The sequence below is a fragment of the Fulvimonas sp. R45 genome (assembly GCF_030504985.1).
Classification (GTDB): Bacteria; Pseudomonadota; Gammaproteobacteria; order Xanthomonadales; family Rhodanobacteraceae; genus Rhodanobacter_A.
The window spans coordinates 342,302-385,547 of record NZ_JASERU010000001.1; the positions used below are offsets into that span (position 1 = coordinate 342,302).

Below are 43,246 nucleotides of genomic sequence, written 5' to 3' on the forward strand. Positions count from 1 at the left end.
CCAGCCAGGACCCGGTGCTCACCGGCGTGCGGCCCAACGCGCTGGAAGACGCGCCGCAATTGCAGCTGGACGTGGACCGCGTGCAGGCGCAGTCGATGGGGCTGTCGGTGGGCGACATCTACAACGCGGTCAGCCTGATGCTGGCGCCGGTGTACGTGAACGACTTCACCTACGGCGGACGCGTGAAGCGGGTGATCATGCAGGCCGACGCGCCCTACCGCATGGGGCCGGACGCGCTGCAGCACTTCTTCACGCCGAGCGACACGCAGACCAACGCCAACGGCACGCCGGCGATGATCCCGCTGTCCAACGTGGTGCGGGCGAAGTGGGAAATGGGCTCGCCCGCGCTGACCCGCTACAACGGTTACTCCGCGGTCGAAATCGTCGGTTCGCCCGCGCCGGGGCATGCCTCGGGCGAGGCGATGGGCGAGATGGAGAAGATCGTCGCCAACGACCTGCCGAAGGGCTACGGCTATGACTGGACCGGCCAGTCGTACCAGGAGATCCTCTCCGGCAACGCGGCCACGCTGCTGCTGGTGCTGTCGGTGGTGATCGTGTTCCTGGCCCTGGCCGCGCTGTACGAAAGCTGGTCGATCCCGGTGTCGGTGCTGCTGGTGGTGCCGCTGGGCCTGCTCGGCGTGGTGGTGTTCACCCTGCTGCGCGGATTGCCCGACGACATCTTCTTCAAGATCGGCCTGATCACGGTGATCGGCCTGGCGGCGAAGAACGCGATCCTGATCGTGGAATTCGCGGTGGCCGAGCAGAAGGCCGGGCGAACCCTGCGCGAGGCGACCATCGACGCCGCCCGCCTGCGGCTGCGCCCGATCCTGATGACCTCGCTGGCCTTCATCCTCGGCGTGTTCCCGCTGTTCATCTCGACCGGTGCCGGCGCCAACTCCCGTCACGCCATCGGCACCGGCGTGATCGGCGGCATGCTGTTCGCCACCTTCCTCGGCGTGCTGCTGATCCCGGTGTTCTACGTGGTGGTGCGGCGCCTGCTGGGTGACAAGCTGGATGGCGACGGCAAGTCGCATCCGGGTATCGGGCACGCGCCGCACACCTTCGACTCGGATCCTCAACGCGGCCACTGACCCATGCGGTCCTCTCCCTCCGGGGAGAGGGCCGCATGGGCGGTTTCGTCCGGTCCCAAAGAAAAAGCCCGGGCACGTGCCCGGGCTTTCTGCTTCCGGACTGCGAAACCCGGAGTCTCAGCGCAGCCCCGTCTCGTTGCGCGCGATCACGATGCGCTGGATCTCGCTGGTGCCTTCGTAGATCTCGGTGATCTTGGCGTCGCGGAAATAGCGCTCCAGCGGCATCTCCTTGGAGTAGCCCATGCCGCCGTGGATCTGCACGGCCTGGTGGGCGATCCACATCGCCGCCTCCGACGCCACCAGCTTGGCCACCGAGGCCTCGGTGCCGAAGCGGCCACCGTTCTTCTCCGCCTGGCCCTTGGCCCAGGCCGCGCGCAGCGTGAGCAGCGTGGCCGCGTCGAGCTTGCACTTCATGTCGGCGATCTTGGCCTGGGTCAGCTGGAAGCTGCCGATCGGCTGGCCGAAGGCCTTGCGGTCGCGCGACCACTGCAGGGTGGCCTCGTAGGCGGCGCGGGCGATGCCCACCGCCTGCGAGGCGATGCCGATGCGGCCGGCGTCGAGCACGCCCATCGCGATCGAGAAGCCCTTGCCCTCCTGGCCGAGCAGGTCGTCCTTCGAACAGACGTAGTCGGTGAACTCGATCTCGCAGGTGGCCGAGGCGCGGATGCCGAGCTTGGGCTCGGTCTTGCCGGCATGGAAGCCCGGCTTCTGCGTATCGATGATGAAAGCCGACACGCCCTTGGCGCCGATGCCCGGCGTGGTGATGGCGAACAGCACGATGTAGCGCGCCACCGGGCCGGAGGTGATCCAGCTTTTCTTGCCGTTGATCACCCAGTCGCCGTCGGCGTTCTTCGTGGCGCGCGTGTGCATGGCCGAGGCGTCGGAGCCGGACTGCGGCTCGGTCAGCGCGTAGGCACCGATCGCCTCGCCCTGCGCGATGGCGCGCACGTACTTCTGCTTCTGTGCCTCGGTGCCGTGCTTGAGGATGCCGTTGCAGAACAGCGAGTTGTTCACGCTCATCACGGTGGAGGTGGCCGCGTCGGCGGCGGCGATCTCGATCATCGCCAGCACGTAGGCGACCGGATCCATGCCGGCGCCGCCGTACTCGTGCGGCACCTCGATGCCCATCAGGCCGAGCTGGCCCATCTCGCGGATGTTGTCGAGCGGGAACTCGCCCTTCGCGTCCAGCTCCGCCGCCACCGGGGCGATGCGCCTCGAAGCGAAGTCGCGCGCGACGGCCTGGATCGACAACTGGTCTTCGGTGAAGCTGAAATCCATGGGGGTGGCTCCAAGGGGGAGAAAGCCGGCCATTTTAGCGCCCGCGCCACACCGACCATGTGCGGATGCAACACGATCGCGGCGCGTCGCCTCATCCGGTGCCAGCCGTGCCCGGACGGCGCCCTTCCACGCCCGACCTGCCTTGACGATCCGCCGCCCACGGCCTAGCCTTATACATCCTTGTATCGCGATAGATAGATAACCATGGATCTGGCCACCGCCTCCAGCGTGCTGCGCCTGCTGGCCGACCCCACCCGGGTGCGCCTGCTGGCCCTGCTCGAACGCGAGGAACTGACCGTGGCCGAGCTGGCCGCCGTGCTGCACCTGGCGCAGCCGCGCGTGTCCACCCACCTGGCCAAGCTGAAGGAAGCCGGCCTGGTGCGCGACCGCCGCGCCGGCGTCTCCGCCTACTACCGCGCCAACAACGAAGGCGACGACCGCCAGCACGAATTGCTGAAGTCGCTGCGCGAGAGCATCGACGACGCCCTGCTGCGCGAGGACGCCGCGCGCCTGCCCGGCGTGCTGGCCCACCGCGCCCGCGAGGAAGGCTGGGCCGACACCGTGGCCGGCGACATGGAGCGCCACTACTCGCCCGGCCGCACCTGGGAAACCCTGGCCCGCTCGCTGCTGCAACTGCTGGAGACCGGCGACGTGCTCGACATCGCCTCCGGCGACGGCATCACCGCCGAGCTGCTGGCGCCGCACGCGCGCTCCATCGTCTGCGTGGATTCCAGCGGGCGGGTGGCGGAGGCCGCCGCGCGGCGCCTCGAGCCGTTCCCGAACGTCCGCGTGGTGCAAGGCGACATGCACGCGCTGGACCTGGGCCGGCAGCGCTTCGATCTGGTGCTGATGCTGCACGCGCTGACCTATGCCGAGCGCCCGGCACAGGCGGTGGCCGAGGCCGCGCGCCTGCTGCGCCACGGCGGCCGCCTGCTCGCGGTGACGCTGGGCCGGCACGACCATCGCGCCGTGGTCGAGCCGTTCGACCATCGCAACCTGGGCTTCGCCCAGTCCGAACTCGAAGGCTTCGCCGCCGCTGCCGGCCTGCGCGTGCTGAACTGCTCGCGGCTCAGCCGCGAGCGCAAGGCACCGCATTTCGAAGTCATCAGCCTGCTGGCCCAGAAGTGAGTCCCCGATGAGCGCCCTGCCCTGGCTTCACCCCGACCGCGTCGCCCTGCTCGAGGCGGCGCTGCGCAAGCGCATCCTGGTCCTCGACGGCGGCATGGGCACCATGCTGCAGGGCCATCGGCTGGATGAGGCCGGTTACCGCGGCCAGCGCTTCGAGCATGGCCGCGACCGCGAGCATGCCGCGCACCACGACCATCCCGGCTGCGACCTCAAGGGCAACAACGACCTGCTCACCCTGACCCGGCCGGACATCATCCGCGGCGTGCATGAGGCCTACCTGGAAGCCGGCGCCGACCTGGTCGAGACCAACACCTTCAATGCCACCCGCATCAGCCAGGCCGACTACCGCCTGGAACACCTGGTGCCGGAGCTGAACCGCGAAGGCGCCCGGCTGGCCCGCGCCGCCGCCGACGCGTTCACCGAGAGGACGCCCGGCAAGCCGCGCTTCGTGATCGGCGTGCTCGGACCCACCAGCCGCACCGCCTCGCTGTCGCCCGACGTCAACGACCCCGGCTTCCGCAACGTCAGCTTCGAGGAACTGGCGGCCAACTACGCCGAGTCCGCCGCCGGCCTGATCGACGGCGGCGCGGATACGATCATGGTCGAGACCATCTTCGACACGCTGAACGCCAAGGCCGCGCTGTTCGCGCTGGCCGAGCTGTTCCGCGAACGCGGCACGCGATTGCCGGTGATGATCTCCGGCACCATCACCGACCGCTCCGGCCGCACGCTCTCCGGCCAGACCGCCGAGGCGTTCTACTACTCGGTCAGCCACACGCGGCCGCTGTCGGTGGGCTTCAACTGCGCGCTGGGCGCGGCCGACCTGCGCCCGCACGTGCAGACCCTGGCGGCCATCGCCGAGTGCCCGGTCAGCACCCACCCCAACGCCGGCCTGCCCAACGCCTTCGGCGAGTACGACGAGACGCCGGAGCAGATGGCCGCCGTGATCGGCGGCTTCGCCCGCGACGGCCTGCTCAACCTGGTCGGCGGCTGCTGCGGCACCACGCCGGCGCACATCGCGGCGATCGCCGAGGCGGTGCGTGATTGCGCACCGAGAACGTTGCCCGTCGCTGCACAGGAGGCGGCATGAACGCGTTTTTGCCCCTCCCCCTGCACGCAGGGGGAGGCTGGGCGGGGGTAACGCTCTTGCCGCATTTCCCCGAAGCCAGGGCAAAGGCTTTACCCCTCCCCAACCCTCCCCTGCGTGCAGGGGAGGGAGCAAAAGCAAGGCATCGCTACTCATGAGCACCCGCCACACCCGCCTGTCCGGCCTCGAACCGCTGGTCCTCACCCCCGACCTGCTGTTCGTCAACGTCGGCGAGCGCACCAACGTCACCGGCTCGGCGCAGTTCCGCAAGCTGATCAAGGAAGAGCGCTACGAGGAAGCGGTGGAGGTCGCGCGCCAGCAGGTGGCGAACGGCGCGCAGATCATCGACGTCAACATGGACGAGGGCCTGATCGATTCCGAGGCGGCGATGGTGCGCTTCCTCAACCTGATCGCGGCCGAGCCGGACATCGCCCGCGTGCCGGTGATGGTGGATTCGTCGAAGTGGAGCGTGATCGAAGCCGGCCTGCGCTGCCTGCAGGGCAAGGGCATCGTCAATTCCATCTCGATGAAGGAAGGCGAGCAGGCCTTCCTGGAGCACGGGCGCAAGGTGCGCCAGTACGGCGCCGCCGCGGTGGTGATGGCCTTCGACGAGGAAGGCCAGGCCGACACCGCCGAACGCAAGGTCGCGATCTGCTCGCGCGCCTACGATCTGCTCACCGGGCGGCTCGACTTCCCGCCCGAAGACATCATCTTCGACCCCAACATCTTCGCCATCGCCACCGGCATCGAGGAGCACGACAACTACGCGGTGGACTTCATCGAGGCCACCCGCGAGCTGAAGAAGCGCTTCCCGGCCAGCCACGTCTCCGGGGGCGTCTCCAACGTGTCGTTCTCCTTTCGCGGCAACGACACCGTGCGCGAGGCGATCCATTCCGTGTTCCTGTTTCATGCCATCCGGGCCGGCATGGACATGGGCATCGTCAACGCCGGCGCGCTGGCCATCTACGACGAGCTCGACCCGGAACTGCGCGAGCGCGTCGAGGACGTGGTGCTGAACCGCCGCCGCGACGCCACCGAGCGCCTGCTGGAGATCGCCGACCGCTACAAGAAGAAAAAAGGCGAGGCCGCCGTCGAGACCCTGGCCTGGCGCGGGAAGGACGTGCGTGCGCGCCTCAGCCACGCGCTGGTGCACGGCATCGACCAGTACGTGGTCGAGGACACCGAGGAAGCGCGCCAGCTTTCGCCGCGCCCGCTCGACGTGATCGAAGGCCCGCTGATGGACGGCATGAACGTGGTCGGCGACCTGTTCGGCGCCGGCAAGATGTTCCTGCCGCAGGTGGTGAAGTCCGCCCGCGTGATGAAGAAGGCGGTGGCCTACCTGCTGCCCTACATCGAGGCGGAGAAGCTGCGCACCGGCGACACCGGCAAAAGCAACGGCAAGATCGTGATGGCCACGGTCAAGGGCGACGTGCACGACATCGGCAAGAACATCGTGGGCGTGGTGCTCCGCTGCAACAACTTCGACGTGATCGACCTCGGCGTGATGGTGCCCGCGCAGAAGATCCTCGATACCGCGATCGCCGAGAACGCCGACATGATCGGCCTGTCCGGCCTGATCACGCCCTCGCTGGAGGAGATGAGCCACGTGGCGCGCGAGATGCAGCGGCAGGACTTCCGCATCCCGCTGCTGATCGGCGGCGCCACCACCTCGCGCGCGCACACCGCGCTGAAGATCGAGCCGCACTACAAGTCGCCCTGCGTGTGGGTGAAGGACGCCTCGCGCGCGGTGGGCGTGGCGCAGTCGCTGGTCAGCAAGGAGCTGGTCGACGACTTCATGGCGAAGATCCGCGCCGAATACGCCGAGATCCGCGAACGCCACCGCCAGCGCGGCCCGGGCAAGCAGTTGGTGCCGCTGGCCAAGGCCCGCGCGCAGCGCTTCGGCTGCGACTGGGTGGACTACCAGCCGCCGCAGCCGCGCCAGCCCGGCCTGCACGTCTTCGACGACTACGACCTCGCCGAGCTGCGCCGCTACATCGACTGGACGCCGTTCTTCCAGGCCTGGGAGCTAGCCGGCCACTATCCGGCCATCCTCGACGACGCGGTGGTCGGCAAGCAGGCCACCGAGCTGTTCAACGATGCGCAAAAGATGCTCGACCGCATCATCGCCGGGAAATGGCTCACCGCCCGCGCGGTGATCGGCTTCTGGCCCGCCGCCAGCCTCGGCGACGACATCGAAATCACGGTAGCGCCGCTCCCCTCTCCCTCCGGGAGAGGGGTTGGGGGTGAGGGTTCGGCCGAAGCCCAGCACCCCGCTCCGCCCGTACCCTCATCCGCCCCTGCCGGGGCACCTTCTCCCGAAGGGAGAAGGGAACACGCCGTTGTACTCCACCACCTGCGCCAGCAGGCCGACAAGCCGGTCGAGCGCCCCAACCTGTGCCTCTCCGATTTCGTCGCACCGAAGGAATACGGCAAGCCCGATTGGGTCGGCGGCTTCGCCGTCACCGCCGGGCTCGGCATCGAGCCACAGCTGGAGCGCTTCCGCGCCGACAACGACGACTACTCGGCGATCATCCTCAAGGCGCTGGCCGACCGCCTCGCCGAGGCCTTCGCCGAACGCATGCACGAGCGCGTGCGCCGCGAGTTCTGGGGCTACGCGCCCGACGAGGCGCTGGACAACGACGCGCTGATCGCCGAGCGGTACCAGGGCATCCGCCCCGCCCCCGGCTATCCCGCCTGCCCCGACCATACCGAGAAGACCACCCTGTTCCGGTTGCTCGACGCCACGCGCAACGCCGGCATCGAACTCACCGAAGGTTTCTCGATGTACCCGGCGGCGGCCGTCTCCGGCTGGTACTTCTCGCACCCGGGCAGCCAGTACTTCGTGGTCGGCCGGCTCACCCGCGAGCAGGTCGAGGACTATGCCGCGCGCAAGGGCTGGAGCCGCCAGGAGGCCGAGCGCTGGCTGGCCGCCAACCTCGACTATGACCCCGATTGAGTCCGCTCAGGTCGTGGCGTCGCCGGTGATGCTGTTCTTGTGGTGCCGCAGGTGCACCACCAGGTTGTAGACCGACACGAACACCGGGAAGAAATTCGAGATGATGCCCACCGAATCGTTCTTGCCGACGATGAAGTAGGCCAGCAGCAGCACGCTGCCGCACACCGACAGCACCCAGAACGCCAGCGGCATCACCACGCGCTTGTACTTGCGCGTGTAGTACAGCTGCACGAACCAGCGGCTGGTGAACATCAGCGTGCCGGCGAAGCCCACCGCCTTCCACGGGGTCAACTGGAAATCCTGCAGGGCCTGCAGGATGTGCGACATCTCGAAGTTCATGGGACCGCCGGCGCCGTAAGGGGGCGCCATTCTAGCAATCGGCGCCGCCGCCCCGGACGGCCAAACGAAAAGGCCACCCGAGCGGATGGCCTTTTCGCGGATTTCGATGGTGGGCGGTACAAGGATCGAACTTGTGACACCTGCCGTGTGAAGGCAGTGCTCTACCGCTGAGCTAACCGCCCGCCGGGAGCGCGCAACTATACGGGGAGGCGCGGAGCAGGTCAACAGGGAGAAGGCCGGCAGGCCTCCGTCGCAGGCGGCGAGACCGCCGGCCGCCATACTGGGGACATCCGCCGCCCGCTCGTGGACAATCCCGTCCCGAGCTCCGAGGAAGCCCGCCCGCAGTGACACCGACCCACGACGCCGCGACCATCCAGCCCGGCCTGATGGTCGTCCACGGCAACCGCCTGGAAGACCTGCGCGACCTGCTGCTGGCCTGGCTGGCGCGCACGCCGCTGGCGCCGCTGGAAGACGAGACGATGCTGGTGCAGAGCAACGGCATCGCGCAATGGCTGAAACTGGCGTTGGCGCGGCCGCGCGGCGCGGGTGGCATGGGCATCAGCGCCGCGGTGGACATGCAGCTGCCCGGCCGCTTCCTGTGGAACGCCTACCGCGCCGTGCTGGGCCGCGAGGCGGTGCCGCCCGATTCGCCGTTCGACAAGTCGCGCCTCGCCTGGCGGCTGATGCGCCTGCTGCCCGCGCAACTCGGCCATGCCGATTTCGCGCCGCTGCGCCACTTCCTCGGCACGGGGCAAGCCGATCCGGCGCAGCCGGATCCAGCCAGGCTGTTCCAGCTGGCCCAGCAGGTCGCCGACCTGTTCGACCAGTACATGGTCTACCGCGCCGACTGGCTGGACGACTGGGAACACGGCCGCGACGTGCTGCGCGACGACCTGCGCGGCCGCCGCGAGCCGCTGCCCGAGCGCCAGCGCTGGCAGGCGCAGCTGTGGCGGCGGCTGCTGGACGACGTCGGCCCCGCACAGCGGCACAGCCACCGCGCCGCCGTGCACCGCACCTTCCTCGCGCGCGCCGCCACGCTGGAACAGCGCCCCCACGGACTGCCGCGGCGCATCGTGGTGTTCGGCATCTCCTCGCTGCCGCAGCAGACGCTGGAGGCGCTCACCGCGCTGGGTCGCACCTGCCAGGTGCTGTTGCTGGTGGCCAATCCCTGCCGGCACTACTGGGCCGACATCATCGAGGACCGCGAACTGCTCAAGGCCGGGCAACACCGCCACGCGGGCAAGCCCGGCCTGCCGCCCGAGCCGCGCTACGAGGAGCTGCACCAGCACGCCAATCCGCTGCTGGCCGCCTGGGGCAAGCAGGGCCGCGACTACATCCGCCTGCTCGACAGCTTCGACCACCCCGACGCCTACCGCCCGCGCTTCGCCGCGCTGGGACGCGACATCGACCTGTTCGCCGACCCGGGCCGCGATAGCCTGCTGCACCAGGTGCAGCAGGCCATCCTCGACCTGGAACCGCTGCCGGCCGCCCCCGCGCAACGCCGGCCGTGGACACCGGACGACGGCTCGCTGCGCTTCCACGTCGCGCACAACCCGCAGCGCGAGGTGGAGATCCTGCACGACGAACTGCTGGCGATGTTCGAGGACGCCGCGCGCAAGGGCGAACCGCTGGCCCCGCGCGACGTGATGGTGATGGTGCCCGACATCCAGGCCTACGCGCCGCACATCCAGGCCGTGTTCGGACGCGCGCCGCCGGGCCATCCCCGCCACCTGCCCTGCAGCATCGCCGACCGCCCCGCGCGCGGCGCCGCGCCGCTGCTGGTGGCGCTGGAACAGCTGCTGCGCCTGCCCGAGTCGCGCTTCGCCGCGGGCGACATCCTCGACCTGCTCGACGCCCCCGCGCTGCGCCGCCGCTTCGGCCTGGACGAAGCCGCCCTGCCCGTGCTGCGCCGCTGGATCGAGGGCGCCGGCATCCGCTGGGGCCTTTCCGGCGAACAGAAGCAGAGCCTCGGCCTGCCGCCGCTGGAACAGAACAGCTGGCGCTTCGGCCTGCGCCGCATGCTGCTCGGCTACGCGGTGGGCGACGGCGAATCGCTGGACGGCATCGCGCCCTACGCCGAGGTCGGCGGCCTCGACGCCGCCCTGGTCGGCCCGCTGGATGCGCTGCTCGAACGGCTGGAACACTACTGGCGCCTGTTCGCGACGCCGGCCACGCCCGTGCAGTGGACCGCCCGCCTGCGTGCCCTGCTCGCCGACGCCTTCGACGCCGGCCGCGACGACGACGACGCGCTGCTCCTGCAACGCCTCGACGACGCCCTCGCCGGGTGGGAACAGGCCTGCGCCGAGGCCGGCTTCGCAGCACCGCTACCGCTGGCCGTGGTGCGCGAGCACTGGCTCGCGAGCGTCGACGAAAGCCGCCTGTCACAGCGCTTCCTCGGCGGCGCGGTGAGCTTCGGCACCCTGCTGCCGATGCGCGCCATCCCGTTCCGCGTGGTCTGCCTGCTGGGCATGAACGACGGCGACTATCCCCGCCGCCACGCGGCGCCCGACTTCGACCTGATGGCCCGCCCCGGCCAGCAGCGTCCGGGCGACCGCTCGCGCCGCGAGGACGACCGCTACCTGTTCCTGGAAGCGCTGCTTTCCGCGCGCGACGCGCTGTACGTGGGCTGGGTGGGCCGCAGCGCGCGCGACAACGCCGGGCTGCCGCCCTCGGTGCTGGTCGGCCAGCTGCGCGACTACCTCGCCGCCGGCTGGCACCTCGCCGGCGACGACGCCCGCGATCCGGACGCCGGGCGGCGCCTGCTCGACGCGCTCACCACCGAGTATCCGCTGCAGCCCTTCGGCCGCCGCTACTTCGAGGCGGACGGCGACCCGCGCGTGTTCACCTATGCTTCCGAGTGGCAGCGCGCCCACCGGCCGGCCACCGCCGTCGACGCACCGCTGGCGCCGTGGCAACCCGAGGCGCCGCTCGGCCTGGGCCTGCTGCAACGCTTCCTGAAAGCCCCGGCGCGCAGCTTCTACGCCGAGCGCCTCGGCGTGCACTTCGCCGACGACGACGGGGAAGCCGCCGACGCCGAACCCTTCGCGCTCGACGGCCTGCAGCGCCATGCCGCCACCGGCACCCTGCTGCACGCCGCCATCGCCGGCGGCGGCGCTGCGCTCGCGCCCGCCGCGCAGCGCCTGCGCGAGCAGGGCGAGCTTCCACCCGGCGGCTTCGGCGCGCTGGCGCTGGCTTCCATCGAGGCCGCCGCGCAGCAGGCCGGCGCCGCCTGGCGCGCGCTCGACGGGCGCTGGCCGCAAGCCGCCGACCTCCGGGAGCTGCGTCACGAGGCCCACGGCCTGGCGGTCGAGGACTGGCTGGGCGACCTGCGCGACGACGGTGCGGGCGGCCATGTACGCCTGCTCGCCACCGCCAGCCGTCTGCAGGGCAGGACGGCGCCGCGTCACGACCGGCTGCTGGACGCCTGGGCGACGCACCTGCTCGCCAACGCCTGCGCGCTGCGGCTCGCCACCCACGTCGTCGCGCCGGATGCCGTGCTGGCGCTGGCGCCGTTGGAGGCCGGCGCAGCCATCCACCATCTCGACGCCCTGCTCGGCGCGCTGCGGGCCAACATGCAATCGCCCCTGCCCATCGCGCGCAAGACCGCGTTCGCCTGGCTGCTGGCCGAAGCGGAAGGCACGAAGGATCCGGCCGCCGCCGCCCGCGCCTGCTACGACCTCGGCGAGGGCCCGTGGGGCCGCTCCGGCGAGGTCGGCGAAGACGCCTGCCTCGCCCGCCTCTGGCCTGACTTCGACCACCTGCACGCCGCCGGCTTCGAGCGCTGGCTGCACCTGTACCGGCCGCTGCTGGACGCGGTGCGCGTCGAAGGAGGCGCGGCATGAACGCCATCGCCCCGCTCGACCCGCTGCGCCTGCCGCTGGCCGGCACCCGGCTGATCGAGGCCAGCGCCGGCACCGGCAAGACCTGGACCATCGCCGCGCTGTACCTGCGCCTGGTGCTGGGCCATGGCGGCGGCACGCCGCTGCTGCCCGCGCAGATCCTGGTGATGACCTTCACCAAGGCCGCCACCGGCGAGTTGCGCGAGCGCATCCGCGAACGCCTCGCCGAGGCCGCCGCCGCGTTCCGCGGCCAGCGCGACGCGGACGACTTCCTGCGCGCGCTGATCGACGACCATCCCGCCGACCTGCGGGCGCGCGCCGCGCGCCAGCTCGAACTGGCCGCGCAGTGGATGGACGAGGCCGCGGTGTTCACCATCCACGGTTGGTGCCAGCGGATGCTCGCCCAGCACGCCTTCGACAGCGGCGAGGCGGCCACCGAAGGCGGCATCGCCGACGAGGCCGAACTGCTCGCCGAAGCCGTGCGCGACTACTGGCGCCGTTTCTTCTTCCCGCTCGGTCGCGACGCCGCCGCGCTGGTCGCCGCGCTGTGGCGCACGCCCGGCGACCTGCAGCGCGAGGTCGCCCCGCTGCTGTCGCAGCCGCGTGGCAGCCTGCGGCTGGAAGGCCGCCCCGTGCCGGCCCTCGGCGATCCCGCCGCGCTGCTGGACATGCAGGCCGACGCGCTGCGTTCCGCCGAAGAACACGTCCGCGCGCTGTGGCGCGAACAGGGCGCGGGCATCGCGGCGCTGCTGCGCGACGCACTGCGCGACGGCGTGCTCAACGGCAGCAGCTACAAGCCCGCCCTGTTCGACGGCGACCACGCCGCCCTCGACGCCTGGACCAACGATGGCGCGCCGCCGGGGGAGAAGACGCTGGAACGCCACGGCGCCGCCAGGCTGGCAAGCGCCACCCGCAAGGGCCAGGCCACGCCGGCGCACGCCTTCTTCGACGCCGTCGACCGCCTGCGCGCCCTCCGCGCCGAGGCCGGCGGGCTGGCCCCGTTGCTGCTCGCCCATGCCGCGCCATGGATCGCCCACCGCCTCGACGAGGCGCGCCGCCAGCGTGCCCAGCTCGGCTACGACGACATGCTGCGCCGCCTCGACGCCGCCCTGCATGGCGCCAACGGCGATGCGCTGGCGCGCACGCTGGCCACCCAATACCCGGTCGCCCTGGTGGACGAGTTCCAGGACACCGATCCGTTGCAATGGCGCATCCTGCAACGCATCCACGATGGCCGCGACGGCCACGCCCTGCTGCTGATCGGCGACCCCAAGCAGGCCATCTACGGCTTCCGCGGCGCGGACATCCACACCTACCTGCGCGCCCGCGCGGCGGCCGCCCAGCCCACCTGGACGCTGGACACCAACTACCGCTCCACCGCGGCGCTGGTGGCGGCGGTCAACCGCGTCTTCGAACATGCCTCCACGCAGCCGCACGGCGCGTTCGGCTTCGGCGACGCGCTGCCCTTCACGCCCGTGCGCGCGAACGGACGCAGCGAACGCCTGCTGCTCGACGGCGCGCCCATGCCCGCCCTGCGGATCGCCGTCCAGACCTCCGAGGCAGCGCTGTCCGCCGGCGCCTGGCGCGACGGGCTGGCCGCGCATGCAGCGGCGCAACTGGTGCAATGGCTGGACGCCGCCCAGGCCGGCCGCTGCGGCTTCGCCGGCGACGGCGGCACGTGGGCGCCGCTGCGTCCCGGCGACATCGCCATCCTGGTGCGCGACCGGCACGACGCGGCCGCCATGCGCCAGGCGCTGCGCCAACGCGGGCTGGCCCACGTCTACCTGTCCGACAACCAGTCGGTCTACGCCACCGCCGAGGCCGCCGACCTGCTGCCGTGGCTGCACGCCTGCGCCATGCCCGGCTCCGACCGCGCCATCCGCGCTGCGCTGGCCACGCCCGGCATGGACCGCAGCCTGGCCGAGCTGGACCGGCTCAACACCGACGAGCCGTACCGGGAAGCCTGCGGCGAACATTTCCGCCAGTTGCACGAACTGTGGCGGCGCCACGGCGTGCTGGCCATGCTGCACGAACTGCTGCACCGCTTCGACCTGCCGTCGCGCCTGCTCGCCCGCGCCGACGGCGAGCGCACGCTGACCAACCTGCTGCACCTGGCCGAGCTGCTGCAGCAGGCGGCCGCCGGGCTGGACGGCGAGCATGCGCTGATCCGCCACCTCGCCGCGCAGATCGCCCGCCCCGGCCGGGGCGAGGCCGCCGCGGAGCAGATCGTGCGGCTGGAAAGCGAGGCGGCGCTGATCAAGGTGGTGACCATCCACAAGTCCAAGGGCCTCGAGTATCCGCTGGTGTTGTTGCCCTTCGCCTGCGGCTTCCGCGAAACGAAGCGCGGCAGCGCCCTCGTGTGGCATGACCGCGACGGCCGCCCCCACCTCGACCTGCGTCCCGACGACGCCGCCTGGCGGCAGGCCGAGCACGAACGCCTGCAGGAGGACCTGCGCCTGCTCTACGTGGCGCTCACCCGCGCCCGCCATGCCTGCTGGCTGGGCGCGGCCTGTCCCAGGGACGGCCAGAAGAAGGAGTCCGGCCTGCACCGGTCCGCCTTCGGCTACGTGCTGGCCGGCGGCCGCGTCATCGAGCCGGCCAGCCTGCCGTCGTGCGTGCGTGCGCTCGCCGAGGGGCACCCGCACATCCGGGTGTCCGAACTCGACGCGCCGGCTTCGGAGCGCCGCTACCAGGCACCCACCGGCGACGGCCTTGCGCGCCCGGCCCGCACCTGCGCGCTGCCGCCGCACGAGCCCTGGTGGATCGCCAGCTACAGCGCGCTGGCCCATGCCGGCGACCATGCCGTACGTCCCGCCCCCGAAACCGCCGGACAGGCCACCCTCGCCGAAGCCGTCGCCGCCCCCGAGGCGGTGGCCACTCCGGCCGCCATCCCGCAGGGCATCCACGCGTTCCCGCGCGGCGCCATGCCCGGCACCTTCCTGCACGACCTGCTGGAGGCCTGTGCGCATGAGAGCTTCGCCCGCGCCGCGGCCGGCTCCGCCACCGTGCGCGACACCCTCGCCCGGCGCTGCCAGGCGCGCGGCTGGCAGGCCTGGATCAAGCCGCTGGCGCAGTGGCTGCCCGCCCTGCTGCACACGCCGCTGCCGCTGCCCGACGGCGGCGCCATGCCGCTCGCCGCGCTGGCCGATCCCGCGCGCTACCGCGCCGAACTGGAGTTCTGGTTCGAGGCGAACCACGTCGACGCCGCCGCGCTGGACCGCCTCGCAAGCGCGCACACGCTGGACGGCGCGGCACGACCGCCGCTGCCGCCCAACCTCGTCAACGGCCTGCTCAAGGGTTTCATCGACCTGGTGTTCGAACACGACGGCCGCTGGTACGTGGCCGACTACAAGTCCAACTGGCTGGGCAACGACGCCGGCGCGTACACCGCCGACGCAATGCGCGCTTCGGTGCTGCAGGCGCGCTACGACCTGCAGTACGCCATCTACACCCTGGCCCTGCACCGCCAGCTCCAGGCGCGCCTGCCCGGCTACGACTACGACCGCCACATCGGCGGCGTGCTCTACCTCTACCTGCGCGGGGTGGACGCCGACGGCCACGGCGTGCACGTCGAACGGTTGCCGCGTGCGCTGGTCGAGGCGATGGACGTCCTGTTCGCCGCCGGGGAGACGCACCGATGACCACGCCACTCCCCGCCCTCCTCGAAGATGCCGGGGCACGGCAGCACCTGCGCCCGCTCGACCTGGCCTTCGCCCGTTTCCTGGCCGAGCGCGATCCGCATGCCTCGCCCGCGCTGCTGTTGCTGGCAGCGTTGCTCAGCCGGCAGCTGGCGGACGGCCATCCGTGCCTGGACCTGCGCACGCTGGACGCCCTGGCCGACGAACACGCCTGGCCCGACGCCTGGCGCGCCGCGCTCGCGGCGCCGCTGCCCGCCTCGTCGCTGCTGGCCGGCGCCGACGGCCTGCCGGCCGACGCGCCGCTGGTGCTCGACGGCCCGCGGCTCTACCTGCGCCGCTACTGGAACCACGAGCGCCGCGTCGCGCAGGACATCGCCGCGCGGCTGGGCCGCGAGGTACCGCCGCCAGGGGAATTCGCCGCCGAACTGGGCCGCCTGTTTCCACATCAGGGCCGCAACGCCCCCTTCCGCGACGACGCCCACGCCGTTCGCGCAGGCGATGCCACACCCGACTGGCCGCGCATCGCCTGCGCACTGGCCGCGCGCGGCGCCTTCGGCGTCGTCACCGGCGGTCCCGGCACCGGCAAGACCACCACGGTGGTGCGCCTGCTCGGCCTGCTGCAGACACTGCACCTGCGCCGGCACGCGCAGGCCTTGCGCATCCGCCTGGCCGCGCCCACCGGCAAGGCCGCGGCGCGGCTCGGCGCCGCCATCGCCGACCAGCTCGCCCGCCTCGACGTGGACGAGGCAGTGCGCGCGGCCATCCCGACCCGGGTGGACACCCTGCATCGCCTGCTCGGCGCCCGCCCCGACAGCCGCCGCTTCCGCCACGACCGCGCCAATCCGCTGCACCTGGACGTGCTGGTGGTCGACGAGGCCTCGATGGTGGACCTGGAGACGATGGCCGCCCTGCTCGACGCACTGCCCGCGCGGGCGCGCCTGGTCCTGCTCGGCGACAAGGACCAGCTTTCCTCCGTGGAAGCCGGCGCGGTGCTGGGCGACCTGTGCCGGCGCGCCGAGGCGGGCCATTACGACGAAGCCACCGCCGCCTGGCTGCGCGAGGCCGGTTGCGGCGACGTCGCGGCCTTCGTGCGCGACGATGCGCAGGCGCTGGACCAGCAGGTGGCCATGCTGCGCCACAGCCACCGCTTCGACGCCGGCAGCGGCATCGGCCGGCTCGCCCAGGCGGTGAATGCCGGCGACGTCGCCGCCGTGCGCGCGCTGCTGGCCGACCCGGGCGACGACCTCGAGTGGCATGCCGACGCCGCGCGCATCGTGGACCTGGCCGTCCACGGCCATGTCGCGGCGGCGGACGATGCCGCCGCGCCCCGGGGCTACCGCCACTACCTCGAACGGCTGCGGCGGGAACGCCCCGTCGCCGGTGCCGGCGAGGCCGCCTTCGCCGCCTGGGCCGACCGGGCCCTGCAGGACTACGCGCAATTCCAGCTGCTGTGCGCCTTGCGCCACGGGCCGTCCGGCACGCAGTCGCTCAACCAGCGCATCGCCGCGGCATTGCACGCCGCCGGCCTGGTCGAATCGGACCAGGGCTGGTACGAAGGCCGCCCGGTGATGGTGCTGCGCAACGACTACACCCTGGGCCTGATGAACGGCGACGTCGGCATCGCCCTGCGCCGCCCCGGCCCCGACGGCGAACCGCGCCTGTATGTCGCCTTCCCCGACACCGGCACGACCGCGTCCGCCCGTCGCGATGCGCCGGTGCGCTTCGTGCTGCCGACGCGGCTGGAAGCGGTGGACACCGTCTACGCGATGACGGTGCACAAGTCGCAGGGCTCCGAATTCGGCCACACCGCCCTGCTGTTGCCCGACCAGGCCGGCAGCCTGCTCACCCGCGAACTGCTCTATACCGGCATCACCCGCGCCCGCCGCCACTTCAGCCTGATCGCCCCGCTCGCCAGCGTGGAACTGGCCGTTGCCCAGCGCACGCGGCGGCATTCGGGGCTGGCCGAGCGGCTGGCGAAAGAGATCTGTCACCCGGTGCGGCGTCAGTCTCAATAATTGGATTGAAGAATACAGGCTACCCTTTCCCTTCAATCGCCAAGCCGCTTTTCTCCAAAACCTACCAGCACGTAGTGTCGCTCGTAGAGGTCGACCTGGCGCCAGTCTGGTCCAGCGACAACGTCCCGCATTGGGTATCACGCGTCAGTTGCGCCCCGGTGGGCGTCGCCTGGGCGATATATGCCGTCGTTGAAGGCGAGGCCGGAAAGGCATAACTGTAATTGGCTCCGGTTTGCTGTGCGCTCTGGCAATCTAGCGCCGGCATCGTAGCCCCCTCGTAGCTGAGATGGGTGGTGTAGTAACGCTCCATGTAGCTGGCGACCTCGGACAAGCACCCCTCTGCCGCCACCCGATTCGTTTTGGTGATGTGCGAGATGTAGGACGGGTAGGCGATTGCTGCCAAGATCGCGATGATCGCGACCACGATCATCAATTCAATCAGGCTGAAGCCGGCTTCCTCTTTGGACAAGCTACACTCCGCATCGATTTCCATCCTGAGCTGCATCAGAGCCGTTTCATTGGCGGTTGAAAGAAATCGTTTCACTGCCAGCCCCTCATTGATTGATCAATTCGCGCCACGAAACACGCTGCAGGTTGCCACCTGCACCAGCGGTATGAATGCTGCTGGTCGTGCCGTTGTCGAAGCTCGTCAACATGTTGCCGCCCACGAAGATCGGGTTGTTTGGCAGTGAAGTGAAGCCAACACCGGCCACGTTGTAGCTCTTGCCGCCGACCGTCACCACGTCGCTGCCGTTGATCGCTCCATCGCCGTTGATGTCGAAGAACGCCGGGTCCGGATTCGTGCCGGTGAACGGCTCGATCGCCATGATCCAGCCGCTGCCCGACGGGTTGCAGGGGTCGGTCGCCTTGGGAATGCGCGTGGTGCCCACCAACAGGCTGCCCTGGAACTGGTTGGGGGTGACCATGCGCTCGCCGAGGTCCGGGTAGGTTGGCGTATAGGTGGTGCTGCCGTCCGCGTCGGTCGCGGGCGTATCCAACTCGCCCAGGTTCATGAACCAGCCGGATTTGCCGGTCATGTCCCCTGCCGTTTCTGCCGATACCACTCGCGCGGCCAGGGTCGCTGGCGTGCCCGTGCTTGCATTCGCCGCCCTTGCGGCCTGCTCGTAGATAATGTGACGTTGCACAAGGTTGGAGTTCTTCACTCCGTTTCCGTCACTGGTCAGCTTGCCGACCAGCGTGCTGTCCACCGTGGAGCTGACGATCAAGCCGTACCAGGTCTGGATCTGCGTGTCGTTCAGGTCGGTAGCCGCAAGATAGCGCCCGGTGCCGAAGAACAACCACAAATTTTGTGTAGCCGGGTCACGGCCAATTAGCATTCCTCCCGTGATCGGTTGCTTTGTGCCATTGGCGTCCACCGCCTTGAACAACAGAGTTCCCTGGCTTGTAGTGTCGGCCGTGATCGTAGTAGTTGTAATGCCGGAGGCGTCGGTGCTTGTGGTGTTCTTGCTGACCGGGAACGACCACACCTGTCCCTTCAAATCGCCGGCATAGGCCACAGTGCTGATGCCATTCAACGCGTTGCCAATCCAAACCGCCGGGGCGGCCAGACCGTTACCCGTCGACGTATCCGTCGTTGTATGCACAGCCAAGGCACCGCTGGCCAGGTCGAACTGCAGCAGAGCCGAGGTACCCGCTGCACTATTGTAGCCGTTGCCCAGCAATACGGCCCATTGGCCATCACCTACTTGGGCCACGATTGGCTTTCCCGTCATCTGGCCGATATAGCTACTGTTGGTCTCACCGTCGCCGGCCGAGCGCTCCCACAGGAACTTGATATCAGTCGGATCGGTCACGTCCAGCGCGTAGACTGCCTTGGCCAGACCGCGCCCCGTGGTGCCTATCAGCACGGTATGCCACGCAGCGGCGTCCGTACCCTCAGCAAAATAAGCATCTGCGACAGTTAGCTCGCCGTCGTTGAAATACTCGTGCGGCACCGTGTCCGAACCGTAATCCGGGCTGGCCAGCGCACTGAGGCCGAAATACTTGCCTGCGGCGGGATCCGTGGCGCCCGTGCTCCCGGTGCTGTCGGTAATCACCGCCGCCGGAATATAGGCAAACCTCTCCGAGCCATCGCCGGCATTGAATGCATGCAACATGCCATCGTTGGATGCAACGTAGATCAACGCGGCGCGCCCTTGGGTGGTGCTGACATAGGCCGCGAACTTGTCCGACCCGGTGAACGATTCGTTGTTGAACTGATTGGCATTGGCCTCGCCAGAATACACCGGCTGCGAGTCCACGATGTCCCCCAACGGCGTGTCACGATTGCGGAAAATGCCGCCGGATTGGTTTTTTTCAAGCGACTGGTCGCCGCGCAAATAATTCACTATGTCTTGCTGCTCCGTAGCATCGCTGCCCAGAGCGCTCTGCTCAGCCGGCGAAAGCTTGCTTGGATCGCTAAACGCCACGAACTGCGAGCCCGCTGCGGCACTCGGATTGTAGGTATAGATATTGCGATCGGTTGCGGCCGGCAAGGCGGTGACCGCCGACCAGGACGCGGTGCTTGCGATCGACCCATCGGCCGAATCCACTTTCAAGGCCTTCAGGTCGCCTTTCCATGTTGCCGTGTAATAGTTCGCCTGATAGGCGAACGTACCAGTCTGCAACTGGGTGGAATTGGCTGCCAGGCTGGCACCCGTACCCACGCGCTCCTCGGCACGATTCAGCGCCTCCTTGAGTCCTGACGTGAATTCGTCCGGACTGGTTGCCGAGTAGAAGCCGCCATGACCGTCGACACCAGCATGGGCCAAATCGGCAATATTGTTAATGCTATTAGACGCTGGAGCTGGCCAGGCAAACCCGGCTATGGCATCGCTGGCCTTGCCATCTGCCCAGGAGAAAACCTTGCTCATGGGAATAGCAGATCCATCCGCATATTCGGGCGTGAATCCAAGCCCGATGGTAAAGGTGACCATGTGCTGCCAGAACGCAGGGTCCGCATCATTGGTCGGAACTTCATTGCTTACATTCGGCTGAAGGTCATTCACCCAGTATTGCATGGCCACATCGGCCAGTGTATTGGCGTTCCCCGCGCTTTGCGCGCTGTACTGGAAACTGCACCTCCCCCCTCTCCACGAAGAGGTATAATAGGAATTGCTATATCCAGAGGTCGAGCCGGTGGCCGCCTTGTATTGGCTCTTGCAATCCGAGTTGCTACTTGCCGAATGAGAGTACGTCTTGGTAACAATAGTAGTTCCATCGGCATACGGCAACGCCGGGCTATAGGTTGAGGTCTGGCCATTGGGTCCGGTGATAGTCGTTCCTTCGGATGAGTCCACATCACCAATGCCGCTTGGAGTATCTCCGTTCCAGAAACCATCTGTCGTCAGGATGGTATAGGCCTGGCGACAAGCAAGCACTTTGTCCTTGTTATTGTCATAATCCGTATCGGTGGACATTGTCGTCCATGGCTGGCTTGATTGGTAATACTTCCCTACCGCTTGCAGCGAGCGCCGCAACGGCGTGCCATTGCTTGCAGTGAGACCCGAAACCCAATTCCAGAAATTCGCTTTTTGCGTACCGGCGGAGCCGTCGCCGAACGGCTGGACTTCCGCAATTGCATTGTTGTTGTCGCCAAAGCTGGCGTTCAGCGACGGCAGGCCGTCGTCATTGTTTCCATTGATGGAGCCGAAACCGAAGCGATAGGATGGATTCAGCGCGGAGAATGCATTCATCAAGCCACTCTTGGCCATTTTGATGCGACTGCTGTAATACGAGTACCAATTCATCACATTCTGACCCGCCGCAATTTGGGCGGGCGCAGCAACGCCGCTGGTATCGCTCGCATTCACGCATGCACTCAGGCCATGGCAGTCCTGCGCGACGTAATGCGTGGAGCCATCACTGGCAGTATATGCAAAAGCATTAAAAGTGCACCTTGACCCTCCGTTCCAACCGCAGCCGCTGCTCGTCTGCACCCGATCATAAAAATCAAAGTCAGTCCCGCCACCACCGACGCTGTTTCCCACGGTGCCGTATGCGTCGGTAACATCGTCTTGCGCCGTGCTTCCAGAAATGGGATCGCTATATGCGTCAGGGAAGTTCGATGCGTCATTGTTGACATACAGATCTGGAACCGAGTCGCTGCTGTCAGCCTTAGGCGGCGGCAAGTATTTCACCGCAGGATCGTAATAGACCCCATTAATTGCACTATTGCGCAGGTCCGACGTGCCCGGATTTCCTCCGGCCAGATATTTGTAGTCGGGCATGCCATTCCATTGCATCGACCCCGAGTCATCCAGCATCAAGACAATGTTTGGCGGCAACGTAGCCTGCACTGTCAATGGCGCAGTATCCACATCCACAACCGTGTTCGTGGCGGCCCACGCTGGCGTGCAGGCAGTACCCGCGATCCATACGCTCAGGGCCGTGGACAGCAGCCAACCGCTGGATCGGGCGATTTTGCTCTGGAAGCGGGGAAAGATGCTCATGGCGTTTCCACTCGGGTGGTGACGACGCGGGTTGACGCGCCGATATGCATGTATGCAGCAGGAATCAGTTCTGCTTGACCATGGCCTGCAGGGTGACCACGGCGCGGTCACCCACGTCGTCCGGATCACCACTGCGCGCGGTAATGCGGTAGTACTGGGCCGTGCTGGAGGTGCCCTGCGCGCCGTACTGAGCGGCATTGGCGGTTTGGTTGTAGCCGGTATCGGAACTCGGATCGAGCCAGTTGCCCATGTTCTCGATCACGTATTGCGGTTGCCCCGTGGACACCGTACCCACGGTAAATGCCGTCGCGCTGGCTGATGTGCCAGCGCTGGCGGGTACGTTGACGATTTTGGTCTTGTCCAGATTGGGGTCGCTGAACGGGTCGCCTTGGCATACCACGCCGCCGCCCTGGCAGTCGCGCGCAATCAGGGTTGGATCAGTGAGAATGCGGTTCTGTGCCACGACCAACGCCGCCTCGGCATTCTGGAAAGCCACCTGGCGGTCGTACTGGTTGGCGGCCATGTGCTGCTGCAGGATGGTGCCGCGAATGGCCGCCAGACCAACTAGAGCTATCACGATCAACAACAGCAGCGCCACGACCAAGGCTACGCCGCGCTGGCGTGCCCCTGCGGATGCATGGCGCGACGAGGCCGTCCAGCCCGGCTGGCACGAAGTGCGCTTCCGGAAGGTCGCACTGGAAGGCGTATGCGTAGGAGGGTTCATTTCACGATCACCCGGTTGCGCACGGAAGTCGTGGCGGTAAAGGTGCGGGTCAATGGCTTGGCATCAGTGCCGGCACGCTGATCGGTGCTTTGCAGGGTGAAGGTCACCTGCACTGCGTCCACGGACGGCCAGTTGGTACTGGCAATGCTGCCCGCATCCACGAAACTGGTGGCCCCCGACACGTGGTACTGGATCTGCATGTCGGTGACGTTGCGCACCATTTCCTGTGCGGTTGGCGTGGGCACGCCCGATTTGTTCTCGAGGTCGACCCGGTACAGCGAATCGACCGTCGCGCCGTCGATGGTCTGCGAACCGATGTACCAGTCCACCGCCGACAGCTTGGCGATCTGCGCGTTGGGCTGGAAGGTGTAGGTGTTACCGGTATCGGTGCAGACGGCCGGGTAGCCAAGCCCCTGAGAGCAATTGCCTGGCGATCCGGTGTTGAGGGCATGCGTGAGGCTGTTGCCGCTGACGCTGGTGAACTGCACCAGCGTGGCGTGATCGGGATCGCACACCATCGCGATGTCCCCCGCCACCAGACCCGGGCTGCTCTCGTTGGTGGTGAGCACGCCGGAGGTCTCGGTGTCGCTGGCCACCGTGACCCCGGAATCCATGGCACCGATGAGCTGGATGGAATCCGTCTTGTCCACGTGGGGCGCGCTCACTCCCGAAAGGGCGGGATCGCCGGTCGCGCCACTGCCGTCGTAGCCATGCACGCTGTTGTTCCAGTCGGCCCACCAGTCCGTGCCACCAGCGGTCGGCCCGTTCTTCAGCAGGTTGGACAGGCGCAGGGTCGCCGGCGTGCTGTTGCAGCCGGTGAGGCCGGCATCGCGGATGTCGCGCGCCATCATCTCGAATGCGATGCGTGCGCTGTCCTGTACGTCGCCAAGCGCGGCATTGGTTCGGTAGACCCGCTGGTTGGCCAGGAAGATGCTGGTGACGCCGGCGATGACGATCAGGCCGAGTAGCATGGCGATCATCAGCTCGACGAGGGTGAAGCCGGCTTGCGACCGGCGGCGGGGCATGCAGGCATGGCCAGTCACAGCTTCGCCTCCGTGACGACGGTCTGAGTGCCGCCGCTCCCAGAACGGCTGTCGTCATAGCTGACCGTCACCTTGCAATTGCCGGTGCCGTCGCAGTTGATGGTGCCGGAGGTGCTTGCGGCCTCGCCCAGGTTGGCTCCCAGTTGCTTGCACCACAGCGTCAACTGGTTTTTCGCCAGCGTGCCGCTGCCCGTGCAGGCATTGGCCTTGACCGTGCCATTGTAATCGCCGTTTTTGGCGGCCGAGCGGTCCACGCGCATCACGTCGAGTATCGAATAGCTGGCGATGGTGGCCATGCTGCGCGCCATGGCGCTGTTGTTGGTGGAAAGCGACATGGCCTGCAATGCGGCCACGCCCAGGAACCCGACGGATAAAACCAGCACGGCTATCAGTACCTCGATGAGCCCGACACCAGTTTGCCGGCCATGCCATCTGAGGGGATGACGCATGTTTGGGGCGGTCATTCGCATGTAGCACTCGTAGATGTGTCGACCCGGATGATCGAGCCGGCAGTGATGGAGACAATTCGGTGGTTGTCCGTGCTGAGCGAAGGGGTGCAGATGTCGGCCACCGTGCCGGTGAGTGGCGAGGCCACGCTGGTAGGGTCGTAACCCAGACCTTGGCCGTTGAAGCGCACGGCCTTCATGCTGCCGTTTAGCAGGACGGCGCCGGAAAGCCCCAGATTGGTTGCCAGCACTAGCTGGGTATCCGCACCGTTGATCGAGGTATAAACGTAACCTCCGTCGGAACCGCACAGGCTACCCAGAGTGTCGGTGCCATTGGCGCTGCTGCTATTGCTACAGAACTGCACGCTCGCATTGCGCTTCACCGCCTCCATCCTCGCCGTATTGAGCGCACCTACGATGTCATTGGCCGTGGTGGCAAGGCGATTGGACAGGGTGAGGCTGCGGAAACTTGGCACTGCAATGGCGAGAAGAATGGCGAGTACCGCCACCGTGACCATGAGTTCGACGAGGGTGAAGCCGCGTTGCCATCCACCCGTCGAAGGGTGGGCCGCGTACGGCTCATGTTGGATTACGCACCGATGGCCTAACCACCGGGCTGCAAGCGCTCGCATGGAAAACTCCCCTGTATCCCTGTCGCTACTTTATCCAGAGATCTCCCGATCGCCAGATCATGCCGATGAGCGGCAGCTTCGAACCGACGAGCGGTCAGCTCGCGCACGTGGAAGTTGCGCTGCATCACACCTGAGACCGCGCGACCACACTCATGTGCACCAGACGGGGAGCAGCAAAGAGGTACCGGCCGGCATGCCCGGCATGGCGCCTGTGCGCTTGCGCACCCTCTGCCCTACCCTTAGAATCCGCTGCTCGCTGCCGGAATAGCTCAGTTGGTAGAGCGGCGCATTCGTAATGCGTAGGTCGCAGGTTCGACTCCTGTTTCCGGCACCAGCTTGCACAAAGGCCCGCCTGCCGGCGGGCCTTTTCGTATCCGTCGCATCGTGCGCCGGGGGCGCCCGGGAGCGGCTCAGGGGGCTACGACGCGCAGTTCCTTCGGCAGCGCGAAGGTGATGTTCTCCGCCTCGCCGTCCAGCTCGCGCACGTCGCCGGCGCCCCAGGCCTGCAGGCGGGCGATCACGTCGCGCACCAGCTTCTCGGGTGCGGAGGCGCCCGCGGTGAGCCCGATGCGCGAGGCGCCGTCCAGCCACGCGCGCTCGATGTGCTCGGCGCCGTCGATCAGGTAGGCACGCACGCCCTGCTTTTCGGCCAGTTCGCGCAGGCGGTTGGAGTTGGAGCTGTTGACCGAGCCCACCACCAGCACCAGATCCACCGCGTCGGCGAGCCGGCGCACGGCGTCCTGGCGGTTCTGGGTGGCGTAGCAGATGTCGTCCTTGCGCGGCCCCTCGATGTCGGGGAATTTCTCGCGCAACGCGGCGATGATCGCCTTGGTGTCGTCCACCGACAGCGTGGTCTGGGTGACGTAGGACAGCTGGTGCGGGAACCTCGGCACCAGCGCCGCCACGTCCTCCACCGATTCCACCAGCAGGATCTCGCCGGTATTGGCGGCGTTCCACTGGCCCATCGTGCCTTCCACCTCGGGATGGCCGGCGTGGCCGATCAGCACCACGCTGCGGCCGACGCGGCCCAGCCGCGCGACTTCCATGTGCACCTTGGTGACCAGCGGGCAGGTGGCGTCGAACACCTTCAGGTCGCGCCGTTCGGCTTCCTCGCGCACGGCCTTGGAGACGCCGTGGGCGCTGAAGATCACCGTGGCGCCGTCGGGCACCTCGTGCAGTTCCTCCACGAACACCGCGCCGTCGTGGCGCAGCTTGTCCACCACGTAGCGGTTGTGCACCACCTCGTGGCGCACGTAGATCGGCGCGCCGTAGGACTCCAGCGCACGCTCGACGATGGCGATGGCGCGGTCGACGCCGGCGCAGAAACCGCGGGGATTGGCGAGCAGGATGTCCATGAGAAAAGCCGTGGCCTTGTCCCTCCCCCTGCCTGCAGGGGGAGATGGAGGGGGTCAAAAGCCTCACCCCTCCCCAACCCTCCCCTGCACGCAGGGGAGGGAGCGAATGCCGATTATCGCACGCCGCTACCGCCCTTGCCCCCGAACAGGCCGAACGCCACCAGCATCACCGCGCCCACGCTGATCGCGCTATCCGCAAGGTTGAAGATGGCGAAGTGCCAATTGCCGTGATAGACCGCAATGAAGTCGGTAACCCGCGCAGCGTGCAGGCGGTCAATCAGATTGCCGATCGCGCCACCGATGATCAGCGCCAACGGCAAGGCGGTGCGCCAGTCGCTCCGCGTGGTACGCGCGAGCCACGCCACCAGCACAGCGCTGATGATCAGCGCCAGCGCCACGAAGAGCCAGCGCTGCCAACCGCCATTCACGTCGAGAAAACTGAAGGATGCGCCGTAGTTGAAGGACAGCGTCCAGTCCAACCAACCAGGAATTACCTCGTGCGGCATACCAGCCGGCTGCAATGCGGCCAGCGCCCACCACTTGCTGAGCTGGTCGAGGACGATGACGGCGGCGGAGAGCAGCAGCCAGGGGAGTGCGTTGGGTTTGGTGGTCATGGGAACACTGTCTGGTGGGTTTTACTCCCTCTTCCCTTCGGGGAGAGGGCTGGGGTGAGGGGCCAATCTTGACGTGAGGCCGGACCGGAGCGCCCATCAGGGAAGGTTTCCGCGAGCACCCGCTCCTCACCTCGATCCTCTCCCCGGAGGGGAGAGGAAGAAGGGCGAAGCGTCAGAACCAGTGCCGCGTCTCGCCCGGCCCTTCCACATTGCTCACGCAGCGCCCGCACAGCTCCGGGTGGTCGGCATGATGACCCACGTCATCACGGCGGTGCCAGCAGCGCACGCACTTGGCCGCCTCGCTGACCGTGGCCGAGACCCACACGTCGGCGCCCTCCAGTTCGGTGAGCACGGCGTCGTCCGGCTGGCCGCCGGCCTTGTCCAGGCGCACGTCGGAGGTGATGAAGAAGAAGCGCAGCTCGTCCAGCGCCGGCGCGTAGCGCGCCACGGTGGCCTCGTCGGCATGGATCGCCAGCTTCGCCTCCAGCCCCGCACCGAGCTTTTCCGCCTTGCGCATGCCTTCCAGCACGCGCGCCGCACTGTCGCGGATCGCCAGCAGGTCGCTCCACCAGCGCCGCTGCTCGGGCGAGGCCTGCGTGGCGGCCAAGCCGTCGTACCAGGTCTCGAACAGCACGCTCTCGCCGCGCTGGCCGGGCAACGCCTGCCAGATCTCCTCGGCGGTGAAGGCCAGGATCGGCGCCAGCCAGCGCACCAGCGCCTCGGCGATGCGGTACATCGCGCTCTGCGCGCTGCGCCGGCCGTGGCTGTCGGTGGGCATGGTGTAGAGGCGGTCCTTGGTGATGTCCAGGTACAGCGCGCCCATCTCGTTGGTGCAGAAGTTCTGCACCCGCGCCACCACCTCGGGGAAGTCGTAGCGCTCGTAGGCGGCGATCACCGCCTGCTGCACGTCGCAGGCCTGCTGCACCGCCCACTGGTCGAGCGGCAGGCTGTCTGCAACCGCAACCAGGTGTTTGGCGGGATCGAAGCCGTCGAGGTTGCCGAGCAGGAAGCGCGCGGTGTTGCGCAGGCGGCGGTAGCCGTCCGACACGCGCTTGAGGATCTCGTCGGAGACGCTCATCTCGTTGCGGTAGTCGGCCGAGGCCACCCACAGGCGCAGCACGTCGGCGCCCAGCGTGTCCATCACCTTCTGCGGCGCCACCACGTTGCCCAGCGACTTGGACATCTTGCGGCCCGAGGCGTCCACGGTGAAGCCGTGGGTGAGCACGTCGTCGTAGGGCGCGCGGCCGTGGATCGCGCTGGAGGTGAGCAGCGAGGACTGGAACCAGCCGCGGTGCTGGTCCGAGCCTTCCAGGTACATCACCTTGTACTCGCGCGCGTCGCCCTGCTGCAGCTCGGGGCGCTGGCCGATCACGGCGAAGTGGGTGACGCCGGAGTCGAACCAGACGTCGAGCACGTCGGTGACCTTGTCGTAGTCCTTGGCCTGGTCGCCCAGCAGCTCGGCGGGATCGAGGTCGTACCAGGCGTCGATGCCGCCCTGCTCCATGCGTTTCGCCACCTGCTCCATCAGCGCCACCGAATCGGGGTGCGGTTCCTGCGTCGCCTTGTGCACGAACAGCGCGATCGGCACGCCCCAGGTGCGCTGGCGGCTGATGCACCAGTCGGGACGCCCGGCCACCATGCCGGCGATGCGCTCCTCGCCCCAGCCCGGCACCCAGCGCACGTCCTTGATCGACGTCAGCGCGGTGGCGCGCAGTCCCGCCTGTTCCATGCCGACGAACCACTGCGGCGTGGCGCGGAAGATCACCGGCGTCTTGTGGCGCCAGCAGTTCGGGTAGCTGTGCTCGATCTTCGCGTGCGCCAGCAGCACGCCGCGCGCGCGCAGCAGCTCGACGATGGCGTCGTTGGCCTTCCACACGTGCATGCCGGCCAAGTCGAGGCCGCCGGCCTTCGGCGTGTCTTCGCGATAGGTGCCGCGCGCGCCGATGTAGTTGAGCAGGCCGATGCCGTTCTCGCGGCCGACCACGAAGTCCTCGACGCCGTGGTCGGGTGAGGTATGCACCGCGCCGGTGCCGTCCTCGGCGCTGACGTGCTCGCCGAGGATCACCGGCACGATGCGGTCGTAGAACGGGTGGCGCAGCTGCACGCCGTTGAGCGCGGCGCCATTGACGTGGCCCAGCACCCTGCCCCCCTCTCCCGCCCTTCGGGCACCCTCTTCCGCAAGCGGGAGAGGGGAATAGCGCGCCAGCGCCTTGTCGACCAGCGCGCTGGCGATCACCAGCAGCACCCGCCTGCCGTCGCGCGCCGGCCCTTCGACCAGGGCGTATTCGAGTTCCCCGCCCAGCGACACCGCCTGGCTTTCCGGCAGCGTCCACGGCGTGGTGGTCCAGATCGGCACCGCGACGATGGCGTCGCCGGCGTCCACGCCGAACTTCGCGGCCAGCGCCGCGGGGTCGACCGCATCGTAGGCCACGTCCACCGCAGGCGAGACCTTGTCGCCGTATTCGATCTCCGCCTCGGCCAGCGCCGAGCCGCAGTCGAAGCACCAGTACACCGGCTTGGCGCCGCGCACCACGTGGCCGTTGGCGACGATGCGCGCCAGCGCGCGCACCATGTCGGCTTCGTACCTGAAGTCCATCGTGCGGTACGGGTGTTCCCAGTCGCCCAGCACGCCCAGGCGCTTGAAGCCGGCGCGCTGGGTGTCGATCTGCTCGGCGGCGTATTCGCGGCACTTCTGGCGGAACGCGCGGGCGTCGAGCTTCTCGCCCGGCTTGCCGTGCTGCTTCTCCACCGCGATCTCGATCGGCAGGCCGTGGCAGTCCCAGCCCGGCACGTAGGGCGCGCGGTGGCCGGCAAGCAGCTTGGAGCGCACCACCATGTCCTTGAGGATCTTGTTGACGGCGTGGCCGATGTGGATCGCGCCGTTCGCGTACGGCGGGCCGTCGTGCAGCACGAAGGCCTTGTCGCGGCCCGCGGTGCGCTGCTGGATCTGCCGGTAGCGCCCGGCCTTTTCCCAGTCCGCCAGCCAGCCCGGTTCGCGCTTCGGCAGGTCGCCGCGCATCGGGAAGTCCGTCTGCGGCAGGTTGATGGTGCTCTTGTAATCCTTGGTCATCGCTTCGGGTGCCTTGCTTGGGGGTCGCCTGCGGCGGCCCTGCCGTTTCGCGCCCCGATGCCCGACGGACCCCGAAGCGCCATTCCGCCACCCGCCGCGCGCGGCGGCAGGCGCTCGCGCTGCGGGCGGTTGCCTCAAATAATAATGATCGCCGCAGCCGCGTTCGCGCGGCCGGTGGCGGTGTGCTGCGGTTTGGACGTGTCGCGGGCGTTCATGCGCGGGCCAGTACCGGATTCATGCCCAGGATCTCCCGGGCCGAGCGCGCATCATGATCCATCTGCGCCTTCAGTGCATCCAGTCCGTCGAATTTCTGCTCGTCGCGCAGCTTGGCGACGAACTCCACCGCCATGCGCCGGCCGTACAGGTCGCCCTCGAAGTCGAACAGGTGCACCTCCAGCAGCGGCTGACTGACCTGGTTCACGGTGGGCCGCACGCCCAGGCTGGCCACGCCCGGCCAGCTGCATTCGCTCTCGCCCAGGCCCACGCGCACGGCGAAGATGCCCTGCACCGGGCTCACCCTCTGGCGCAGGTGGATGTTGGCGGTGGGAAAGCCCAGCGTGCGGCCGAGCTGGTTGCCGTATTCCACCCGGCCCTCGATCACGAACGGACGGCCGAGCAGCGCGGCGGCGCCGGCGAACTCGCCAGCCGCCAGCAACGCGCGCACGCGGCTGGCGGAGACGCGTGCGCCGTCCAGAAGGATCGACGGCATTACGCAGCCGGCGAAACCGGCCCTTTCGCCCAGCTCGCGCAGCAAGGCCACGTCACCACCGCGCTTGTGGCCGAAGCGGAAGTCCGCGCCTACCCATACTTCCCTGGCTGCCATGCGCTCGACCAGCACGCGCTGCACGAAATCCCCGGCGGACATGGCCGCCAGCCCGGCATTGAAACGCAACATGTGCACCTGCTCGAAACCCGCGGCCGCCAGGCCGAGCAGTTTTTCACGCACGCTGGAAAGCCTGGGCAGCGGTTCGGGCGAAAAATAGGTCCGCGGCAGCGGCTCGAACGTCACCACTGCCGGCATGCAGTCCAGGGACCGCGCACGGCGCTGCACTTGCGCAAACAAGGCCTGGTGACCCCGGTGCAGGCCATCGAACGCGCCGACGGCCACCACGCTGCCGTTGGGTGCCAGGCAGGGTCCTGCGATATCGCGGGAAAGTCTCGTCATCGCGCGAGTATAACGGGCCGGCGTCCGCGCTTACCGCACCCGCAGATCGCGTACCCGGAAGCCCGCGGCGAACAGGCCGCCCGCGTAGGCCACCGCGCCTGCCAGCACCAGCACCGCCAGGTGCCACAGGCGCGTATGCACCGGCACCACCGTCCAGTGCGGCCACAGCCACAAGCCTGCCAGCAGCACCGCCACCATCGCGGCACAGGCGGCCCCCAGCCGCAGCCAGTGGCGCAGCCAGCCCGGCTGCGGGTCGTACACGCCGGCCCGCTTCAGCCAGTACCAGAGCTGGGCGAACTGCAGGTAGTTGGACAACACGCTCGCCGCCGCCAGCCCCACGTGCAGCCCGGGGATGGCCGCGAGGCCCTGCAGCCAGCCCCCCTGGCGCTGCGCCGGCGTGGCCCACAGCAGGTACAGCAGGGCCACCAGCAGCACGTTGAAGACCATGTTGCTGACCAGCGACACCACCGCCGCGCGCACCGGCGTGCGGGTGTCCTGGCGCGCGTAGAACGCCGGCAACAGCACCTTCACCAGGGCGTAGGCGGGCACGCCGCAGCTCAGCGCCATAGTCGACAGCGTGGTCATGCGGGTGTCGAACACCGTGTACTGGCCGTTCTGGAAGAAGGTGCTGACCAGCGGCTCGGCCAGCAGCAGCAGCGCGCACATCGCCGGCACCGCGATCAGCAGCGTGGTGCGCACGCCCCAGTCCAGCGCCCTCGAGAAGCCGGCGCGGTCGGTGCCCACGTGGTGGCGCGACAGCGCCGGCAGGATCACCGTGCCCAGCGCCACGCCGAACACGCCCAGCGGCAGCTCCAGGAAGCGGGTGGACTGGTACATCCAGGTCTGCGAGCCGGTCACCAGCAGGGTGATCAGGATGGTGTCCAGCAGCAGGTTGAGCTGCCCCACCGAGGCCCCGAACAGGGTCGGCACCATCAGCTTCATGATCCGCCGCACCGCCGGGTGCCGCCAGCCCCAGCGCGGCAGCGTCAGCAGGTCCAGCCCGCGCACCGCCGGCAGCAGGAACAGCAGTTGCAGCACGCCCGCCACCAGCACCGCCCAGCCCAGCGACATGATCGGCACCTCGAGCCGCGGCGCCAGCCACAGCGCGCCCGCGATCATGCACACGTTGAGGATCACCGGTGCCATCGCCGGCAGGCCGAAGCGGTGGAAGCTGTTCAGCGCGCCGCCCGCCAGGGCCGTCAGCGAGACGAACAGCAGGTACGGGAACGTCAGCCGCAGCAGGTCCACGATCAGCGCGAACTTGTGCGGCTCCTTCACCGCGCCGGGCGCGAACACCATCGCCAGCTGCGGCGAGAACAGCATGCCCAGCGCCACCACCACCAGCAGCACGCCGCCGAGGGTGCCGGCCACGCGCGCAGTCAGCTCCTTCAGCTCGGCGTGGCTGCGGGTTTCCTTGACCTCGGTGAACACCGGCACGAAGGCGGTGGAGAACGAGCCTTCCGCGAACAGCCGGCGCATGAAGTTGGGGATGCGGAACGCGATGACGAAGGCGTCGGTGGCGGCCGAGGCGCCGAACACGTGGCTCATCGCCACGTCCCGGGCCAGCCCGAGCACGCGCGAAACCATGGTCATGCTGCTGAACGAGAGCAGCCCGCGGAGCATGCTGGGTGACTTCATGCGTCGGGGTGGCCTTCTGTGGCGTGCAAAGGGCGCACAGTTTGACAGCCGACGGCAGCCCTGTGTCGGGCCATGTCGTGGCACGATGGCGGCAAGGCCGCCGCCACTGCGCGCACGGCCGGCCCCGGCGCCGCCAAGTGCTTGACGCAATGGGCCATTGCGCGCATAATTGCGCGTCTTTTTCCAACACCCAAGCCACTCCGGAGTTCTACCTTGGCCAACATCAAGTCCGCGAAGAAGCGCGCGCGCCAGTCCGAGCAGCGCCGCCTGCGCAATGTCAGCGCCCGCTCCATGGTCCGCACCGCGCTCAAGAAGGTCGTCAAGGCCATCGAGGCCAAGGACAAGGCTGCCGCCGTGGAGGCCTTCACCGCCGCCCAGCCGGTGATGGACCGCTACGCCGCCCGCGGCCTGATCCACAAGAACAAGGCCGCCCGCCACAAGAGCCGCCTGAACGCCAAGATCCGCGAGCTGGCGTAAGCGCCGCTCTCCCGGTGTTGCGAAAAGCCGGCCCCAGGGCCGGCTTTTTCGTGCGCCCGGGAAAAGCGGCGGCAGCGTCCGGCCGGTTTCGTGAAGCCCGTACGGACGCGCCTCACATCGCTCGCGCCGCGACCGCGCCGCCACCGCCCCGGCGCGCTAACATTCCCTGACTGGCGACGCGCCGCGCTGCCATCCACGACATGGGGAGTGTCACGATGAAAACGATGCCGCAACTCGCGCTGGCATGTGCGGCCGCGCTGTCGCTGTCCGCCTGCATCACCACGCGTTCGTTCGTCGATCCCGCCGGCCCGCGGCTCGGCGCCGTCGCCGTGCACGGCCTCAGCCAGCCGATCCCGGTGAAGGTCAGCACGCAGTTCCAGGTCAACGGCACGGCCTCGCCGAAGGCCCAGGCCGCGCTGCAGGCGCAGGTCGAGCAGGCGCTGGTCGCCAGTGGCGTGTTCGCCCCCTCCCGCGACCCGGGCACCGTGGCGGCGATCACGGTGACGGTGAACGACACGGTGGACCTGGCGGCCGCGCACAAGAAGGGCGTGCATACCGGCCTGACCCTCGGCAGCTCCGGCGCGCTGATCCCCGACGACTACACCTACACCGCCAGCTACAGCAGCGGCGGCGCGCCCTACGAGGCCACCTACAAGCAGGGCATCCTCACGGCCATCGGCGACAACGTGCAGGTGCCGGCCGGCGCGGCCGCCACCACGCCGGCCGACGCCTTCCACCACATCATCCTGGACATGACCACGCAGTTCGTGCAGGACCTGCAGGGCAAGGGGCTGGTGGCCGAGCGCTGAGGCGGCGCCACCCGCGCAGGCAGCGCGGACAATCCGGCCCGTCCGCGAAACGCGCCCCTTGCGGGCGCGTCTTCATTCCTGCGGCGGCTCCCCGCGCAGCCGCACGTCGCCGGGCAGCATGTCGGTGCGGCCTTCGGCCGCCACGCGCTGCGCCTCGAAGAAGCGCTGCGCCTGCTGGCACACCGCCATGGTGTTCTCGCGCGCGATCGCCGAAACCAGGAACCAGGGCTGCGTCCAGCCCAGCCGCTCCACGATGGCCCCGGCGGCGGCCTGGCGCTCGTCTTCCGGCAGCACGTCGGCCTTGTTCAGCACCAGCCAGCGCGGGCGCTCCAGCAACTCCGGGTCGAACTTGGCCAACTCCTCCTCGATCGCCCGCACCTGCCCGGCCGGGTCGCTGCCGTCCACCGGCGCGATGTCCACCAGGTGCAGCAGCAAGCGGGTGCGCGCCACGTGGCGCAGGAACTGGATGCCCAGCCCGGCGCCGTCCGCCGCGCCCTCGATCAGGCCGGGGATGTCGGCGATCACGAAGCTCTGGTCGGTGCCCAGGCTGACCACGCCCAAGTTCGGGTGCAGCGTGGTGAAGGGGTAGTCCGCCACCCGCGGCGTGGCCGCCGAGACCGCGCGGATGAAGGTGGACTTGCCGGCGTTGGGGAAGCCCAGCAGGCCCACGTCGGCCAGCAGCTTCAGTTCCAGCTTCAGCTCGCGCGACTCGCCCGGCGTGCCCGGCGTGGACTTGCGCGGCGCGCGGTTCACCGAACTCTTGAAGTGGATGTTGCCCAGCCCGCCCTTGCCGCCCTGCGCCACCAGCAGGCGCTGGCCGTGCCGGGTCAGGTCGCCGATGGTCTCGTCCGTGTCGACGTTGGTGACCACCGTGCCCACCGGCACGCGGACCACGGTGTCCTCGCCGCCCTTGCCGTACATGTCGCTGCCCATGCCGTTCTGGCCGCGCTGCGCCTTGAAGCTGCGCTGGTGGCGGAAGTCGATCAGCGTGTTGAGGCCCTCGTCGGCCACCAGCCAGACCGAGCCGCCGCTGCCACCGTCGCCGCCGTCGGGGCCGCCGAAGGGGATGAACTTCTCGCGACGGAAGCTGATGCAGCCGTTGCCGCCGTCGCCGGCCTGGACTTTGATGATCGCTTCGTCGACGAATTTCATGGGGGGTGCCAAGAAAGGAATGGGCAGCATCCGGCAAGCGCTATCTTGCCATCATCGCCCCGCCGTCATTCCGGCGCAGGCCGGAATCCAGCCAAATGCTCGTGCGGAGCACGCAAAACCCGTTTCGGGTGCTTCGCACGCATCCTTCACTGGATTCCGGAATGACGGCAGCGAGCACAAAAGCAAAAGCCCCGCCGAAGCGGGGCCCTTGCGGCAGCGTGGCGAAGGCTCAGGCCTTGACCACGCTCACGAACTTGCGGTTGTTCTCGCCGCGGGTCTTGAACTCGACGGTGCCGTCGACCAGCGCGAACAGGGTGTGGTCACGGCCCAGGCCCACGCCGGTGCCGGCATGGAACTTGGTGCCGCGCTGGCGCACGATGATGTTGCCGGCCTCGACGGCCTGGCCACCGTACACCTTCACGCCCAGGTACTTCGGGTTGGAGTCGCGACCGTTGCGGGACGAACCTACGCCTTTTTTGTGTGCCATGACTTGATTCCTCCGGCTCTATCAGGCGTGGATGCCCGTGATCTCGACTTCGGTGAAATGCTGCCGATGCCCCTGCTGCTTCTTGTGGTGCTTGCGGCGGCGGAACTTGATGATGCGCACCTTGTCGGCGCGGCCGTGCTTGCGCACGGTGGCGGACACGGTGGCGCCGGCCACGGTCGGCGCGCCGACGGTGATCGACTCGCCCTCGCCGACCAGCAGAACCTGGTCAAAGCTGACGGTGGCGCCGGCCTCGGCGTCCAGCAGCTCCACGCGCAGGACGTCGCCCTGCTGCACGCGGTACTGCTTGCCGCCGGTCTTGATGACTGCGTAACTCATGGGAATGGCCCTTCTGTCGTTATTCTCTTGGGATCGCCCGGGCCCATGCGGTCCGGGAGAACGCGGGAGTATAGCGACAGCGGGCCTGGCTGGTCAATTCGTGAGCACCCGCATCCCCTGCGTGCCGGGGAAGGGGCGACGGAAGGCCCCCTTCCCTGCACGGATGAAGGGTACTGCTCGCCTACTTGCCCTGCAGCGGCTGGGGCTTGGCCGCGCCGGTGGCGGCGCAACGGCCCTGGGCGTCCAGCTTGCCCTGCTTCTGCAGCTCGGCCAGCATCTGCTGGGCGCGCTGCTGCCCCCATTCGCGGCCGATCTGCATGCCCTCGGCCATGGTGGCGGGCATTTCCTTGATCACTTTCTGGCCCAGCGGCGAGCGATAGAACTTCAGCAACCCGGCCACCTCGTCGGCGGAGAAATGGCGCTGGTAGACCGGGATCATCCGCTCGGTGAGTTCCTTGACGCCGTTGGCGTCCACGAAGCCCTGCCAGTAGCTGGCCGGGACGCAGGGCAGTTGCTGGCCCATGATGCCCGCCATTTGCGCATTCATCTGCCCGAACATCTTGTCCACGCTGAAGATCTGCATCAGCTCGCGCACCTGCTCCGCGCTCGGCGGCGTGGCCGCCATGGCCTGCCCCGCACCGACCGCCAGCAGCAGCCCGGCGCCCATCCCCATTGCCCATTTGCGCATCGCCATTCTCTCCATCTCCCGTAGCGGCAGCCGCGGACGCGGCAGCGAACCCGCATTATTCACCATGCGGCCCAGGCTCGCCCGAACGGTGTCTGCATGTGGTCATGCTTGCATTGTCAATAATGTACTAGGCATATATAATTCCGCCCGCGCCGGCAGCCACCCGCCCGCCGGCGCATTTCGCCATGTCGACCACATGCTGCGCGCGGCCACGCCGGGGCGCGGCCGCATGCCGCGCCAGCCACCCGACGAGCCAGCCGCCTGCCCGCATGAGCACCCATTACCAGCCGCCCAACCTGGGGCTCGCCACCATCGGCCTGTCGCTGGCCATCTTCATGCAGGCGCTGGACTCCACCATCGCCAACGTGTCGCTGCCCGCCATCGCCGGCAACCTGGGCGTGAGCGCGAACGAGAGCACCTGGGTGATCACCTCGTTCGCGGTGAGCATGGCGATCTCGCTGCCGCTGACCGGCTTCCTCAGCCGCCGCTTCGGCGAGACGAAGCTGTTCATCTGGACCACCCTACTGTTCGTGGCCTCGTCGTTCCTGTGCGGCATCTCGCGCAGCATGGGCACGCTGATCCTGTTCCGCGCCATCCAGGGCGCGGTGGCGGGGCCGATGTACCCGATCACGCAGAGCCTGATGATCGGCATCTACCCCGGCCACAAGCGCGGCATGGCGCTGGCGCTGCTGTCGATGGTGGCGGTGGTGGCGCCGATCGCCGGGCCGATCCTGGGCGGCTGGATCACGGACAACTATTCCTGGCCGTGGATCTTCTTCATCAACGTGCCGGTGGGCATCTTCGCCAGCATGGTGGCGGCCAGCCAGATGAAGGGCCGGGTGGAGAAAACCTCGCGCCCGAAGGTGGACTACGTGGGCCTGGTCGCGCTGATCGTGGGCGTGGGCGCGCTGCAGGTCGTGCTGGACAAGGGCAACGACGCCGACTGGTTCGATTCCGGCTTCATCGTCGTCACCAGCGTCGTGGCCGCGATCGGTATCGCGGTGTTCCTGATCTGGGAGCTGACCGACCGCGACCCGATCGTCGACCTGCGCCTGTTCCGCCACCACAACTTCAAGTTCGGCACGCTGGCGCTGGTGCTGTCCTACGCGGCGTTCTTCGCGATCAACCTGCTGCTGCCGCAGTGGCTGCAGCGCAACCTGGGCTATACGGCCACCTGGGCCGGCTTCGCCGCCGCGCCGCTGGGCGTGATCCCGGTGCTGCTGACCTTCATCGTGGGCAAGTACGCGATGCGCTTCGACCTGCGCCTGCTCACCAGCGCCGCCTTCGTGGTGATGGGCGCCACCTGCTTCATCCGCGCCAGCTTCTACCTGGGCATCGACTTCACCCACGTGGCTGCGGTGCAGCTGCTGATGGGCCTTGGCGTGGCGCTGTTCTTCATGCCGGTGACGGTGATCCTGCTGTCGGACCTGGAGCAGGACGAGATCGCCGCCGGCTCGGGCCTGGCCACCTTCCTGCGCACGCTCGGCGGCAGCTTCGCCGCCTCCATCACCACCCTGCTGTGGGACCGCCGCGCCGTGCTGCACCATGCGCAGCTGGCCGAGCACATCACGCCCTACAGCACCAGCGTGCGCACGGCACTGGACGGGTACGGCCACGGCAACCCACTGGCCGGCGCCGGCGTACTGGACGGCATGATCACCCAGCAGGGGTACCAGATCGCCTTCAACGAGCTGTTCCATGCGCTGGGCTGGATCTTCTTCGGCCTGATCGTGGTGATCTGGCTGGCCAGGCCGCCGTTCATCGCCTCGGCGGGCGCGTCGGCGGGCGGCGGGCATTGACCGCAATGACCGGACAGGCCACACCTCCGCTTGCCTCTCACCCGCTCTTGCGTTCCTCCCTCACCCGTTCGCGCTGAGCGTGGCTCGCGCAGCGAGCGGAGTCGAAGCGTGGCCGCGCGATGGCGCTTCGACTTCCTCGCTCCTCAAAGCGCGGCCATCCATGGCCGCTCCCCGCGTCGGCCCTGTCGGGCCTGCGCTCAGCGCGAACGGATGTGGGGTAACCGGACAAGGGAAACCCGTATGGAACCCTGACCGGCCACCCGGGCATGTAATAACTGACCTGCCCGGTTTGGTATAGTGCACTTTTCCCCTGCGACCCCCTCCGCATGGACACCATCCGCATCCGCGGCGCACGCACGCACAACCTCAAGAACATCGACCTCGACCTGCCGCGCGACCAGCTGATCGTGATCACCGGCCTGTCCGGCTCGGGCAAGTCCTCGCTGGCCTTCGACACCATCTACGCGGAAGGCCAGCGCCGCTACGTCGAGTCGCTGTCGGCCTACGCCCGGCAGTTCCTGTCGATGATGGAGAAGCCCGACGTCGACCACATCGAGGGCCTGTCGCCGGCGATCTCGATCGAGCAGAAGTCCACCTCGCACAACCCGCGCTCCACCGTGGGCACGATCACCGAGGTGTACGACTACCTGCGCCTGCTGTACGCCCGCGTGGGCACGCCGCGCTGCCCCGAGCACGGCATCCCGCTGGAGGCGCAGACGGTGAGCCAGATGGTCGATGCCACCCTGGCGCTCGACCCGGAGAAGCGCTGGATGCTGCTCGCTCCGGTGGTGCGCGAGCGCAAGGGCGAGCACGTGCAAGTGTTCGAGCAGCTGCGCGCGCAGGGCTTCGTGCGTGCCCGCGTGGACGGCCAGGTCTACGACCTCGACGCGGTGCCGCCGCTGGGCCTGCGCATCAAGCACACCATCGAGGCGGTAATCGACCGCTTCCGCCCGCGCGAGGACATCAAGCAGCGCCTGGCCGAATCCTTCGAGACCGCGCTGCGGCTGGGCGACGGCCTGGTGATCCTGGCCGACATGGACGACCCGTCGGCGAAGGAACAGCTGTTCTCCTCGCGCTATTCCTGCCCGGTGTGCGACTACTCGCTGCCGGAACTGGAACCGCGGCTGTTCTCGTTCAACTCGCCGATCGGCGCCTGCCCGGCCTGCGACGGCCTGGGCGTCACCCAGGTGTTCGACCCCGCGCGCGTGGTCAGCCACCCCGAGCTGTCGCTCGCCGGCGGCGCGATCCGCGGCTGGGACCGGCGCAACCCGCACTACTTCCAGATGCTGCAATCGCTGGCCGCGCACTACGGCTTCGACGCGGACACGCGCTGGCAGGAGCTGCCCAAGCCCGTGCAGCAAGCCGTCCTCTACGGCAGCGGCAAGGAGAAGATCGCCTTCCGTTACATCACCGAGCGTGGCGGCAAGGTCACCCGCGAGCACGCCTTCGAGGGCATCCTGCCCAACCTGGAGCGCCGCTACAAGGAAACCGAGTCGCCCGCGGTGCGCGAGGAACTGGCCAAGTACATCAGCGACACGCCCTGCCGCGAGTGCGAGGGGCAGCGCCTGAACCGCTCCGCGCGCAACGTGTTCGTGGCCGACCACGCGCTGCCGGCGCTCACCAACCGCTCCATCGACGACGCGCTGGCCTTCTTCGCGGAACTGACGCTCACCGGCTGGCGCGGCGAGATCGCGGCGAAGATCGTGAAGGAGATCCGCGAGCGGCTCACCTTCCTCAACGACGTCGGCCTCAACTACCTCACGCTGGACCGCCAGGCCGACACGCTCTCCGGCGGCGAGGCGCAACGCATCCGTCTTGCCTCGCAGATCGGCGCCGGCCTGGTCGGCGTGATGTACGTGCTGGACGAACCCTCGATCGGCCTGCACCAGCGCGACAACGAACGCCTGCTCGGCACCCTCACCCGCCTGCGCGACCTCGGCAACACGGTGATCGTGGTCGAGCACGACGAGGACGCCATCCGCATGGCCGACCACGTGCTCGACATCGGCCCCGGCGCCGGCGTGCACGGCGGCGAGGTGGTGGCGCAGGGGTCGGTGAAGGACATCCTCGCCTCGCCCCGCTCGGTCACCGGCCAGTTCCTCTCCGGCCGTCGCGCGATCGAGGTGCCGACGGAACGCCGCCAGCCCATCGACGACGACGCCTGGCTGCGCCTGAAGGGCGCCAGCGGCAACAACCTGAAGGACGTGGACCTGGCCATTCCGGCCGGCCTGCTCACCTGCGTCACCGGCGTGTCCGGCTCGGGCAAGTCCACCCTGGTCAACGACACCCTGTTCCGCCTCGCCGCCGCCGAGCTCAACGGCGCCAGTGCGCAGGCGGCGCCGTTCAAGTCGGTCGCGGGCATGGACCTGTTCGACAAGGTGGTCGACATCGACCAGTCGCCGATCGGCCGCACGCCGCGCTCCAACCCCGCCACCTACACCGGCCTGTTCACTCCGTTGCGCGAGCTGTTCGCCCAGGTGCCCGAGGCGCGTGCGCGCGGCTACACGCCGGGCCGCTTCAGCTTCAACGTGCGCGGCGGCCGCTGCGAGGCCTGCGAAGGCGACGGCATGATCAAGGTGGAGATGCACTTCCTGCCGGACGTGTACGTGCCCTGCGATGTCTGCCACGGCAAGCGCTACAACCGCGAGACGCTGGAGATCCACTACAAGGGCCACACCATCGCCGATGTGCTCGACATGACCGTCGAGGACGCGCTCAAGCTGTTCGAGAACGTGCCGGTGATCGCGCGCAAGCTCGACACCCTGCGCGCGGTGGGCCTGGACTACATCAAGCTCGGCCAGAGCGCGACCACGCTCTCCGGTGGCGAAGCGCAGCGCGTGAAGCTGTCCAAGGAGCTCTCCAAGCGCGACACCGGCCGCACGCTGTACATCCTGGACGAACCCACCACCGGCCTGCACTTCCACGACATCGAGCAGCTGCTCGACGTGCTGCACCAGCTGGTCGACCAGGGCAACACCGTAGTGGTGATCGAGCACAACCTGGACGTGATCAAGACCGCCGACTGGATCGTCGACCTCGGCCCCGAGGGCGGCGCCGGCGGCGGGCGCATCCTGGTCGCCGGCACGCCGGAGGCCGTGGCCGCCACGCCCGGGTCGCACACTGGCCGCTTCCTCGCGCCGCACCTACAGCCGGCCGCTCCTGCCAAGCCGGCCGGCAAGCGCGCCAGGAGCGCCCTCAAGCACATTGCCTCGGCCGACAAGCACAAGCCGATGCGCGGGAAGAAGAAGGCCCCATGAGCAAGTCCACCAGCGAATCGCCCAAGCCCGCACGCCGCCGCAGGAAGGCGGAACCCGCCGCACCGGCACCGTTCGACGCGGCGCCGATCGACGAGGCGCCGGCCGACGCGGCGCCGCGGCCACTGTTCGTGGCCGAACTCGCCGCGCGCTGGCGCGACCTCGACGCCTTCAACCACGTCAACAACTCCAACTACCTCACCTACCTGGAGGAGGCGCGGCTGCAGTGGCTGAGCCATGTGCCCGGTCCGTGGTTCGACGAGCATGCGATGCCGGTGATGGCCGCGGCCCAGCTCAACTACCGCCGCCCGATCGAGTGGCCGGCGCAGTTGCATGTGCAGCTCTACTGCGAACGCATGGGCACCACGTCGATGACCATCGCCCACCGCCTGGTGGACGCCGGCGACGCCGGCGCCCTCTACTGCGACGGCCACGTGGTGATGGTGTGGATGGACCCGGCCACCGGCAAGCCGGTGCCGCTGCCGCAGGCGATCCGGGACGCGGCCGGCTAGGCCGTCGGCCATGCGCGACCGCCCCGCCGTCGCCCGTACCGCATTCGCTGTCAGCCGCGACGCGGGCGGACCGGTCGAGCGCATCGAGGGCGAGCGCCACGCCTGGCGTTTCCGTCCGCACTTCCACGCCGGCGACGAAGTCGTGCACGTGCTCGCCGGCCGCGCAAGGCTGCGCTTGCCCGAAGGCTGCCGCGACGTGGTCGCCGGCGACACGCTGGTGGTGCCGGCCGGCGTGGTGCATCGCTTCGAGCCGGTGGACCGGCGGGGCTGGGCCTTCGTTTCGCGCTTCGTGCCCGCCGCACGCTCCCCTGCAGGCGCGGCCGGCACGCTCGCGGCACGGGCCGCGACGCTGCTGGCGCAACGCCCTTCGCTGCGCACCGACCCCGCCGCCGTCGCCCGGGCCTGCGCGGTGTCCGAGGGCCACTTGGCGCGCGCATTCCGTCGCGAGACCGGCAGCGGCCTGCACAACTTCCACGTGCTGCTCGCCCTGCAGCACGCGAAAGCGTTGCTGCGCCGGCAGGTACCCGTGGCGGAGGCGGCGCTGGCCGCGGGCTTCTACGATCAGGCGCACCTCAACCGCGAATTCGTCCGCACCTGGGGCATGACGCCAGCCGTCTTCCGCGACGGCTGGGCCGCTGCCGCGTAGCGGTGCAGAACCAAACACGGGACAGCGAAACCAGCCAGACCGGACACCGGCGCCAGACTAATTGGACAGCAGCGCCAGACCGGCTGGACACGGACGCCAGCCTGGACACCAGCGCCAACCCGAACATTGGAGGTCGTGGTGCTGCATTGGCTAGGCGCGACTGCCAGAGACACACCTGTCCGACCTCAATGCACGTTACAGTCCCACGAGTCGTAGGGGATGGAGTGTGTCTTCAAGTATTTCTGAGTTTCTGGCTCAAGTTGGGAAAATTTGTAGGCATAGGCCCCATGGGTTTTGCCCAGGCTTGGCCCCCAGCGCAGGCGGTCAATGCCAGCATCAGGCCGAACAGCCAGAACGTGCCTCGTTTCACGCATTGTCCTCGTTGCGACGTCCCCCCGCTTTGAGTAGCGGGTCGGTTTAGAGTCCTGAGTTACTTTAACTGCTTCGCGTAGGCGGCGGGTGTCAGCCCGCCCAACGACTTCTTCGGTCGCTCCTCGTTGTATTCCCGCCGCCAGCGTTCGATCTCGGTGCGGGCGTGCAGCAGGCTGGGAAACCAGTGTTCGTTGAGGCATTCGTC

The 43,246-nt window shown here is 68.6% G+C and carries 31 protein-coding genes and 2 tRNA genes (1 of these 33 only partly in view); 14 read left to right on the plus strand and 19 right to left on the minus strand.

The window, feature by feature from the left end; all coding sequences use genetic code 11:
- Positions 1–1,091 carry the 3' end of a multidrug efflux RND transporter permease subunit gene (locus QMK61_RS01480; protein WP_302069938.1) on the plus strand. The gene continues 2,089 nt to the left of window position 1, outside the view, so the window shows 1,091 of its 3,180 coding nt (coding positions 2,090–3,180); its start codon lies off the left edge, out of view; its stop codon occupies positions 1,089–1,091.
- Positions 1,092–1,208: 117 nt separating this feature from the next.
- Here QMK61_RS01480 and QMK61_RS01485 read toward each other — a convergent pair whose 3' ends face one another.
- Positions 1,209–2,369: an acyl-CoA dehydrogenase family protein gene (locus QMK61_RS01485; protein ID WP_302069940.1), complete on the minus strand. Its 1,161-nt coding sequence runs from the start codon at positions 2,367–2,369 to the stop codon at positions 1,209–1,211.
- A 204-nt stretch (positions 2,370–2,573) separates the two neighbouring features.
- Here QMK61_RS01485 and QMK61_RS01490 point away from each other — a divergent pair, with 204 nt between their 5' ends.
- The 3 genes from QMK61_RS01490 to metH all read left to right on the plus strand — a co-directional run bounded on the left by QMK61_RS01490 (position 2,574) and on the right by metH (position 7,540).
- Positions 2,574–3,497: a metalloregulator ArsR/SmtB family transcription factor gene (locus QMK61_RS01490; protein WP_302069942.1), complete on the plus strand. Its 924-nt coding sequence runs from the start codon at positions 2,574–2,576 to the stop codon at positions 3,495–3,497.
- A gap of 7 nt (positions 3,498–3,504) precedes the next feature.
- A complete protein-coding gene (locus QMK61_RS01495) occupies positions 3,505–4,587 on the plus strand; it encodes a homocysteine S-methyltransferase family protein (protein WP_302069943.1) in 1,083 nt (360 codons plus the stop codon).
- A gap of 151 nt (positions 4,588–4,738) precedes the next feature.
- Positions 4,739–7,540: a methionine synthase gene (metH, locus tag QMK61_RS01500; RefSeq protein ID WP_302069944.1), complete on the plus strand. Its 2,802-nt coding sequence runs from the start codon at positions 4,739–4,741 to the stop codon at positions 7,538–7,540.
- A 6-nt stretch (positions 7,541–7,546) separates the two neighbouring features.
- On the opposite strand, the gene QMK61_RS01505 is transcribed toward metH, so the two are convergent.
- Both QMK61_RS01505 and QMK61_RS01510 read right to left on the minus strand, forming a co-directional pair.
- Positions 7,547–7,879, minus strand: coding sequence for a lipid-A-disaccharide synthase N-terminal domain-containing protein (locus QMK61_RS01505; RefSeq protein WP_302069945.1), 333 nt, complete (start codon positions 7,877–7,879; stop codon positions 7,547–7,549).
- Between the two features lie 107 nt (positions 7,880–7,986).
- Positions 7,987–8,061, minus strand: a tRNA-Val gene (locus tag QMK61_RS01510).
- Positions 8,062–8,223: 162 nt separating this feature from the next.
- Here QMK61_RS01510 and recC point away from each other — a divergent pair.
- The 3 genes from recC to recD are packed head-to-tail and all read left to right on the plus strand — an operon-like array spanning position 8,224 to position 17,371.
- Positions 8,224–11,721, plus strand: a complete 3,498-nt coding sequence (gene recC / locus QMK61_RS01515; protein ID WP_302069946.1) for an exodeoxyribonuclease V subunit gamma — start codon at positions 8,224–8,226, stop codon at positions 11,719–11,721.
- Positions 11,718–15,359: an exodeoxyribonuclease V subunit beta gene (gene recB / locus QMK61_RS01520; protein ID WP_302069947.1), complete on the plus strand. Its 3,642-nt coding sequence runs from the start codon at positions 11,718–11,720 to the stop codon at positions 15,357–15,359. The genes recC and recB overlap by 4 nt, the downstream gene beginning before the upstream one ends.
- Positions 15,356–17,371 carry an exodeoxyribonuclease V subunit alpha gene (gene recD, locus QMK61_RS01525; RefSeq protein WP_302069948.1) on the plus strand — a complete coding sequence of 672 codons (2,016 nt, stop codon included), beginning with the start codon at positions 15,356–15,358 and terminating at the stop codon, positions 17,369–17,371. Before recB ends, recD begins: the two co-directional genes overlap by 4 nt.
- A gap of 61 nt (positions 17,372–17,432) precedes the next feature.
- On the opposite strand, the gene QMK61_RS01530 is transcribed toward recD, so the two are convergent.
- From QMK61_RS01530 to QMK61_RS01555, 6 genes are all read right to left on the minus strand, one after another.
- Positions 17,433–17,915 (minus strand): type IV pilin protein, encoded by a 483-nt coding sequence (locus QMK61_RS01530; protein ID WP_345783608.1) that lies wholly within the window; start codon positions 17,913–17,915, stop codon positions 17,433–17,435.
- Between the two features lie 10 nt (positions 17,916–17,925).
- A complete protein-coding gene (locus QMK61_RS01535) occupies positions 17,926–21,822 on the minus strand; it encodes a PilC/PilY family type IV pilus protein (RefSeq protein WP_302069949.1) in 3,897 nt (1,298 codons plus the stop codon).
- A 64-nt stretch (positions 21,823–21,886) separates the two neighbouring features.
- Entirely contained in the window at positions 21,887–22,426 is a 540-nt protein-coding gene (locus QMK61_RS01540; protein ID WP_302069950.1) for a PilX N-terminal domain-containing pilus assembly protein, read from the minus strand.
- Between the two features lie 116 nt (positions 22,427–22,542).
- Positions 22,543–23,589, minus strand: a complete 1,047-nt coding sequence (locus tag QMK61_RS01545) for a prepilin-type N-terminal cleavage/methylation domain-containing protein (protein WP_302069951.1) — start codon at positions 23,587–23,589, stop codon at positions 22,543–22,545.
- Positions 23,586–24,059, minus strand: a complete 474-nt coding sequence (gene pilV, locus QMK61_RS01550) for a type IV pilus modification protein PilV (RefSeq protein ID WP_302069952.1) — start codon at positions 24,057–24,059, stop codon at positions 23,586–23,588. The genes QMK61_RS01545 and pilV overlap by 4 nt, the downstream gene beginning before the upstream one ends.
- Entirely contained in the window at positions 24,050–24,625 is a 576-nt protein-coding gene (locus QMK61_RS01555; RefSeq protein WP_302069977.1) for a GspH/FimT family pseudopilin, read from the minus strand. Before QMK61_RS01555 ends, pilV begins: the two co-directional genes overlap by 10 nt.
- A gap of 300 nt (positions 24,626–24,925) precedes the next feature.
- On the opposite strand from QMK61_RS01555, the gene QMK61_RS01560 reads away from it, so the two are divergent.
- Positions 24,926–25,001: transfer RNA gene (locus tag QMK61_RS01560), tRNA-Thr, on the plus strand.
- Positions 25,002–25,077: 76 nt separating this feature from the next.
- On the opposite strand, the gene ispH is transcribed toward QMK61_RS01560, so the two are convergent.
- The 5 genes from ispH to murJ all read right to left on the minus strand — a co-directional run bounded on the left by ispH (position 25,078) and on the right by murJ (position 32,494).
- Positions 25,078–26,022 carry a 4-hydroxy-3-methylbut-2-enyl diphosphate reductase gene (gene ispH, locus QMK61_RS01565; RefSeq protein WP_302069953.1) on the minus strand — a complete coding sequence of 315 codons (945 nt, stop codon included), beginning with the start codon at positions 26,020–26,022 and terminating at the stop codon, positions 25,078–25,080.
- Positions 26,023–26,135: 113 nt separating this feature from the next.
- Positions 26,136–26,636, minus strand: coding sequence for a signal peptidase II (gene lspA, locus QMK61_RS01570; protein ID WP_302069954.1), 501 nt, complete (start codon positions 26,634–26,636; stop codon positions 26,136–26,138).
- Positions 26,637–26,808: 172 nt separating this feature from the next.
- Positions 26,809–29,706, minus strand: coding sequence for an isoleucine--tRNA ligase (gene ileS, locus QMK61_RS01575; RefSeq protein WP_302069955.1), 2,898 nt, complete (start codon positions 29,704–29,706; stop codon positions 26,809–26,811).
- 211 nt (positions 29,707–29,917) lie between these two features.
- Positions 29,918–30,871, minus strand: coding sequence for a bifunctional riboflavin kinase/FAD synthetase (locus QMK61_RS01580; protein WP_302069956.1), 954 nt, complete (start codon positions 30,869–30,871; stop codon positions 29,918–29,920).
- A 30-nt stretch (positions 30,872–30,901) separates the two neighbouring features.
- Complete coding sequence (gene murJ / locus QMK61_RS01585; RefSeq protein WP_302069978.1) at positions 30,902–32,494, minus strand: murein biosynthesis integral membrane protein MurJ; 1,593 nt, start codon at positions 32,492–32,494, stop codon at positions 30,902–30,904.
- A gap of 228 nt (positions 32,495–32,722) precedes the next feature.
- Between murJ and rpsT the strand changes: the two genes are divergently transcribed.
- Positions 32,723–32,986, plus strand: a complete 264-nt coding sequence (gene rpsT / locus QMK61_RS01590; protein WP_302069957.1) for a 30S ribosomal protein S20 — start codon at positions 32,723–32,725, stop codon at positions 32,984–32,986.
- A 215-nt stretch (positions 32,987–33,201) separates the two neighbouring features.
- Positions 33,202–33,795 carry a hypothetical protein gene (locus tag QMK61_RS01595; protein ID WP_302069958.1) on the plus strand — a complete coding sequence of 198 codons (594 nt, stop codon included), beginning with the start codon at positions 33,202–33,204 and terminating at the stop codon, positions 33,793–33,795.
- Between the two features lie 72 nt (positions 33,796–33,867).
- On the opposite strand, the gene cgtA is transcribed toward QMK61_RS01595, so the two are convergent.
- The 4 genes from cgtA to QMK61_RS01615 form a co-directional block, all read right to left on the minus strand.
- The gene (gene cgtA / locus QMK61_RS01600; protein ID WP_302069959.1) at positions 33,868–34,947 is read right to left on the minus strand and encodes an Obg family GTPase CgtA; all 1,080 of its coding nucleotides are present in this window, start codon (positions 34,945–34,947) and stop codon (positions 33,868–33,870) included.
- A gap of 229 nt (positions 34,948–35,176) precedes the next feature.
- Entirely contained in the window at positions 35,177–35,434 is a 258-nt protein-coding gene (gene rpmA / locus QMK61_RS01605; protein ID WP_302069960.1) for a 50S ribosomal protein L27, read from the minus strand.
- Positions 35,435–35,455: 21 nt separating this feature from the next.
- Positions 35,456–35,770, minus strand: a complete 315-nt coding sequence (gene rplU / locus QMK61_RS01610) for a 50S ribosomal protein L21 (RefSeq protein WP_302069961.1) — start codon at positions 35,768–35,770, stop codon at positions 35,456–35,458.
- 181 nt (positions 35,771–35,951) lie between these two features.
- A complete protein-coding gene (locus QMK61_RS01615) occupies positions 35,952–36,458 on the minus strand; it encodes a DUF2059 domain-containing protein (RefSeq protein WP_302069962.1) in 507 nt (168 codons plus the stop codon).
- A 269-nt stretch (positions 36,459–36,727) separates the two neighbouring features.
- Here QMK61_RS01615 and QMK61_RS01620 point away from each other — a divergent pair, with 269 nt between their 5' ends.
- From QMK61_RS01620 to QMK61_RS01635, 4 genes are all read left to right on the plus strand, one after another.
- Complete coding sequence (locus QMK61_RS01620) at positions 36,728–38,257, plus strand: DHA2 family efflux MFS transporter permease subunit (RefSeq protein ID WP_302069964.1); 1,530 nt, start codon at positions 36,728–36,730, stop codon at positions 38,255–38,257.
- A 326-nt stretch (positions 38,258–38,583) separates the two neighbouring features.
- A complete protein-coding gene (gene uvrA, locus QMK61_RS01625; RefSeq protein ID WP_302069965.1) occupies positions 38,584–41,514 on the plus strand; it encodes an excinuclease ABC subunit UvrA in 2,931 nt (976 codons plus the stop codon).
- Complete coding sequence (locus tag QMK61_RS01630) at positions 41,511–42,023, plus strand: thioesterase family protein (RefSeq protein WP_302069966.1); 513 nt, start codon at positions 41,511–41,513, stop codon at positions 42,021–42,023. Before uvrA ends, QMK61_RS01630 begins: the two co-directional genes overlap by 4 nt.
- Positions 42,024–42,033: 10 nt before the next feature.
- A complete protein-coding gene (locus QMK61_RS01635) occupies positions 42,034–42,669 on the plus strand; it encodes an AraC family transcriptional regulator (RefSeq protein WP_302069968.1) in 636 nt (211 codons plus the stop codon).
- A gap of 430 nt (positions 42,670–43,099) precedes the next feature.
- Here QMK61_RS01635 and QMK61_RS01640 read toward each other — a convergent pair.
- The coding region (locus QMK61_RS01640; RefSeq protein ID WP_302069979.1) for a transposase at positions 43,100–43,246 on the minus strand (147 nt) is incomplete at its 5' end.

What these genes read in the sequence shown, in the direction of transcription:
- QMK61_RS01485 (WP_302069940.1), bottom strand. Translation starts at nt 2,369, where the DNA reads ATGGATTTCAGCTTCACCGAAGACCAGTTGTCGATCCAGGCCGTCGCG.
- QMK61_RS01490 (WP_302069942.1), top strand. Translation starts at nt 2,574, where the DNA reads ATGGATCTGGCCACCGCCTCCAGCGTGCTGCGCCTGCTGGCCGACCCC.
- QMK61_RS01495 (WP_302069943.1), top strand. Translation starts at nt 3,505, where the DNA reads ATGAGCGCCCTGCCCTGGCTTCACCCCGACCGCGTCGCCCTGCTCGAG.
- metH (WP_302069944.1), top strand. Translation starts at nt 4,739, where the DNA reads ATGAGCACCCGCCACACCCGCCTGTCCGGCCTCGAACCGCTGGTCCTC.
- QMK61_RS01505 (WP_302069945.1), bottom strand. Translation starts at nt 7,879, where the DNA reads ATGAACTTCGAGATGTCGCACATCCTGCAGGCCCTGCAGGATTTCCAG.
- recB (WP_302069947.1), top strand. Translation starts at nt 11,718, where the DNA reads ATGAACGCCATCGCCCCGCTCGACCCGCTGCGCCTGCCGCTGGCCGGC.
- recD (WP_302069948.1), top strand. Translation starts at nt 15,356, where the DNA reads ATGACCACGCCACTCCCCGCCCTCCTCGAAGATGCCGGGGCACGGCAG.
- QMK61_RS01535 (WP_302069949.1), bottom strand. Translation starts at nt 21,822, where the DNA reads ATGAGCATCTTTCCCCGCTTCCAGAGCAAAATCGCCCGATCCAGCGGT.
- pilV (WP_302069952.1), bottom strand. Translation starts at nt 24,059, where the DNA reads ATGCGAATGACCGCCCCAAACATGCGTCATCCCCTCAGATGGCATGGC.
- ispH (WP_302069953.1), bottom strand. Translation starts at nt 26,022, where the DNA reads ATGGACATCCTGCTCGCCAATCCCCGCGGTTTCTGCGCCGGCGTCGAC.
- lspA (WP_302069954.1), bottom strand. Translation starts at nt 26,636, where the DNA reads ATGACCACCAAACCCAACGCACTCCCCTGGCTGCTGCTCTCCGCCGCC.
- ileS (WP_302069955.1), bottom strand. Translation starts at nt 29,706, where the DNA reads ATGACCAAGGATTACAAGAGCACCATCAACCTGCCGCAGACGGACTTC.
- QMK61_RS01580 (WP_302069956.1), bottom strand. Translation starts at nt 30,871, where the DNA reads ATGACGAGACTTTCCCGCGATATCGCAGGACCCTGCCTGGCACCCAAC.
- murJ (WP_302069978.1), bottom strand. Translation starts at nt 32,494, where the DNA reads ATGCTCCGCGGGCTGCTCTCGTTCAGCAGCATGACCATGGTTTCGCGC.
- QMK61_RS01595 (WP_302069958.1), top strand. Translation starts at nt 33,202, where the DNA reads ATGAAAACGATGCCGCAACTCGCGCTGGCATGTGCGGCCGCGCTGTCG.
- cgtA (WP_302069959.1), bottom strand. Translation starts at nt 34,947, where the DNA reads ATGAAATTCGTCGACGAAGCGATCATCAAAGTCCAGGCCGGCGACGGC.
- rpmA (WP_302069960.1), bottom strand. Translation starts at nt 35,434, where the DNA reads ATGGCACACAAAAAAGGCGTAGGTTCGTCCCGCAACGGTCGCGACTCC.
- rplU (WP_302069961.1), bottom strand. Translation starts at nt 35,770, where the DNA reads ATGAGTTACGCAGTCATCAAGACCGGCGGCAAGCAGTACCGCGTGCAG.
- QMK61_RS01615 (WP_302069962.1), bottom strand. Translation starts at nt 36,458, where the DNA reads ATGCGCAAATGGGCAATGGGGATGGGCGCCGGGCTGCTGCTGGCGGTC.
- QMK61_RS01620 (WP_302069964.1), top strand. Translation starts at nt 36,728, where the DNA reads ATGAGCACCCATTACCAGCCGCCCAACCTGGGGCTCGCCACCATCGGC.
- uvrA (WP_302069965.1), top strand. Translation starts at nt 38,584, where the DNA reads ATGGACACCATCCGCATCCGCGGCGCACGCACGCACAACCTCAAGAAC.
- QMK61_RS01630 (WP_302069966.1), top strand. Translation starts at nt 41,511, where the DNA reads ATGAGCAAGTCCACCAGCGAATCGCCCAAGCCCGCACGCCGCCGCAGG.
- QMK61_RS01635 (WP_302069968.1), top strand. Translation starts at nt 42,034, where the DNA reads ATGCGCGACCGCCCCGCCGTCGCCCGTACCGCATTCGCTGTCAGCCGC.